Source organism: Bacillus sp. Xin1 (genome assembly GCF_013314535.1).
Lineage (GTDB): Bacteria > Bacillota > Bacilli > Bacillales > Bacillaceae_G > Bacillus_A.
In genome coordinates, this window is the sequence record NZ_JABUAE010000032.1 from 1 (window position 1) to 54,532 (window position 54,532).

Annotated in this window: 45 protein-coding genes and 5 pseudogenes; 18 read left to right on the plus strand and 32 right to left on the minus strand. The window is 37.1% G+C overall.

Features of this window, described 5'->3' with window-relative positions; translation table 11 throughout:
• From HRG09_RS29555 to HRG09_RS21440, 6 genes and pseudogenes are all read right to left on the minus strand, one after another.
• Positions 1 to 1,257, minus strand: a pseudogene (locus HRG09_RS29555) (IS200/IS605 family accessory protein TnpB-related protein); the annotation flags it as partial.
• Positions 1,258 to 1,739: 482 nt separating this feature from the next.
• Positions 1,740 to 2,144, minus strand: a complete 405-nt coding sequence (locus HRG09_RS21420) for a nucleoside hydrolase (RefSeq protein WP_174102842.1) — start codon at positions 2,142 to 2,144, stop codon at positions 1,740 to 1,742.
• 59 nt (positions 2,145 to 2,203) lie between these two features.
• Positions 2,204 to 3,661, minus strand: a complete 1,458-nt coding sequence (locus HRG09_RS21425; RefSeq protein ID WP_174102843.1) for a flavin monoamine oxidase family protein — start codon at positions 3,659 to 3,661, stop codon at positions 2,204 to 2,206.
• A 390-nt stretch (positions 3,662 to 4,051) separates the two neighbouring features.
• Positions 4,052 to 5,518 carry a catalase KatB gene (gene katB, locus HRG09_RS21430; protein WP_174102844.1) on the minus strand — a complete coding sequence of 489 codons (1,467 nt, stop codon included), beginning with the start codon at positions 5,516 to 5,518 and terminating at the stop codon, positions 4,052 to 4,054.
• Positions 5,519 to 5,575: 57 nt separating this feature from the next.
• On the minus strand, positions 5,576 to 6,535 hold the full coding sequence (gene hemH / locus HRG09_RS21435; protein WP_174102845.1) for a ferrochelatase: 960 nt from the start codon (positions 6,533 to 6,535) through the stop codon (positions 5,576 to 5,578).
• A 323-nt stretch (positions 6,536 to 6,858) separates the two neighbouring features.
• Entirely contained in the window at positions 6,859 to 7,152 is a 294-nt protein-coding gene (locus HRG09_RS21440) for an RNA polymerase alpha subunit C-terminal domain-containing protein (RefSeq protein ID WP_174102846.1), read from the minus strand.
• A gap of 715 nt (positions 7,153 to 7,867) precedes the next feature.
• On the opposite strand from HRG09_RS21440, the gene HRG09_RS21445 reads away from it, so the two are divergent.
• Positions 7,868 to 8,665, plus strand: a complete 798-nt coding sequence (locus tag HRG09_RS21445) for a LysM peptidoglycan-binding domain-containing protein (RefSeq protein ID WP_174102847.1) — start codon at positions 7,868 to 7,870, stop codon at positions 8,663 to 8,665.
• Between the two features lie 112 nt (positions 8,666 to 8,777).
• Here HRG09_RS21445 and HRG09_RS21450 read toward each other — a convergent pair whose 3' ends face one another.
• Positions 8,778 to 9,848, minus strand: a complete 1,071-nt coding sequence (locus HRG09_RS21450; RefSeq protein ID WP_174102848.1) for an N-acetylmuramoyl-L-alanine amidase family protein — start codon at positions 9,846 to 9,848, stop codon at positions 8,778 to 8,780.
• Between the two features lie 420 nt (positions 9,849 to 10,268).
• On the opposite strand from HRG09_RS21450, the gene HRG09_RS21455 reads away from it, so the two are divergent.
• The gene (locus HRG09_RS21455; protein WP_174102849.1) at positions 10,269 to 12,830 is read left to right on the plus strand and encodes an Ig-like domain-containing protein; all 2,562 of its coding nucleotides are present in this window, start codon (positions 10,269 to 10,271) and stop codon (positions 12,828 to 12,830) included.
• A gap of 170 nt (positions 12,831 to 13,000) precedes the next feature.
• On the opposite strand, the gene asnB is transcribed toward HRG09_RS21455, so the two are convergent.
• Entirely contained in the window at positions 13,001 to 14,854 is a 1,854-nt protein-coding gene (gene asnB, locus HRG09_RS21460; RefSeq protein ID WP_174102850.1) for an asparagine synthase (glutamine-hydrolyzing), read from the minus strand.
• A gap of 272 nt (positions 14,855 to 15,126) precedes the next feature.
• Here asnB and HRG09_RS21465 point away from each other — a divergent pair, with 272 nt between their 5' ends.
• Positions 15,127 to 15,681, plus strand: coding sequence for a DUF2777 domain-containing protein (locus HRG09_RS21465; RefSeq protein ID WP_174102851.1), 555 nt, complete (start codon positions 15,127 to 15,129; stop codon positions 15,679 to 15,681).
• Between the two features lie 269 nt (positions 15,682 to 15,950).
• Here the strand turns inward: HRG09_RS21465 and HRG09_RS21470 are convergent, their stop codons facing one another.
• Complete coding sequence (locus HRG09_RS21470) at positions 15,951 to 16,316, minus strand: YisL family protein (protein WP_174102852.1); 366 nt, start codon at positions 16,314 to 16,316, stop codon at positions 15,951 to 15,953.
• A gap of 149 nt (positions 16,317 to 16,465) precedes the next feature.
• Between HRG09_RS21470 and rocD the strand changes: the two genes are divergently transcribed.
• Positions 16,466 to 17,656: an ornithine aminotransferase gene (gene rocD, locus HRG09_RS21475; RefSeq protein ID WP_174102853.1), complete on the plus strand. Its 1,191-nt coding sequence runs from the start codon at positions 16,466 to 16,468 to the stop codon at positions 17,654 to 17,656.
• Positions 17,657 to 17,692: 36 nt separating this feature from the next.
• On the opposite strand, the gene HRG09_RS21480 is transcribed toward rocD, so the two are convergent.
• Positions 17,693 to 18,196: an HXXEE domain-containing protein gene (locus HRG09_RS21480; RefSeq protein ID WP_217448129.1), complete on the minus strand. Its 504-nt coding sequence runs from the start codon at positions 18,194 to 18,196 to the stop codon at positions 17,693 to 17,695.
• Complete coding sequence (locus HRG09_RS21485; protein ID WP_174102854.1) at positions 18,168 to 19,067, minus strand: fumarylacetoacetate hydrolase family protein; 900 nt, start codon at positions 19,065 to 19,067, stop codon at positions 18,168 to 18,170. Before HRG09_RS21485 ends, HRG09_RS21480 begins: the two co-directional genes overlap by 29 nt.
• Before the next feature lie 241 nt (positions 19,068 to 19,308).
• Here HRG09_RS21485 and HRG09_RS21490 point away from each other — a divergent pair, with 241 nt between their 5' ends.
• The 7 genes from HRG09_RS21490 (at position 19,309) to gerPF (ending at position 21,595) form a co-directional block, all read left to right on the plus strand.
• Positions 19,309 to 19,488, plus strand: a complete 180-nt coding sequence (locus HRG09_RS21490; protein ID WP_174102855.1) for an aspartyl-phosphate phosphatase Spo0E family protein — start codon at positions 19,309 to 19,311, stop codon at positions 19,486 to 19,488.
• A 121-nt stretch (positions 19,489 to 19,609) separates the two neighbouring features.
• Positions 19,610 to 19,831, plus strand: a complete 222-nt coding sequence (locus HRG09_RS21495; RefSeq protein ID WP_174102856.1) for a spore germination protein — start codon at positions 19,610 to 19,612, stop codon at positions 19,829 to 19,831.
• A 16-nt stretch (positions 19,832 to 19,847) separates the two neighbouring features.
• Positions 19,848 to 20,039: a spore germination protein GerPB gene (locus tag HRG09_RS21500; RefSeq protein WP_174102857.1), complete on the plus strand. Its 192-nt coding sequence runs from the start codon at positions 19,848 to 19,850 to the stop codon at positions 20,037 to 20,039.
• Between the two features lie 80 nt (positions 20,040 to 20,119).
• Complete coding sequence (gerPC, locus tag HRG09_RS21505; protein WP_174102858.1) at positions 20,120 to 20,734, plus strand: spore germination protein GerPC; 615 nt, start codon at positions 20,120 to 20,122, stop codon at positions 20,732 to 20,734.
• Positions 20,735 to 20,740: 6 nt separating this feature from the next.
• Positions 20,741 to 20,935: a spore gernimation protein GerPD gene (locus tag HRG09_RS21510; RefSeq protein ID WP_174102859.1), complete on the plus strand. Its 195-nt coding sequence runs from the start codon at positions 20,741 to 20,743 to the stop codon at positions 20,933 to 20,935.
• Between the two features lie 12 nt (positions 20,936 to 20,947).
• Positions 20,948 to 21,334: a spore germination protein GerPE gene (locus HRG09_RS21515; RefSeq protein WP_174102860.1), complete on the plus strand. Its 387-nt coding sequence runs from the start codon at positions 20,948 to 20,950 to the stop codon at positions 21,332 to 21,334.
• A gap of 45 nt (positions 21,335 to 21,379) precedes the next feature.
• Positions 21,380 to 21,595: a spore germination protein GerPF gene (gene gerPF / locus HRG09_RS21520; protein ID WP_174102861.1), complete on the plus strand. Its 216-nt coding sequence runs from the start codon at positions 21,380 to 21,382 to the stop codon at positions 21,593 to 21,595.
• 63 nt (positions 21,596 to 21,658) lie between these two features.
• On the opposite strand, the gene addA is transcribed toward gerPF, so the two are convergent.
• From addA to HRG09_RS21545, 5 genes are all read right to left on the minus strand, one after another.
• The gene (gene addA / locus HRG09_RS21525) at positions 21,659 to 25,393 is read right to left on the minus strand and encodes a helicase-exonuclease AddAB subunit AddA (protein ID WP_174102862.1); all 3,735 of its coding nucleotides are present in this window, start codon (positions 25,391 to 25,393) and stop codon (positions 21,659 to 21,661) included.
• Positions 25,390 to 28,902 (minus strand): helicase-exonuclease AddAB subunit AddB, encoded by a 3,513-nt coding sequence (gene addB / locus HRG09_RS21530; protein WP_174102863.1) that lies wholly within the window; start codon positions 28,900 to 28,902, stop codon positions 25,390 to 25,392. The genes addA and addB overlap by 4 nt, the downstream gene beginning before the upstream one ends.
• A gap of 147 nt (positions 28,903 to 29,049) precedes the next feature.
• Positions 29,050 to 29,622 carry a signal peptidase I gene (gene lepB / locus HRG09_RS21535; protein ID WP_174102864.1) on the minus strand — a complete coding sequence of 191 codons (573 nt, stop codon included), beginning with the start codon at positions 29,620 to 29,622 and terminating at the stop codon, positions 29,050 to 29,052.
• A gap of 57 nt (positions 29,623 to 29,679) precedes the next feature.
• Positions 29,680 to 30,273 (minus strand): TVP38/TMEM64 family protein, encoded by a 594-nt coding sequence (locus HRG09_RS21540; protein WP_174102865.1) that lies wholly within the window; start codon positions 30,271 to 30,273, stop codon positions 29,680 to 29,682.
• A 227-nt stretch (positions 30,274 to 30,500) separates the two neighbouring features.
• Positions 30,501 to 31,088, minus strand: a complete 588-nt coding sequence (locus HRG09_RS21545) for a competence protein ComK (RefSeq protein ID WP_174102866.1) — start codon at positions 31,086 to 31,088, stop codon at positions 30,501 to 30,503.
• 503 nt (positions 31,089 to 31,591) lie between these two features.
• Here HRG09_RS21545 and HRG09_RS29560 point away from each other — a divergent pair.
• A pseudogene (locus tag HRG09_RS29560) lies at positions 31,592 to 32,726 on the plus strand (RNA-guided endonuclease InsQ/TnpB family protein).
• 226 nt (positions 32,727 to 32,952) lie between these two features.
• The gene (locus HRG09_RS21555; RefSeq protein WP_174102867.1) at positions 32,953 to 33,135 is read left to right on the plus strand and encodes a hypothetical protein; all 183 of its coding nucleotides are present in this window, start codon (positions 32,953 to 32,955) and stop codon (positions 33,133 to 33,135) included.
• A gap of 81 nt (positions 33,136 to 33,216) precedes the next feature.
• Here HRG09_RS21555 and cspA read toward each other — a convergent pair whose 3' ends face one another.
• The 7 genes from cspA to HRG09_RS21590 form a co-directional block, all read right to left on the minus strand.
• The gene (cspA, locus tag HRG09_RS21560) at positions 33,217 to 33,420 is read right to left on the minus strand and encodes an RNA chaperone/antiterminator CspA (RefSeq protein WP_033673878.1); all 204 of its coding nucleotides are present in this window, start codon (positions 33,418 to 33,420) and stop codon (positions 33,217 to 33,219) included.
• 297 nt (positions 33,421 to 33,717) lie between these two features.
• Positions 33,718 to 34,995: an isocitrate lyase gene (gene aceA / locus HRG09_RS21565; protein ID WP_174102868.1), complete on the minus strand. Its 1,278-nt coding sequence runs from the start codon at positions 34,993 to 34,995 to the stop codon at positions 33,718 to 33,720.
• Between the two features lie 21 nt (positions 34,996 to 35,016).
• A complete protein-coding gene (aceB, locus tag HRG09_RS21570; protein ID WP_174102869.1) occupies positions 35,017 to 36,606 on the minus strand; it encodes a malate synthase A in 1,590 nt (529 codons plus the stop codon).
• Positions 36,607 to 36,816: 210 nt separating this feature from the next.
• The gene (locus HRG09_RS21575; protein ID WP_174102870.1) at positions 36,817 to 37,476 is read right to left on the minus strand and encodes an S-layer homology domain-containing protein; all 660 of its coding nucleotides are present in this window, start codon (positions 37,474 to 37,476) and stop codon (positions 36,817 to 36,819) included.
• A gap of 329 nt (positions 37,477 to 37,805) precedes the next feature.
• Positions 37,806 to 38,456 (minus strand): S-layer homology domain-containing protein, encoded by a 651-nt coding sequence (locus tag HRG09_RS21580; RefSeq protein WP_174102871.1) that lies wholly within the window; start codon positions 38,454 to 38,456, stop codon positions 37,806 to 37,808.
• A 206-nt stretch (positions 38,457 to 38,662) separates the two neighbouring features.
• Positions 38,663 to 39,589 (minus strand): DMT family transporter, encoded by a 927-nt coding sequence (locus HRG09_RS21585; protein WP_375335771.1) that lies wholly within the window; start codon positions 39,587 to 39,589, stop codon positions 38,663 to 38,665.
• 592 nt (positions 39,590 to 40,181) lie between these two features.
• Positions 40,182 to 41,444, minus strand: a complete 1,263-nt coding sequence (locus HRG09_RS21590; protein WP_174102872.1) for a M48 family metallopeptidase — start codon at positions 41,442 to 41,444, stop codon at positions 40,182 to 40,184.
• 155 nt (positions 41,445 to 41,599) lie between these two features.
• On the opposite strand from HRG09_RS21590, the gene HRG09_RS21595 reads away from it, so the two are divergent.
• Positions 41,600 to 42,184 carry an SCO family protein gene (locus HRG09_RS21595; protein ID WP_174102873.1) on the plus strand — a complete coding sequence of 195 codons (585 nt, stop codon included), beginning with the start codon at positions 41,600 to 41,602 and terminating at the stop codon, positions 42,182 to 42,184.
• 176 nt (positions 42,185 to 42,360) lie between these two features.
• Here HRG09_RS21595 and HRG09_RS21600 read toward each other — a convergent pair whose 3' ends face one another.
• The 3 genes from HRG09_RS21600 to HRG09_RS21610 form a co-directional block, all read right to left on the minus strand.
• Positions 42,361 to 42,546 (minus strand): hypothetical protein, encoded by a 186-nt coding sequence (locus HRG09_RS21600; RefSeq protein ID WP_174102874.1) that lies wholly within the window; start codon positions 42,544 to 42,546, stop codon positions 42,361 to 42,363.
• Between the two features lie 13 nt (positions 42,547 to 42,559).
• Positions 42,560 to 42,859, minus strand: coding sequence for a hypothetical protein (locus HRG09_RS21605; protein WP_174102875.1), 300 nt, complete (start codon positions 42,857 to 42,859; stop codon positions 42,560 to 42,562).
• 364 nt (positions 42,860 to 43,223) lie between these two features.
• Positions 43,224 to 44,051 (minus strand): CPBP family intramembrane glutamic endopeptidase, encoded by an 828-nt coding sequence (locus HRG09_RS21610; protein ID WP_174102876.1) that lies wholly within the window; start codon positions 44,049 to 44,051, stop codon positions 43,224 to 43,226.
• Between the two features lie 141 nt (positions 44,052 to 44,192).
• Here HRG09_RS21610 and HRG09_RS21615 point away from each other — a divergent pair, with 141 nt between their 5' ends.
• The gene (locus HRG09_RS21615; protein ID WP_174102877.1) at positions 44,193 to 44,894 is read left to right on the plus strand and encodes a response regulator transcription factor; all 702 of its coding nucleotides are present in this window, start codon (positions 44,193 to 44,195) and stop codon (positions 44,892 to 44,894) included.
• 9 nt (positions 44,895 to 44,903) lie between these two features.
• Positions 44,904 to 46,682, plus strand: a complete 1,779-nt coding sequence (locus HRG09_RS21620) for a sensor histidine kinase (protein WP_174102878.1) — start codon at positions 44,904 to 44,906, stop codon at positions 46,680 to 46,682.
• A 71-nt stretch (positions 46,683 to 46,753) separates the two neighbouring features.
• Here the strand turns inward: HRG09_RS21620 and HRG09_RS21625 are convergent, their stop codons facing one another.
• The 5 genes and pseudogenes from HRG09_RS21625 to HRG09_RS21645 all read right to left on the minus strand — a co-directional run bounded on the left by HRG09_RS21625 (position 46,754) and on the right by HRG09_RS21645 (position 52,397).
• On the minus strand, positions 46,754 to 47,854 hold the full coding sequence (locus tag HRG09_RS21625; protein WP_254610149.1) for an acyltransferase family protein: 1,101 nt from the start codon (positions 47,852 to 47,854) through the stop codon (positions 46,754 to 46,756).
• A 380-nt stretch (positions 47,855 to 48,234) separates the two neighbouring features.
• Positions 48,235 to 48,513 (minus strand): annotated as a pseudogene (locus HRG09_RS21630) (asparaginase); the annotation flags it as partial.
• A 290-nt stretch (positions 48,514 to 48,803) separates the two neighbouring features.
• Positions 48,804 to 50,474, minus strand: a complete 1,671-nt coding sequence (locus HRG09_RS21635) for an IS200/IS605 family accessory protein TnpB-related protein (protein WP_174102881.1) — start codon at positions 50,472 to 50,474, stop codon at positions 48,804 to 48,806.
• 98 nt (positions 50,475 to 50,572) lie between these two features.
• A complete protein-coding gene (locus tag HRG09_RS21640; RefSeq protein WP_174102882.1) occupies positions 50,573 to 51,349 on the minus strand; it encodes an asparaginase in 777 nt (258 codons plus the stop codon).
• A 139-nt stretch (positions 51,350 to 51,488) separates the two neighbouring features.
• The gene (locus HRG09_RS21645) at positions 51,489 to 52,397 is read right to left on the minus strand and encodes an AraC family transcriptional regulator (protein WP_174102883.1); all 909 of its coding nucleotides are present in this window, start codon (positions 52,395 to 52,397) and stop codon (positions 51,489 to 51,491) included.
• A 276-nt stretch (positions 52,398 to 52,673) separates the two neighbouring features.
• Between HRG09_RS21645 and HRG09_RS21650 the strand changes: the two are divergent.
• Positions 52,674 to 52,985 (plus strand): annotated as a pseudogene (locus tag HRG09_RS21650) (RNA polymerase sigma factor); the annotation flags it as partial.
• Positions 52,975 to 53,070, plus strand: a pseudogene (locus HRG09_RS29130) (anti sigma factor C-terminal domain-containing protein); the annotation flags it as partial. The pseudogenes HRG09_RS21650 and HRG09_RS29130, both read left to right, overlap by 11 nt.
• Before the next feature lie 44 nt (positions 53,071 to 53,114).
• Here HRG09_RS29130 and HRG09_RS21655 read toward each other — a convergent pair.
• Positions 53,115 to 54,221 carry a metallophosphoesterase gene (locus HRG09_RS21655; protein ID WP_174102885.1) on the minus strand — a complete coding sequence of 369 codons (1,107 nt, stop codon included), beginning with the start codon at positions 54,219 to 54,221 and terminating at the stop codon, positions 53,115 to 53,117.
• Between the last annotated feature and the right edge of the window lie 311 nt (positions 54,222 to 54,532).

The following is a 54,532-nucleotide window of genomic DNA, read 5'->3' on the forward strand; positions in this document are numbered from 1 at the left end:
TCGCTTATTTCCGTAACGATCCCCTGTTTTCGATTGGGTCGTATCTAACTTCTCGATGACAATCGGCTTGTTATACCGCTCCGCTAAGTCCACTAAGCGAATCGCTTCCACTTCGATGATTTTTGTGATTTGTCCTGTAGATTTACCCATAATAGAAAAACGAAGGGAACCACTTCCTTTGTAATTTCCATCCTTCGTTACATTTGCCCAAGCAAAATGCTCAAGATTACAATCTACACCGATCACACCATCTGATGTGCTGGAATTCGTGTGTGGATTTTCCGGTACATCGACTACACATTTCACAATATAATAGGAACCATAGTCTTCCACAGACCATGCAATCGGTTTGCCATACTTTTTCTTATTCTTACACTGTAATTGAGTTGTGATTACTTCTTCAATGGCGCCTTGTCCATATGGGAACGTAACAGCTGGAAACATAAGTGTTTTCCCAAAACTTGTCGTCATCCATAATTCTTTTGTCTCAGGCACATACTGAAATACAAAATTGCCATGTTTGGCATCTTTACGGCCAGATAGGATCAGTTGTTTATTTCGAGCACGAGAAAATCATGTTTTCCATTTGTCATGGTTACGTACAAACTCGCGGATCGTAAATTGCGAGCGAAACAGTTTTTTGCTTCCAAATACTGCACTTGGAATATTCGTTTGATCAGATGAAAGTTTTTGCATTAAACGGGATTGTCTGTGGGTGAGATGACCGATTTTCGCCTGCATTCTTTTGATTTGAACATCTAAGTATTGGTGTTCAAACAAATATTCATTTAGCCAAATTAAGGCGTCTTTTTTACGAGATAAGGAGATGAGGTTGTTGTGCTTCGCGAAGTGGGTGTTTTTCGGAAACGTTAACTTTCCTTTCACACAACTTTGTTTGATTCTGCGAAGATTTGTTAGTTTTGTCCGTTCTTGTTTCAACTTTTTCTTAAGCTTCTTAAGCTTCTCTTGCGTTTGCTTCTCATATTGTTTTTGTAACGCCATTAAACCTGTAAACAACGCCTTTGCTTCTTGCGCCGCACTGTTTGCATAATAATCATTCAATTGATAGTTTCGCTTGAGAACGAGATGAAGACTGTCTGGATACAACTTACGGTTCCAACGTTTTTCACGAACGATCGTTTGGAACGCAAAACGTTTTGCCTGATTAAATGTTTCGATTGTCTCTACCAATGCATCTACCATTTCATGCGGTACATCTATCTTGTAGATCCGTTTCGAAAAATACGCTTTCTTCACCTGTTCTCACTTCCTTTTATTTGATGAGATCATTATACACCGAATCGAACGTTAGTTCCACAAAGAAGCGGCGTTTTCTTTAAAAAGCAAAAACCGATTCATCCCCCACCTTCACTTCGTTTAGAGGAAGGGGTCTTCTCGGTTAAAATGATAAATCGGATTGATGATCCAGAAAAGTAGATAACCTGAGGAGGAAGGTAACTTCTGGACTTAATCTACTTTTCTTGATAATAATCACATTATTTAGTTACATCGATTGCAAGATATACAACAATGATGTAGAGCTACATGGCTATCGATACGCTCGGTTCCGGGGACTGAGGTCTGTCCAAATGTGGGCTTATCTCACTGCAGCCTGCCAAAACATGAAAACATAGCCCTTCATCTGACCCTTTTTAGTCAGGTGAAAGGCTATGTTTCTTATTTTGTATAGATAAAAATAGATACCTTGCACCACATCTGTATTATGTTTAGTTTTTATTTTAAAATTGTTCTTTTGTCATTACAGTCATAAATTCTTTAAAAAACTTATTATAGTCAAAATTTACAGCAACACGCTGCCTTGGACGGTCACCTAAATTTTCAGTAGTAAAGAAGTTTCGAAAATCCCCGATACTTTGTCCACGAGCTGTACCGTTTTCAATGGTTAAAATTTGAGATTCATAATAGGTAAACATATCGTCATACATAATTCCCATTAATGGCAGAATGTCATGAACTGGACTTCCTTGAATATTTGGCACCCGTTTCTTGTAAAAATCATAATAATAGTCTAGCAAAGGTTTCACTAAATCTGTTTTTCCAATTTCGTCGGCTAAATATGTAAATATAAGTGCTACAGCATCATCAATTCCTATGTCACCAAAGAATAGAACCTTCTTCCCCATTTATTCACCTCTTTAGATTTTTACACTTATTTCTTTATCACTTACAAAAACTTTTTCAACTACCGATGATCCAAGTTATTTACTTCATACGCAACCCGTATTCCTGATTCAATTGCTCCTTGCATCCACCCATGGGTAAGCGTCGTATGTTCACCAGCAAAATGCACTTTTCCTTCAGATGTAGGGATATACGGGTATAATTCTAATTCCTGTCCCGGCTCGAAAGCCGTGAAAGCTCCACAAGAATAAGGGTTTTTCCCCCAACTAAAGGAAGCACCTGACACGAATTCAAAGTAAACTTGATTTCCGTAAATTTCTGCTAAATCCATCAAGGCGTATCGAATTCGCTCTTTTTCAGATAAGCTGTCCCACGTTAAAGCTTCATCTGCCCATGTATAACTTGCCAAAATCACCGCATTCCCTCTTGTACCAATCCCATAGCTTGGATAGTAGGTAAACCGAATCGGTAGTTCCGTTATAGATTTACCACCATATTGACCTTTCCTTTCCCAAAACCTGCTTTTAAACTCGATTGCGATTTTTGTTGAGGCCATATAGTTGACTTCGCGAATTGCTTTTCGCTTATTATAAGAAAAAGAATCATACGGTTCGACTTTCACAAATCGCAAAGCTGAAAAAGGGATCGTTATTATGGCAAGATCACCAGTTATTGCGGAATACTCTGAGGTTTGTTGATGAATAGAATGGATGGTTACACTGTTTTTTTCCTGAACGATTTTTGTCATTTTTTGATGGAATAGTATATTTTCTTTTAATTGCGGTAGAAATGCCCGAGGTAATTGATCCATGCCGCCCGTTATCTCATAAAAATGAGTTGTTGATGTGAAAAATATGGCTTCCCTTAAAACTTCAATAAAGGACATCCCCATGTATGCTTCCATATCAAGAAGTACACCAATCATGTCAATTGCACCATCTGAAAAATAGGAGTTTAAGATAAAACCTAACGAATATTTTCTATATCGCTTTTCCAGAAGAGGCCAATTTTTCTCCGGGTCTTGTTTAATAAAATCGAGAATAGGTTGTATGACGAAAAGCAACAATTCTTCAGCTGTTTTCCCTCTTTCATTAGGAAAAACTGGATATTTCAAAATACTTGGATTCCGTTCAAACATGTTGAGACGTGTTTGAACACCATTTGCGTAAATAATATCCAGTGGAGTTCGATTAATAAATAAATTTATCGGCAGCCTGAACTTTTTGATATACTCTAAGGTTAAAGAATGTGTATTAGGAATTCGCATCGGTCCTGCGTTGAAGTATAAACCATTACTAAAGGGAGAGCGCAAAGTATGAACACGTCCCCCTATCCTATCATTCGCTTCAAGAATTGTGACTGTATGCCCCGTTCCTTTTAATAAGGAGGCCGCAACAAGTCCAGCCATTCCCGCACCAACAACAATAATATGTTTAGGAGATTGCGAGTTTCCAAGACCATTTCTAATCATACTAATCATTTGCTCAGTGGTTAATTGATTGTTCCTATTCTCAGGCATCTCTTCTCTCCTCTGCAAAAGTATTCCTTGCATTATATTCCTTCGCAGGGATGCCTATGTGTTTTTTACATTAATGTATATAATTACCTTTTCAATCAATATTCCAATTAAAATCAAGAAAGTAAAAAGTATAAAAAAGAAATAAAGTTCTTATAGATATTTTAAAATACAAAGCGCCTGAAAATCAGTTGTCGTTTTTATTCATTATATTCGTAGACATACCTATATGAATCACCGCTACAAGATGAGCTACTCTCGTTTTCTCACTTTATTTTAACTTGGCATAGAACAAAAAAAGGATCTGACCGCTTCTATGCCCGTCAGACCCTCTCTCCCGCCTAAAAAGTATGTTTTATATTTTTTTGTTCCACTTGAGAATGAAGAATGTTATTACTTCGCAGGTTTTCCTACATACGCCGAAATATCAACATTTAATGCTTTCGCTAAACGCATACCGTACTCCTGATCCGCACGGAAGAAGTTGCAGATTGCAAGTAATTTTGTTTGCTCATGCACATCTTTTAAGTCGTTTGTTAAGTTTGCGATTAAGTTGTCTTGTTCTTCTTTAGAGAATGAACGGTAACGCTCACCCGCTTGCTTGAAGTCGTTTGGTTTGTCAATTTTTTCACGAGATACATAACCTTCAAGCTTCATAGTGGAATCGCGGTATGCTGGATCTTCAACTGGGTTTTCCGCATGACGACTTGGTTCGTAGTTAATCGTAGATGGTTGTTGATTCATTTGCATTGCACCATCGCGTTGTTGATTGCGAACAGCTGCATACGGGCAGTTTACTGGAATTTGTAAATAATTCGACCCAAGACGATAACGCTGTGTATCTGGGTAAGAGAATAAGCGCCCTTGTAATAATTTATCTTCAGACGGTTCAATGCCAGGTACAGTTGCACTCGGAGTAAACGCCGCTTGTTCTACTTCTGCAAAGAAGTTTTGCGGATTACGATTCAGTGTCATTGTTCCGACTTCCATTAATGGGAATTGATCTTCTGGCCATACTTTCGTTGGATCTAATGGATCGAAGTCTAAAGAATCCATTTCATCCAGTTGCATCACTTGTACGTGGAGATCCCATTTTGGATAATTCCCTTTTTCAATCGCATCAAATAAGTCACGAGTTGCATGGTTGAAGTCTTTCCCTTGTACTTGTTCTACTTCTTTTGCACTTAAGTTACGAACACCTTGCCTTGGTTTCCAATGATATTTAATATAAACAATTTTTCCTTCTGCATTAATCCATTTAAATGAATGCACTCCGAAACCTTCCATTTGGCGGTAGTTTGCTGGAGTTCCATAATCAGAGAATACCCACGTCATCATATGTGTAGACTCTGGAGACAATGTCATGAAGTCCCAGTAACGATCTGGCGTTTGAATATTTGTATCTGGTGCTGGTTTTAAAGAATGCACCATGTCGGGGAATTTAATTGCATCACGAATGAAGAAAACAGGTAAATGGTTACCAACAATATCATAGTTTCCTTCTTCTGTATAAAACTTCACAGCGAATCCGCGTGGATCACGAGCTGTTTCTGGAGAGCCTTGCCCATGAATAACCGTTGAGAAACGAACGAATACAGGTGTTTCTGTTCCCACGTTTTGTAAAAATGCTGCTTTTGTATATTGCTTCATGCTATTTTTCGTTACGAAAACACCATGCGCACCCGCGCCACGCGCATGTACGACACGCTCTGGAATACGTTCACGATCAAAATGAGCAAGCTTTTCTACTAAATGATAATCTTCTAATAATACCGGTCCACGGCGACCAGCTGTACGAGAGTTTTGGTTGTCTCCTACTGGAGCACCTTGGTTTGTTGTTAAGCGATTATTTGGATTCATCAGGGGGAACCTCCTATTATTTTATAATAATAATTACTTATTTAGAATTATTATAAATTAATTATTATTTAAAATTACTTTTTTGTCAATTATTTCATTCGCTTTTTTGGAAACAATTTCTACTAAGCAATCAATAAATGAATCTTGCGCATTTGGCATAGCTGGTCTGAAATAGGATGCACCTAATTCATCTGTTACCACTTTACATTCATAATCATTGTCATATAACACTTCTAAATGTTCTGCTACAAACCCGACAGGACAGTATACAAAAGATTCATAACCATACTTTTCATATAAATCTTTCGTTATATCTTGCACATCTGGTCCAATCCATGGATCTGGTGTATTACCTGCACTTTGCCAGGCGATTGTATAATGCTGAATATCCGCTTCTGCAGCAATTAAATCCGCTGTATGCTGCAGTTGTTTCACATATGGATCTCCGGCTGCAATAATTTTTTCCGGTAAACTATGTGCAGAAAAAACAACAACGGCTTTCTCCCTATCCACAATTCTAGTAAATATTTCTTTCACTTCGTTTGCCCAATAAGCAATAAATTTCGGTTCGTCGTACCATTGTTCAATCGGTGCTATAGCTGGACCATTTATACTTTCAGAAATTTTCCGAGCGCGCTCGTTGTACGCTTTAATACTAAACGTTGAATAATGCGGTGCTAATACAATACTAATTGCTTCCTCAATACCGTCTTGTTTCATTTCTTCTACTGCATCTTCAATAAAAGGTGCAACATGCTTCAAACCTAAATAACTAACAAATTCATATTCTGAAAAACGTCTATTCAGTTCAACCGTTAATTTGTTGGCTTGCTCCTTTGTAATCTTCGCTAGCGGTGAAATACCACCAATCGCTTTATAGCGCCTCACCAAATCATCAAGCGCTTCTTGAGATGGCTTTCGTCCGTGACGTATATGCGTATAATATGCTCCCACATCTTCTAATGACTCTGGCGTCCCATACGCCATCACAAGTAAGCCTATTTTCTTCTTATTCATCTATATTCACCTCAATATCGGAAATGAGAATCTTTTTCAAAAGCATTTGTTTCCAGTATAACAATTGATAATGAGTACGTCAAAATAATAATTATAAATAAGTATTTTTTATAATATGATTTTGAATTTCATTTGATAATTTATTTAATATTTTTCGTCATATTCTGGTTTACTTCGATCTATATAAAACGAATATGATATAGGAGTGCTATCGGTGCATACTACTCATACAAAAACGCCTGGATTTAACTAAATCCAGGCGTTTTACTCATATGTCTTATTTCACTATCATACATTTCCGTAAGTATAATCGTTCTTGATATTTAATTTTTGAATGATAACCCATTTTCCTGCAAAGCAGTTCTCAGTTTAGGTAAAGATGCTGGTCCCATACCGTGAAATTGCAAAATCTCCTTCTCACTATATGTTGATAGTTGTTGCAAAGAAGTGATTCCGCTGTGTTCTAGTGCTCGTCTTGCTGGTGCTGATAGTAAGGAAAGAAATCCATGGTCAGGTTTGCGCTCTTGCTCGCAAATCGGACAGGTTGGACATTCGCTACTTTTATAATATTTGTGCCCTTTATCGCAAACCCTTACATTTTTTTCTGAAATCGTCATATTAAAATGTCTCCTTTCTGTTGAAATTATTTTCCCTTTCAACACCCTACTAACTATCGAGGATTGATTTATTTAATTTTTCCAAGTTTGCTATTTATACTTTGATGTGCGCTTCACTATCCCCTTATCGCACCATTTCTATTTGATTTTAACATAAAGTGAAACTTTAATCAGTGGAGGTTTTCCTCTCCCTTCACTGATTATTAACCCTCACCAATCGGGCTTTTACGGACAGTTGATCCCACCTCTACATAATCTTGAGGTGGGGGATTCTACTATTTATGACCTAATAAAAACAGTTCCTCTCGTTCAACAAAAGAATACAACGATATAAAAGTCCGGTAGCACCCTTATACAAGACGACCAATCGTCAAAGCGGTGGATTGATGAATAGAGACACCAAGTTTCCGTATATATCGCATCTTCCCTTAGGCGCAGATATGATATCTCATGGTGTAAGACTTACTAAGTTTAATATTATAAAATCAAAATAAAATGAATGAAAGATGTATAAAGATAATTAGTGGTATATAATTCCATTGCAATATTCGACTTCAAGTATATCGTGTAAATATTGATATACAATTAATGACGATACTCTTTCAATTTGTTAGTATATAAATGACTTAACCATAAATTAGAAATAATTATACTAATTTATGAATTTATATTCAAAATGAATATATCTCAACGATTTTCAGGAGGTTTTTTTCAAATGAAGTTACATAAGATGAAACATTTGCTGCCTATATCCGCTGCAACAATTACACTCGTATCTAATCAAGGAGTGGCCAATGCCGCAACGATTCATACTGTTAAAAAGAATGACACTCTCTGGGATCTCAGCATCCACTATGGAGTTTCAGTTCAGGCAATGAAACAAGCGAATCATAAGGCGAATGATCGAATTTATATTGGAGAACAGCTAACCATTCCAATCTCGCCTTCATCAAGCGAGTCTACACCGCAAAAAGATGTAGCAGCTTCCAATCATTCAGCTCAAGCTGTTTATCAAGTTCAACGGGGAGATACATTAGGAGCTATCGCGAAACGATACAATGTATCCATACAAGCAATTAAACAAGCTAACCATACAAACGGTGACCGAATTTATGCAGGTCAACACTTAATCATTACGACAGGCATTTCAGAACAAGAAATGGACTTAATGGCTCGTTTGGTTACTGCCGAGGCTGGAGGAGAGCCTTACGCTGGGAAAGTTGCAGTGGCAAAAGTTATATTAAATCGCGTTAATTCAACAGAATTTCCAAATACAATTACCGATGTAATTTATGAACCTATTAAATACGGCTATGCCTTTACTCCAGTTACAGATGGAAGGATTAATCAACCAGCAACTCATGAAGCAAGAATGGCAGTAGAGGAAGCAATCTCTACGAAAGGAAGTAATTCTGATTGGCTTTATTTCTATAACCCAAAAACCTCTACTGACAAATGGATTACAACGCGCCAAACTATGGCAGTAATCGGGAATCATGTGTTTGCTAAATAAATATGTTAAGAGACATAAATAGAAAGAAGACACTCTAACAAGTGTCTTCTTTCATTATAGAAACGTCTTAAAATATATCTGGTATCATATTATACTCCATAAAAAACTTTCGTTACATCATAGCGCCGTTATCTTTGAATGAATACCATTTTCCATCAATGAAGTGTTTCCCTGTTGCCATTGCACCGCTAGACTGTAAATAATACCATTTTCCATCTTTTTGTAACCAGCCTGTTTTCATCGTTCCGTCTTCATTCATGTAATACCATGTACCCTTATCTTGCACCCAACCTGTTTGCATCACATCAAAAAAGTAATACCACTTTCCATTATGACTAAACCATCCTTGCTCACCTGCACCAGTTTCATCATCAAAGTAATACCATTCACCGTCTAGTTGTTTCCATCCTGTTACCATTGAGCCATCTGAATTAAAGTGCCAAATAGTACCGCCTTCAGCTAATTTCCCTGTCCGCATAGCACCACTGTCATCAAAGAAGTAACGCTTTCCTCCTTCATCTAACCAACCTTCGTTCCACCCATTTACTGAGCTTTTCATTGTGCCATTCGCATTTAAGTAATACCATGCTCCATTCACTTTCGTCCAACCTATCGCCATAGAGCCATCTTCATTGTAGTAATACCATTCTCCTGTATAAGGACCTCTTTTAATTTCTAACCAACCTGTAATCATAGCTCCATCTTCATTAAAAGCGTACGTTTTTCCTCCTATAGTTTTGCGACTGTCGGCCATGGCACCATTTTCTTCAAAGTAATACCAAGAGCCATTGATTTTTTTCCAGCCCTTAGCCATAGCTCCATCTTCGTTAAAATAATACCACTTTCCGCCAAAGGTACCTTGCAGTTTCTTCCATCCTATCTGCATAGCTCCATCATCATTAAAGTAATATGTATTTCCTTGGATATTTTTCATATATTTAGTCATAGTTCCATCTTGATTAAAGTAATACCAAAAGCCATTAATTTTTTTCCACTCTTTAGCCATAGTTCCATCTTCATTATAGTAATACCAATCCCCTTTATCTCGAACCCAACCACTCTTTTCTTGAGCTTGCTCAACTTTATACGTATTATTTTGAGAAACTACATTTTCTTCTGCATGAGATACTGCAGGAACTACAAACATTGCAGACATTAAAACTGGCAAAATAGTTTTCTTCATTTTCCATATCCCCCAAATAATGAATAATTTTAGTTTTTATTTCCACAAACAGAATTATATTACGACGTTTTAATATAATCAACATATTTCTGTAACATTAATGTAATATTTTTTAATTAAGAGAAATAAAAAATACTTTCATGTTACATTATTCGTTATAAAAGATAGACACAGAGCCAACATTCTTGCAATCTACCATTTCACAAATTATTCAAATAAATCAATAATTTAATCATTGAAGGTTGTTCTCCGCAAATAGCAGGTCAATTTTATATTCTCAATAACTGTGGAACTTCACATCCTCTTAAAAAACTCTCAATATTCCAGTTATGATTCCTCAAAATTTGCACTTTACTATGTAACTTAGAAAAGCAAACGGATAACCGTTGAATTCTAACAAGCATATGAGGAGGAATTATAATGAAACAGCCTTTTATTAAAAAAGCAGCACTGATTTCTACCCTTACAATGAGTACAATCCTATCCACTACAATTCCATTTAACGTTTTAGCAGAAGCACCTAATCAAGCAATGCAAGCGCAGCAAGAACACCTTTCTGAGGAAATTCTGAAACTATCATTCGAAGGAAATCTAAATGATAGTTCCGCTTCCAATCATAGTATTTCATATAAAAATGGAAACCCTTCTTTTACAGATGGACGTGTAAATAAAGCTCTCAATTTCAAATCAACGTCACAGAAAAATGCTTCATATATCGACTTAGGGGATACACCACAATTAAAGTTTGGAGAAAACACAAATTTCACAGTATCCTTTTGGGTGAAATCTTCAGGCGTAAACGCTGATCCTGCTATTATTTCAAATAAAGATTGGCAAAGCGGTGGGAATTTAGGCTGGTTTATCGGTTTAAAAGATAAAGCTCTCCTTTGGAATTTCAAAACATCCGGTAGCTCCCGTCTTGATGCCTCTATTCCAAATGTTGCTGACAACGCTTGGCATCATATCGTAATTTCTCATGACCGTAATGGATATGCAGCGATTTATAAAGATGGAAAGTTAGAAAAACAAATTGATATTAGTAAAATGAAAGGCACAATCGATACGAATTACACAACAAAAATCGGTGTAGATGGCAAAGGAACTTTGTTTGGCAACAATTTTAACGCGGCATTAGATGAAGTATCGATTCTAAAAAAAGCAGTAACGGCTGAAGATGTTCAACAGATGTACCAATCTGCTCCTCCTATCTCTGTTACTGATATTGCAATTGACCAACCAACTATGCATTTAAACGTTGATGGTTTCACATATGTAAAAGCCGACATCAAGCCGTCAGATGCTACAAATAAAAATGTAACTTGGACAAGCAGTAATAAAGACATCGCAGACGTTGAAACGATAGATGGAAAAGTAAAAGTAATGGAGAAAAACATAGGAAAAACAACCATTCAAGCTATTTCTGAAGATGGAGAAAAAGTCGCGAACGCAGAACTAACTGTTACAAATTCTTTAGATGTAACGCGGGATGGTTTGCTCGAACAAAGTGATGTAAACTTTGTAAAACAATACATCGGATCTGATGAAAATAATGAAAACTGGAATGAAGTCAAGCACGCTGATTTAAATGAAGACGGAAAAATTGACGAAAATGACACACTTTCTCTTGAGGAACGACTAAAACAATCTACAAATTATCCGTACAAACATGTCTTTATTATCGGATTAGATGGAGCTGGTATTGCTGTCAAAGATGCAAATGCTCCTAACATTAAAAATTTTATCGAAGGCGGCGCAAGTACTTATAACGCTAAAGCTCTTTCGCCAACAATTAGCGCTCAAAACTGGGGCGGAATCTTACATGGTGTAACACCTGATAAAACAAATATCAATAATACAACCGCAGGGTCCCAAGCGTATCCTGAAAACTCACCTTATCCATCATTTATGAAAGTACTAAAACAAGAACGACCATATGCAAAAACAGCTTCATTCTCTGCATGGAGTCCAATTAATATAGGAATTATCGAACAATCCGTAGGTGCTCACTTGGAGTCTGTTCGAGATGATCAGTTAGCACCAAAAATCGCAAATTATATTAAAACGGACGGAAAAGATACGGAAGTCACATTCATTCACTTTGATGATATTGATGGTGCTGGTCATTCTCAAGGTTACAGCAGCCCAGCATATATGAAACAAATTGAAAAAACAGATAAAAATGTAGGTATTGTATTAGATGCAATTCGTGACGCTGGTTTACTAGAAGATAGTCTTATTATTATGACAACCGATCACGGCGGGAAAGGCTATGGTCACGGAGGAGAATCTCCTGAAGAAAAGACAATTTTCTGGGCGGCTAACGGTCCTGGCATTCCAGCAAAAACAACCATTACTGCTCCAATGACAAATATGGATACAGCAGCGATTGTAACGCAAGCACTACGCTCAAACAAACCAGCAACCTGGGATGCAAAAACACCTGAGAACGTATTAGAAACATTCCCGACTAGCCTAAAGCTTAGCAAGTCCGAACATTCCTTAAAAGAGGGAGAATCGTTTGAAATCACTGCAAAGATTAATCCTAATGTTACAAATAAAAAATTAACTTGGAAAAGTGATGATCCAACTATCGCAACAATAAAAGCAACGGATGACAAGGCAATTATCACTGCTGAAAAGGCTGGTATGACAACAATCACTGTAACAACTGTTACTGGTGAATATGTAGCAACATGTAAAGTAACTGTTAAACCAAATCATGTGTCTGTTACAGGAATCACAGTGGCCGAACGATCTTTCCAACTTAAACAAGGAGATTCCAAACCTGTATCTGCTTCCGTTCTTCCTGAAAATGCATCAAATAGAAACATAACATGGAAAAGTAGTGACTCTAGTATCGTTGCACTTGAAAATCAAAATGGTGCAACTTATGTAAAAGCATTGAAACCAGGGCGTGTTGTTTTAACTGCAACGACGGAAGATGGGAAATATAATAAATATGTTTATATTCAAGTGAAATAGCAAAATCGGCTTACAGTCTCTGTAAGCCGATTTTCTAGGGTGTTAGTGTAAATTGGTGAATGAAATTTTATCAGCGTTTTTTAAAGATATCAACCAACCGACTAATAGCGACAAAGATAGAACTCTGTATAATCGCAAAAAGCGGCTTACAAATTGTAAGCCGCTTTTCCCTATTCTTTAATATTCACTCCATACTCCTTAAACCAAACGTGAATTTGAGCTAAATGTGCCAATAGTTGTGGTCCCGTCATTAACTGGCCAAACCATGGCGTTTGAAATACACTTCCTCCTGATTGTATCAATCCTTGTAATTGCTGTTTATCAAACAACTCATGCAAAATGGAGTTTTTATCCGTTAGTAAATCCTTCAACCACACAGTTACCGCTTTTGTATAATGCGGATTATGTGTTTTCGGATACGGGCTTTTCTTTCGATATAATATATCGTTTGGCAAAACCCCTTCTAACGCCTTACGCAATAGACCTTTTTCGCGATTTTTATACATTTTCATTTCCCAAGGAATATTCCACGCATATTCGACAAGGCGATGATCTGCAAATGGAACACGGACTTCTAGACTCGCCCCCATACTCATCCGATCTTTTCTGTCTAATAATGTTGTCATAAACCAAACCATATTCAAATAAAACAGTTGCCGCCTTTTTGCTTCAATTGCACTTTCTCCTTCTAAAATTGGTACTTCCTGTATCGATTCTTCGTAGCGCTGCTGTACATATTCCCTTAAGTTTAATTTATTACGCCATTCTTTCTTCAAAAGTTGCTCGCGCGCCTCTGTAGAACGCATCCATGGAAATGCGCTTGATTGTAAATCATCTTCCCTGTAAAACCACGGATAACCGCCAAAGATTTCATCGGCACATTCGCCCGACAAACCAACAACAAAATCCTGTTTAATTTCTCGGCAAAACCATAATAATGAAGAATCGATATCTGCCATACCAGGTAAATCACGCACGAGTACCGCTTCTGTTAAATACGCTGCTAACTGTTCATTGGAAATCACACAGCGGTGATGAATCGTACCAAATGTTTCTGTCATTAAATCAATAAACGGCGCATCTGAATTTGGCTGAAACGCATTCGCTTTAAAATATTTTTCATTATCTTCATAATCAATCGAATACGTATGCAGCTTTCCTTTCCCTTCTCTTTCATATGCCTTTGCTGCAAATGCAGTAATGGCACTTGAATCTACCCCGCCTGACAAAAATGTACATAAGGGCACATCTGAAACCAATTGTCTTGTAATCGCATCCTTGAGTAGAAACTGCACTTGTTCTACTGTTTCTTCAAATGAATGTTCATGTTTTTTACTTTCAACATTCCAATATCTCCATATACATAATCCATCTTTTGAAAATGTAAGAGCGTGCCCCGGACGAAGTTCTTGCATTCCCCCATAAATACCATACCCAGGCGTTCGAGACGGCCCTAATCCAAATACTTCTGATAGTCCTTCTGTCGTAACTTCTGTCTTGACACCCGGATGAGCTAAAATCGCTTTTAATTCTGAGGCAAACAATAATCTTCCATTATCATATTTGTAAAATAATGGTTTAACACCTAATCGATCCCGCGCAATAAACACTTGTTCTTTTTTCTCATCCCAAACTGCAAAAGCATATATCCCATTTAAATGGTCGACACATTCTTCTTTCCACTCTATATAAGATGCTAATAACACTTCTGTATCAGAATGCCCTTTAAACGTATAACCTCTTCTCAGCAATTCTTTACGAATATCTTCTGTATTGTAAAGCTCCCCATTATAGCAAATTGTGTAATTCTCTTCTTCTTTCATACACCTACATGTCATCGGCTGTTTTCCGCCCTCAGGGTCAACTACAATTAACCGTTTATGCCCGAAAGCAACATGCCTTTTTACCCAGACATTCGTATCATCTGGTCCCCTCTTCGCAAGTGTTTCCGCCATCTTCGTAACCGTCCCTCTTTCACCTTCTAACGACCGCTTATAATCAATCCAACCTGTAATCCCGCACATATAAATCATCCTTCCTATCCTATATCCGTATAACTTTACTCCGTTCAAAACCCAAATAGAACCAAAAAGGCCAAGATGAAACAACTACACGTAAATGCCTAATTGGTGAGGGCTAAAGATTCAGACGAAATTTCTCCGCCTGAATAAAAAATTCACTGTATGAAGCATGTTCTTATTCTATGCCCAACTTTCTTTATGGGTTCCATAGTTATAAAGAACGACTGAACTGTCCATAACAAGAATAAGTACTTTGATAAAAGGAGAAATCACAAATGAAACAACGCAAACATATTTTGTATAATCAACCACGTGCTCATACAATTGGGAATGTGGAATATATAAACAATGAGTGGATATTCTTTGATGATGAAAATGATGAAGCATTTTTGCTTGATGATATTATTGAAGATGGATTTGAAGTTTTATATAACAACAATTGGCTACCAGCAAGATTCTACGAACAAGATATATTACAAATTGCAGATGAACATCATCCGCTGCAAAATGGAGAATTGATACGAATTCGCAAAAAATTACTGCTTAGTTATCATGAATGGTTAGAAGAACTACCTGATTCTACATTTTCATTATTTGCAGAAACATTACAGTCATTCAATTATTCTTTATATGACTGTATCTATTGTCATAATTTCTTATCGTTTCAACCGAAAGATCAGCCTTGTGAAGGGGTAAATCTTCTATTATTTGATAACGAGGAAATGGTGTGCTCGTTGCAACATCATTATGTTCGTTTTTCTAATTGTAATAAAAATGTATTTCAGTTTATAAAAACAAATGGCGAAGAGCTACATATAGAATCGATATAAATATATTGACCTCCCCCCACCTTCACTTCGTTTAGAGGAGAGGGTCTTCTCGGTTAAAATGATAAAAACCACCTTATAATCTCAAATACTTGAGGGTATAAGGTGGTTTCATTTTTTTATCCCGCATTAACGGGCAGTAATACTCCCACCTCAAAACTCGGCGAAAGCAAAGAAGGTAGGTGGGAGATAAACTGCCCGTAAAAGCCCGATTGGTTCAACTAATAATCAGTGGGGGATGAAAAAAAACCACTGATTAAAGTTTCACTTTATTAAAATACTTTCCAGCCAATCGGTAATTTCAGTCCAAGGTAAAATACCGCTACAAGCGCGATAATAAATAGTCCCCAAACTGCCCCTGTTTTCTTGCTTTTGCTCATTTTCACAAGAATCATTTCCATTCCACCGATAACTAAAATGCCAGCTACCATTTTTAAGCCATACCACATGTGCATGCTACCTGTTGCTGTCTTCATAATACCTTGATACAACATGAAACCTGTCACAATAATGATAATATACATTAGGCGAAGCCCCATATGTACACCTTTACCTTTTCTTCCTGCTGAATAAAGAGAATACGCCACGAAGAATAAAATTAATCCTAACGCCCATGCTGTAATATGCATATGTACCATTGTATCCCAACCTCCTCTTTCCACACTTTTTCACTTTATATGATACCACGACCATTTCTTTTCAGGAAATGTTTCGCTTTTTCCAATTTAAATGATATAATATTTAGAGTATTTACAAACTTCTTGTAATAACAAAAGGGGGAACAATCATGATTCAAACAAAAGATATTATCGAACTAACAGACATATACGGTGCAAATAACTATCATCCACTTCCAATCGTTATTTCTAAAGCGGAAGGTGTTTGGGTAGAAGATCCTGAAGGAAATCGCTATATGGACTTACTTAGTGCATACTCTGCGGTAAACCAAGGGCATCGTCATCCGAAAATTATTAATGCGTTAATCGAACAAGCTAATCGTGTTACGTTAACTTCCCGTGCTTTCCATAGTGATCAATTAGGTCCTTGGTACGAAAAAGTAGCGAAACTAACACATAAAGATATGGTACTTCCAATGAATACAGGTGCGGAAGCTGTTGAAACCGCAATCAAAACAGCACGCCGCTGGGCATATGATGTGAAAAAGGTTGAAGCAAACAGAGCTGAAATTATCGTTTGTGAAGATAACTTCCACGGTCGTACAATGGGTGCTGTTTCTATGTCATCTAATGAAGAATACAAGCGCGGCTTTGGCCCAATGCTTCCTGGCATTGTTGTAATTCCTTACGGTGATTTAGAAGCGTTAAAAGCTGCAATTACGCCTAATACAGCTGCATTTATTTTAGAGCCAATTCAAGGTGAAGCTGGCATTAACATTCCACCAGCTGGGTTCTTAAAACAAGCATACGATATCTGTAAAAAAGAAAATGTATTATTTGTAGCTGATGAAATCCAAACTGGTTTAGGCCGTACTGGTAAATTATTTGCATGTGATTGGGATAACGTAATTCCTGACATGTACATACTTGGTAAAGCACTTGGCGGCGGTGTATTCCCAATCTCTTGCGTTGCTGCAAACAGCGACATTTTAGGCGTGTTCGAGCCAGGTTCTCACGGTTCTACATTCGGTGGTAATCCACTTGCATGTGCTGTTTCGATCGCAGCTCTTGATGTATTACTAGACGAGAAATTAACAGAGCGTTCTCTTCAATTAGGAGAAAAATTAGTAGGACAATTAAAAGAAATTGATAATCCGATGATTACAGAAATCCGCGGCAGAGGATTATTTATCGGAATCGAATTGAACGAGCCTGCTCGTCCATACTGCGAAAAATTAAAAGAATCAGGTTTATTATGTAAAGAAACACATGAGAATGTAATCCGCATTGCTCCACCTCTTGTAATCTCTGAAGAAGATTTAGAGTGGGCGTTCCAAAAGATTAAAGCGGTATTATCTTAATATAAACAAGCTGCCTTTTACGAGGCAGCTTGTTTGTTATGAAACAATCATTTTTGTAAAGAGCAATATACCGGCAATAACCGGAAATAGAAGCAATACACCTACTACGCAGGAAGCAATCACATGTTTCAATTTCCACCAATCACTTCTTATCCCTTCCCGAAACCAAAATAATGAAAAAGGTATAATCAGTACCAATGCTGTTACCAATCCTGGAACGTATCTTTCTGTTACAATCGCCCCGCCTACATGAAACCACCCATTCATAAAAATCATCGCCTGTGTAACAAGTAATATATACAGTGTGACTTTCTTTTTTAATATAGTATGAATACATACAAGTAGAAAAACAATAGTTGTCAATATACATAACGCAATGAAAAAATATTGTTTTTGTCCCGCATTCTCTTCCATAGGAATCGGTTGTAAATATTTCATTTCAGGAAAGAAATAATATTCCTCAGCATTATGAAATACAAATAATATAGGGATGAGCCAAATGGAGAAACTACTATTTAACTTCGCTTTGAAGTGTTCCAATACGTTGTACCGTAATTATTACCTCATCACCAGCATGTAAAAACTTTGGCGGAGTAAATCCTTTTCCAACTCCAGCTGGTGTTCCAGTCGCAATTATGTCCCCAGGCTCTAACGTCATCCCTTTACTTACAATCGAAATAATATCTTCTATTGTAAACATCATATTTGCAGTATTTGAATTTTGACGAACTTCCCCATTCACTTTTGTTTCAATGTTTAATTCGTTTGGATTTTCAATTCCCGCCTTATGAACTAAATATGGACCCATTGGACAAAATGTATCAAAACTTTTTCCTAAGAAAAATTGTTTATGTTTTCTTTGAATATCTCGAGCCGTTACGTCATTTACAATTGTATAGCCGAAAACATATTCAAGCGCCTTCTCTTTCGTAATTTGTTTTCCACGTTTTCCAATTACAATTGCAAGTTCGCCTTCATAATCTAGTTCATTCGTTGCATGCGGATGACTGTGAATTTTCTCCCCATTTCCAATAACCGTCGTTGGAGCCTTTGTAAAAATCATGATATCTTTCGGAACGGATTCCTCCCCGCCCATCTCTATCGCATGGTCACGGTAGTTTTTTCCGACGCAAAGAATATTCTTTCTTGGCCTTGGAATAGGTGCTAATATTTTAATGTCTTGTAGAGGATAATATGCTGTTGTTTCATTCTCTTTTGCCCAGTTTACAATTTCTTTTGCCTTTTCAATAAAGGCACTTCCTTGCTCGATACACTCTAACATTGTAATAGGAACGGTAATCTTTTCGCCTTTTTGCCTTTGTGCCTCTCTCAAATGCAGCACCTTTTCTTCGTGCTCATCCACAATACCAACAAATACTTTCTCTTCCTTCTTCACCGTCACAAATCGCACGTTTTCCACTCTCCATCCTAAAACTCATACACTGTAATTGTATTCGTATTCCATCAAAAAAAACCTGCCAATCCATTTTAATTTTTACAAAATTCTTTATTTTTTACAACACAAAATACTATTTTGGAATAAAATGTAGAATTTTTACTTTTTTTATCGAATGTATTTCTTTTTTATGGAATTTTTGTATAATATGTACTACATATATACTTAAAAATTTTAAAGAGATGGAGCCGATTCTATGTTTGAGCAAGCGATTGAAAAAAAACGTGAAAAAATGATGTATTTTGCTGAACGCTATGGAATAACTTCTCAAAAAACAGTGAATTGTAGCCAAGAACTGGACAGGCTCTTGAATGTTGTTTGGCTTTTGCAAGGAGATTTCGTCCAAACTTATACAATAGACGAACACACACAATGAAGTGTGTGTCTTTTATTTTAAAAAATACACATTTTAATAAAAACGCCCATACAATAATAGAAAAGAATATTTATCGTTCCTTTAACAGCATTAAAAATTTCATTTATGAAAGGTGTTTGCTATGCCAGCAATGGTTGGACATATTCATATCGTTAATATTGGATCAAGTGGGGTTTTTCATATTGGAGATGTATTTGCAATTAGGCCGATTAGTTACTCTCGTGCTTTTGCAGGAGCTGGTTCTTTTAATGTAGGTGAAAACGTTTCGGTATACAATTATCAAAATACGACGACAGTCAATGATACTGACTTCATCGATCAAGCTATCATTGGATCAACTTAAAGGAGGGGAATGATGAGTGAACTTTTATGTACAGCAAAGTATTATCATTAACAATATCAAAATTGACAGTATTACAACATCTTCCGTTTTTCAAATTGGAAGTGCTGGTAGCATTAAATCCTTATCTAAATTTTCCAATACCGGTGGATTTACAGAACCACTTCGCCCCTTAACAGCCAAAGGACAAATTATTTCTATTAAACCATAATAAGTTCTTCTTAAGCCGCTTTTATCATAAATATATATAGCAAGTATACACCCTCCCTATTGAAAAGGAGGTTTCACATAGTGAATCAAGATATATACATTTATCTACAACAATTTCAACAAGTTCTTCAAAAGCAGCAAGAAGCAATCTGTGCATTAGAGGCGCAAGTACGGACATTAACAGCAGAGCTTGATGAACTAAAAAGCCGTCCCTCCTCTTCTATAGGAAAAGTAGAATATAAATTCGATCAACTAAAAGTGGAAAACTTAAATGGCACATTAAATATCGGCTTAAACCCATTCGCTACGACAGATCAACAAATTGAAGATTTTCAAGTAGATACCGAAACATTAAAAGTAAATCCAGAAACACAAACAAACCCCGATTTTTATCAAGATATTATTCAAGAGATGCATCGCTATTTGGATGAAGAAGCCTATAGCAGAATTCTTCATTTTGAACATGAAGAGCGAACACCACTTGATGATATGTACCGACAAATGATGATTGACGATATAAAAAAACAAATGGAACATCGCCTTCCTTATTACTTATCACAAGTACAGCCATATGAGGACATTACATCAAATCCAGAGTATATGAAGAGTGTAATTATTCAAGCTATGAAACAAGATATCGATAAAGCATTCCTTTCTTTTATTCAACACATTCCTAGCAATTTCCGAAAGGAGTAAATACGCATGAACTTTACTGTTGTCAATTGTGAACTAAAGGTTGGGCAGATCAAAATGAACGGGGTTTCTTCATCTGCCCTTTTTTTAATTGGTGATGCGAACCTTTTAATTCTCTCTTCTATTCTCGATACACCTTTCGAATCCCTTACTGAAGGTCCATTTGTACCTCTCGTAACGGATGTGCCTACTACTCCAAGTTAAGGAGGTCTCTTCATGCTTCAACACATTTCAGTTGTTCATCGGACAAATATTATCTCTTTAGGGAATTCTGGAACTTTTCAAATTGGCGATGCAAATCAGATGGAATTAAAAAGCCGAGCTCTTGTTGTACAACGTGAATTTCCTTACTATTTAAAGGATGAAGGAAAATTAGAAGCTTTTAAAATCTTTACAGACGATGAAATCACAATCCCTACCCGTTCAACGGATGTCAAAATGAATATTATAAATGAATGTCCCTTTATTGAAGTAGGTGATGTTACAGTTCGTACCTTATTAAATTCCGCATGCTTTCAAATTGGATCAGTTGACTACGGATTTAACAATTCACGCATTCACCAAATCCGCCAATATATTACAGATGAACCTTTCAACGAATAAATCATATAGTAAAGTTAAAGAAAAGTGCTTAGGTAGGTGAATAACATGCCCTCTGTCGTCGGGAACCTCGTTGTTCAAAATAGTAATGGCTCTTTTAACTTAGGTGACTTCTATAATGTCTCTCCTAAAGAAAATACAAAGGCGTATAACGGTTCAGGAGCATCAAATGTTGGTTTTGTTGTTAACACGTTTAACGGTGTCAGTGCAACGAATACATTCGATTCAGATGTTGCGGATCAAAATCAAGTGGGGACAGCATAAAAAAGTAGGAGGAAATCCCTCCTACTTTTTTCATTCCGCTTTCAAATCTATAGTATTCCACGCTCACTTTTCATCTTCTACACGCAGTATGTGATTTCCGTCAAAGAAGTATAGATACTTTTCTTTTATCGGACAATGCAAACTCTTCTCTAAAGCTTTTGCATACAATGAAAGCTGCACTTTATACCGATCTTCTAAAATAGGTCTTGCTTGATCATATCCACCTGGGAAACGTCCTTCAATTGTATCTGTTTTAAAGTCAATTAATACAATGCCGTCTTCCTCTTCTATCATACAATCAATAACCCCTTGGACAAGTACAGATTCTTTGCTCTGCCCTTGCCAATCTTGATACGCTTCTTGTGCTGAAAGCATCATCGTAAATGGTACTTCACGTTCTACGTTCTTCGCAGCTAGCACACGCTTACCAAGATCTGTATCAAAAAAGGCTACAATGCGATCAATCGGAATTTCTTCTGCTTGCTCAAATGTTAGTAATTCTTTATTTACCATTTCTGCAATTTGTTCTTTAATGATTTCTGGTGTAATCGATTTTTGTAAATTAATATGCTGCATAACGGCGTGGACAGCTGTTCCTCGTTCGGCATAGGTTAATCCCTTTTTCTCCATAAAACGCGGACGTGTTTTGATAGGAGCACGAAGTTTTTTAATAAAGGTATGATCACTTCCATCTTCCGATTGATAATTCCGCTTTATCTCCGTAACAGACTGCTTCGCCCGATGTGCTGTTGCACCTTCATGCGCATACCCCCATGTTAAACGAGCATACACTTCTTCTTTTCGTTCGCTTTCTAGCGGAACCGCTCTTTTCTCACGAAGTGCCTCTAACAATTCTTGTTTTTCTTCTTGTACTGGCTCAGGGGCAAGTAAAGTGTTACCGTCAACGACTTCTACTTTCCAGCTCGCATCGTACTCATAAATTTCATTTGGTATATTTCCTTGTCCAAGTTCAAGGAGCATTTCACTATCACGATGTCTATATAGTGACGGCGTGATCCAATCTAAGTAACAAGATGCTCCCGCACGAACATAATCCGGCAGTAACCAATCGGTATGTTCCCTTGCATCAAGCCACTTTTCCATTTCTTTTTCTTTATCTTTCACCGTACCAATTAAAATCAATTTTTCTTTCGCACGCGTTAAAGCAACATATAGTACACGCATCTCTTCCGCAATCAGTTCCATCTTCATTTTACGTTTAATCGCTAATTGTGATAACGTCGTATATTTAATTCGTTTACGAGGATCAATAAATTGTGATCCAAAACCGAAATCTTTGTGTAGTAAGAATCGTTTCATTAAATCTTGTGTATTAAAACGGCGCCCAAGCCCCGCTACAAATACTACCGGGAACTCGAGTCCCTTACTTTTATGAATCGTCATAATTCGAACAACATCTTCTTGTTCACCGAGTGCTCTCGCTGTTCCCATATCATCCCCGCGCTCTAAAATACGCTCAATAAAACGAAGGAAACGGAATAAACCACGGAAAGATGTTGCTTCATACTGCCTTGCTCTGTCGTATAATACACGTAAGTTAGCTTGGCGTTGTTTTCCTGCCGGAAGACCACCAACAAAATCATAATAACCTGTCTCACGATATACTTTCCAAATTAAATCAGAAAGTGACTGCTGACGCGCAAATTCACGCCATCCTTGTAAGAGGTTATAGAACCATTGTAGTTTCCCGTGTAATTCTACCTCTCCCTCAAGCGGTGCTCCTCGTAAGAAGGAACGCAGCACTTCATAAAACGAACCTTTCTTTTCATGAGCACGGAGCATCGCAAGCTCCTCATCGTTTAATCCAACAATTGGGGAACGAAGGACAGCCGCAAGCGGAATATCTTGCATCGGATTATCAATTACGCGAAATACATTCATCATGACAGTCACTTCAGTTGCTTCAAAATAACCTGTCGCAAGCTCAGCGTAAACAGGAATACCTTGCAATTTTAACTCTTCCATAATTTGAGGAGCCCACGGCATCGAACGAAGTAAAATGACAAAATCACGATATTTTACCGGGCGCATGCTATCTGTTTTACGATCGTATACTTCATACCCTGAATCCACCATCGCTTTAATTCTTTGTGCCATTAAACGTGCTTCCAGCTGTGCTTTTTCTACTTCGACACCGTCTTCTCCCTCTGCCGATTCTTCGCCCTCAGACTGATGAATACATAACAGCTCAGCTGCTACATCTTCTCCTTCTGGATAACTCGCACCAAGCTTTAGTTCCGCATCGGCATCGTAATCAATTTCTCCGACCGTTTCGCCCATAATTTGTTTAAAAATAAAGTTCGTACCCACTAGCACTTCATGACGACTACGGAAGTTTTTCGCTAGATCAATTTTCATCCCGCCGTCTATTCCTTCAGGCGTAAATCGTTTATACTTCCCTAAAAACAAGCCAGGTTCTGCTAATCGGAAGCGATATATTGACTGTTTCACATCACCAACCATAAACAGATTACCTTCTTGCTCAGAGTCTTTCGTTACAAACTTAATAATCGACTCCTGTACAAAGTTTGTATCTTGATATTCATCGACAAGTACTTCGGCAAATTTATTGCGATATTGCATTGCAACTGGTGATGGACGCAGTTCGCCATCTTCCGTACGTTCACTTAAAATTTGTAAGCAAAAATGCTCTAAATCTGTGAAATCAACCATTCCTTTATCACGCTTGATCGTTTGGAATCGCTCCGTAAATACTTTTACAATTTGAACAAGCTTTTCTAGTACAGGATGCATTTCCTTAAAATCACGTAAAAAGCTTTCTGGTTTCCGGCTAAATAACTCTTCTTGTAGTTTCTTCACTTCATCTTTTGCTTTATTTCGAAGTGAATCTACTTGTTTGACAATCTCTTCATTGTAGTCACTCTTCTTAATGCGCTTTAACGTTTGCCACGAAACATTTTGCATCTCTTCATATACACTTGTCCAAGACTGATGAGCTGCACTAGATAGCGTTCCAAGTAAAACAAGATCTGCCTGTAACGTTTCAACACGTGGTGCTGGCCCATCTGGAAGCATCGCAAGTTCAATTGCTTTTTGAACATGCTTTTCAGCAGTTTCCAGCTGAAACTTCACATCTTCTAGTAAGTAAGACGCATATGTTAAATCCTCAATTGATTTTCCTTCCACAACATACGCTTCAACAAGTTTATCCAGCCACTTCTCTGGGTCTGGATGCGCTCTTGATTCTGTATGAAGCGCTAAAATCATGCGCTGCAAATCATCATCACTTCGGTCACTCGTATAGCGATCAACGAGTTCAAAGAATATATCATTTCCCTCGGTGCCATATTCCTCTTCTAGTATGTCATCTAATACTTCTTCTTTTAATAATTCATTTTCTGTCTGGTTGGCAATGCGAAAACGCGGATCAACGTCGAGCATATAATAATACGTTCGAATGACTTGTAAGCAGAACGAGTGAATCGTTGAAATCGACGCTTTATTTAATAAACTAAGCTGCTTACGAATATGCTCTGACCCAGGCTCATCGATTAATACTTTTTCTAACGCTTCGCCAATTCTGTTCTTCATCTCTTGCGCTGCTGCATTTGTAAACGTTACGACAAGCAGACGGTCTACATCTACTGGATTCTCGGCATTAATAATTTTGCGAATAATTCTTTCTACAAGTACAGCTGTCTTTCCCGATCCTGCTGCTGCCGCGACTAAAATATCACGGCCATCTCTGACAACTGCTTTCCATTGATCATCCGTCCATTGACTACCTTCAGGCTTTTGTGGCCAGTTCTCTATCATTCGCCAACCTCCTCTCTTATTTTCTCCATCGCTTCACTATCTTTCATATCTTTTAACGTGCGGAACTGGTTATCTTCAAGTGATTCATCAAACTGACAAACAGAACGGAAATTACAGAATGTACAAGCTGCTTTGTTCCCCATTTTATAAGGTGCGATATCAATGACACCTTCTGTAATGTCTTTCCCAATGTTTTCAAATGTATGATGTACATATTGCTGTAAGGTTGTAAATTCTTGTTCACTTGCAATACTAGAACGCGCACTAAAACTACCATCTTTTTTCAAACCGGCAGAAATAATATCTGAACTCCCCGTACTTAACTTATTGTCCATTAAACGAACAACATCCGCATCACCTAGCACAAGACCTTTCATTTTAAATTTCTTTAAAATTTCTTTTTCAATCTCTTCTTCTGAAGCGTCGCCTTTCATTTCCACAATCGGGTTATGAATATGGAAATATAAAACGCCAGCAGGCAGTGCCGCCTGATCCTTTTTCATCCACGTATTTGCATTTGAAATGACAACGTCTAAATACGTTAACATTTGAAGCGCTAAGCCATAATATACTTCCGTTAAATCTAAAGCTTTTGTACTCGATTTATAATCAATAATACGAAGGAACGTACCATTTTCATCTTCTGCTTTATCTACACGGTCAATGCGGCCAACAACTTCCATTTTCACACCATTTGCGAGTGTAAACTCCATTGGCGGAAGAGACCCAGTGCCGCCCATACCGAATGGAACCTCTAAATCAACTGGCACAAATCCACTTGACTTCGCATGCTCACGCAGGATAAGTGACGTACGGAAAATGATTTGCTGCAGTTTTTGTTTTAAATAATGATTCCGATTTGAACTTAATAAAATTTGTCTTTGCAGAAGCGGTGCAATTTCTTCAATGACTACGGCAGAAAGATGCTCACATTCTTTTATCGATAAATCAGCCCAAGTACGATTTTCCCTCAGTAACTTATCTGCAATTCTCTTTAATGCCGCATGGAATAATTCGCCGATATCTGGTGCATCTAATTTGAACACATCACGTTCTCGTAGTGATAATCCGTGCTGTGCAAAATGAGCATATGCGCAGCGATTAAATAGTTCCATACGAGAGACGCTTCCTTTAATTTTATCTCCGTATAAATCTCTACTTACAACTGGACTAAGTTTCTGCGCACGATTTCGATAAAATAAACTAGACAACACACGACTACTTTTTTGCTTCCACTGGGGTGAAGTCACATAGAAGTTATATACATCCCACCAAAAATCAAGATTCCCTTCAAAACCGTATCGTTTCCAGTTTTGAAGTTGCTGCGTTACGTACGACAACGTAACTTCTGGCGTTGCTACATACGAAATTTGATCCTGACGAGATAAATCATTCACATCATTCGTTATGAAGACTTCTTTGATAGAAGGGAACATTCTTTTTACTTTCTTAATAAAACTAGATGACAGTAATGTCTTTCCTTCTTCATCCGCAAGCGGACAAGAAATATATAATTTCTCAGATGCACGGGTTACTGTTTGATAAATAACAAATTGCTCTTCTAATAAAGTCTGCCTTGTTGTTGGTGCTAATTCTACACCAGCTGTAGCGAGAGATTCTCTTTCTTCATCTGATAACATCCCTTCATCTGAAGGGGCTGCTGGAATGATTCCTTCATTTGCACCAATTACAAAAGCAGCGCGAACATTCGATAACCTTGTTCGATCAATATTTGCAATCAGCACTTGATCTAAAGACGGCGGGATATTTGCAAATTGAAGCGCCTCAAGTCCAGTTGTCATTACATCGATAAACATTGCACGAGACATCTTTTCCTCGCCTAGCATTTCTACAAATGTATCGAGAAGATTCATTACCTCTTCCCAAACTTGATCATGGTCACTTGCAAACAGGAAATTCCCTTCTTCTTCAGCACGCATACGCAAATCTTCTAGTTTTTTAGGAACATCTAATTCTTCTAAAAATAAATACACTGTTTCACACATTTGCATGACTGAACTTGCACGTTTGAAACGCTTCTGCAAACGAATAATCGGTGTTCGTACCACATCACGGAGACGGTTGATTTTCTCTTCCATTTCACGTTCACTATCTGTTTGTGTTCCCACGGCCCCATCTAACGAACGATAACGACGATATGTCCACGGTTCATCTGCCGTCCATCTCTTTCCTTGTATGCCGTATGCTAAACAGTAATTTTCAAACTCATCCATTTCTTCGCGCATAACTTCTTTTCTTACATCTAACGGATATAATAGTTCCGTTTTTATGCAGCGGAATACTGCATCATAACGCCAATTTCCACTAATGACTTCTAGCGCAGAACGAATGCATTCAATGAGTGGATGATGTGACATCGGACGCTTTTCATCGATAAAGTGCGGAATATCGCAATCTGTAAACAATGTTTTCATGACATCATAATAGCTTTCTCCATTGCGAAGAAGAACCGCAATATCTCTGTAGCGATACTCCTCTTCTGCAACAAGTCTGCGAATTTCCCGAGCTACACCTTCAACTTCCGCTCGTAAGTTTGCCGCTGTATATAATGTAATATCTGGTTCACTTTGAAACTTCTTAGAAGGACGAGATTCGAATTCAGCTTCTAAATGCGCTAGCGCCGGTGAATGAAAACGTGGTTGTTCTCTCATCAAAACCGTACTTTCCACGGCGACTTTCTCTTCACGTGCTAACTGTTTCACTTTTTCATACGTAAGGACTGTTTGATAAAACAAATCTAATTCACTTACTGGCTGTGATAACGTTTTTTCGTCTACTGTTAACGTAACTGTAATTCTTGCTCCGCAAACCATGAGCTTTCTAATGATTTCTAATTCCCCAGGTGAAAAGGAATGAAATCCATCTATATAAATTTCTGCACCTTTTACATAGTCAGATTCCGGAAGCTTTTCTACAAGTAACTGCAGGTAATCTTCTGAATCTAAATATTTACCAATTAAAGCCCGTTCAAAATCATCATATAAAAGCTGAAGATCGTACATTTTATTTGCTAATAACTTTTGCTCATCACCATTTGAATGAGCATCTAATTGTTGCCACATCTTATATACATTCGATGGTGTGACATTGTAGCGTTTAAATTCAGCAATCATGCTTCCTAAATGTTCAAAAAAACCATTTTGTTCTGCTGCTTTTTGAAACACATACAATCCTTCCTTACGGGATTCTACAATTTTGCGCAGTAGCATATGCACGCCTGCCTCATCAATATGAAGACGACTCGCGCCCCCAACTTCTTGCAGAACCTTCCACGCTAACCTTGAAAAACTAAATACTTGCGCCCGAATAGAGCCGCTAACTTCTTCATTTCCTATTAATGCTTGCTGCGTTTGGAACGTCATTTGTTCCGGTACAAGATATAGAATGGTTTCGCCTCTTGGACGCTGCCGTAATTCTTCTTGTACTTCATGTAAACAAAATGTACTTTTTCCACTTCCAGCCCGTCCAATCACAAATCGAAGCGACATGTAATCCCCACCTTTCACTGACATAACGAACGTTAGTTTGATATCATCCTTGTATTATAACACAAAAAAGCAGGAGCTAGCAGGCTCCTGCTTTTGGTCGTTATTTGCCGAATAGTCGATATCCTTTGTTGAATCTCCGATAAAATTTTAATTATGATTCCCCTTTGAAAAGTTCGTCTGTACTTCATTAATTGGCCAATAACGTAAATCCACTTTCCCAACAACAGTATCTGCTTTCACAAATCCAAAGTGTCTGCTATCCCAGCTGCCGAGACGATTATCACCAATTACAAAAATAGACCCCTTTGGAACAGTCTTTTCTCTCGTTAATTCCTCTAACGTAAAGTCTCCTGTCAACTGCCGTCCTTCCGCTTGCCCCTTATAGGTCTCCAAATAAGGCTCATCCACAAATTGGCCGTTTATATACAACTTATCATGCTTATATTCAATATGATCACCAGGTAAACCGATAATCCTCTTTACGTAATCCTCTTTCTTATTTGCATGAAACACGACAACATCAAATCGGTTCAACTCCCCGACTTGATAGCTAACCTTATTTACCACAAGCATATTTCCATCTTGAAGTGTCGGCATCATTGACTTCCCCTCTACAACATACGTTGAGAAGAAAAACGTTCGAAAAAAAACAGCTAATAGCACGCCTATAAGGATTGTCCTCATCCATTCTAGGCCTTCTTTTTTCAAAGCTCGCTTCATCTGCCTCTCCCCTCACCCTTTTCTATAATGGAGCCTTACTTACAGTGAAGACTAATCTTAATGTAGTTCTAGCTTTACTTCAATCTTCTTACCGACATACCATAAAATAAAAATAACACCTATCACAATAACTGTTTTCACCGGCTTATAAATAAAAGAAGTTAAATCATGCCCAATATAACTTAAAATAAAAATCATGACTAACTTTCCAAGCGCTAGTGCTAACACAAATTGTCGTCTGCTAATACGTGATAAACCAGCCACAACATTAATAAGTGCAGACGGCGTAAAAGGAAAACAAAATAAGATAAAAATAGGTGCGAACCCTTTCCGTTCAATCCATCCCATCGCTTTGCGCACTTTCGGATGTTTATTCACAAACGAGAAGAACCGACCTCGTCCAAAACGGCGAATAACCGAAAATACAAATAATGCACCAAGAACCGACCCAAGCCACGAATACAAAAATCCAAGCCATAACCCGAAAGCAACTGCATTCGCCATCACAAACAAAATAAGTGGCAGCGCTGGAATAATCGCCTCCACCATCGGCAAACCAATACCAAGGAGCGGCCCAAATGCCCGATAACTCGCTACAATTTGCTCCATATTTTCTTCTGAAAAATACTCTTTGATTGTTTGAAAATCCATTCTACAATTTGCCCCTTTATAATATCCTATCCCTATACTTTATCATTGCTTGTCAGAAAGAGGAAATGGTAGATACGACATATGGAGATGTATTTATTTATTTTCCATACTTTTATGTAGAAATCCTTTATTATTATTGTATGATAATCTATCAATATTTGACACGATTTTACATGTTGAGAAATAAAAAAAAGGATGGTTGTCCCATCCTCTCTGCCTATCAGTCATTATTCCTTTATGTCCTCTTCTTTCACAAGATACGCTTTTTCATAAGCAGGCTTTAGTGTAGATTCATCTTCTTTATCGACCTGTTTAAACTGAGGTTTTCCTTGTTTATTTTTGCGATCCTCATACTCTGTCCGCAGCTTTGCGGTACGGTTTTGCTGATTCTCAAAACTGCTTTTTGATATTTCTAATTTCACTGCGAGACCATTAATGAAGCGAATAATTAAATTACCATCTGCTAGTTCTTTATTGTTTGCAATATGGAAGTGCGACAACCATGCACATTCCTTTCTAGAATAAGAATACGTAGGAAAAAAGTAAAGCTGATCTGTCGGGCTAATTGCAATGGGTGCCTTATGTGTAATACGTGTCAATTCTTTTGTACCGTCTTTTCTACCTAAGAAACTAGATCCGTGTTTGCGACAACTTCGTTCCACAATCTCAAGAGGCTTTTGAAACATGAAAAAACTGTCTTCTACTTCAACTACTCGCGTTACAATGCGTTTTTCCCCTAAAATAACTGGAAGTAAGGCCATAGTTTTCTTGTTTACGACATAATTTTCGACATAGCGTTCTGCTTGTTCACCCATCCTACACTCTCTCCTTCATTATTTTTCTTACCATTCATAACAGCAGCTGCATGGATAATTGTACCACTCTAAAAATAAAATTGTTCTTTTTTTCAAATATTTTACATTTTCTTATAAAACTTTAAAATTTCATTATATTTCTTCATATAAATATCTGCATAAAATCCACTTATTCTCTTAACTTAAAAAGATGAACTTCTCTAGAAAAATACAATCTTCCCTTTTTGAAATATTTGTAACATATTATTATAAGTGATAATAAAAACAGCTACTAAAAAACTATGATTTATAAAGTGAAACTTTAACGGTACTCCAACAGAAGTCCTCTTCCTCAAGCACGTGCAGGACATAGTCCAGTGGTAGGGAGAGGATGAATGTTGGTCGTGCACAGCACGAAGTTTCTATTTCCTTTTTATGTAACTTCATGTATACTAGTAATAGAAACGAGAACGTACATTCTAGTTTTGGTAATCTGAACACTATAACGAAAAAGGAGGAGGGTTATGACAATGTTGCTAAGCCAAAAATATGAAATTTTTCCAACGAAAGAACAAAAAGAAACGTTAGACCGTTGGCTACAATATTGTCGTCAAACTTATAATTCTGCTCTTTTAGATAAACAAAGAAAATATAAGGAAAACAAAGAATTGTATACACGTTCTGACATGCAAAAGCAACAAACGATAGACAAGAAGAAGTATCCTTTTCTCAAAGAAGTGCCATCACAGCCCTTGCAAGAAGTATTTTTACGACTCAAAAAGGCCTATGATGGCTTTTTTCGTGGAGATGCTAACTATCCAAAATTGAAAAAGTATAAAGACTATAATAGTCTCACTTTCCCTCAGTTTGGATTCAAACCGAATAGGAAACATCGTTTAGCGATGTCGTTTGCAGAGAACGGAAAATTATATAACAAGGGATTAGGAGAAATAGAGATTCATCTTCATCGACCAATAGAAGGAACGATCAAACAATTGATTCTGAAACGCCAAGCTAAGAGATGGTACGCTATTTTTAGTGTCGAAAGACAAGCTGTATCTCCTTCTATCGATAGAGAAAATGCAGTTGGTATAGATGTAGGACTCCATGCATACGCTGTTCTTTCTAAATGAAACGGTATTTGAAAATCCAAGATTTCTTTTGCAAAAAGAAAAACAATTGAAAAAAGCACAACGTAACCTTTCGAAGAAAAATAAAGGCTCTGCTAACTATAGAAAACAAGTAGAAAGGATCCGGAATCTTCACGAAAAGGTGGCGAATCAAAGAAAAGATTTTTTACACAAATTAAGTTATCATCTCACGCAAATGTATTCGGTGATTTGTATAGAAAATCTTGATATCCGAAATATGGTTCGGAACCGAAACGTGTCAAAGTCAATTTCCGATGCGGGGTGGGGGATTTTTCGTAAGCTGTTGATGTATAAGTGTGAAAAATTTGGAGGCTTACTTGTGAAAGTAGACCCAGCATATACATCACAAGATTGTTCGAGCTGTGGGCATCGTGTGAAGAAATCACTATCGATTCGGACACATATTTGCACAAAGTGTGGAACGGTATTAGACAGGGATCATAATGCGAGCCGAAACATTTTGCAAAAAGGGTTAGAGCAATTATTTGTAAGAACGACTGAGGATTGAAACTGTAGGGCAAGGTTGTGTCCAAACAGTATAAAAGACGCCTGTGGAGAGTATGTAAGACTACTTGGATTCCCAAATAGCAACGCTCTAGGAAACGGGAAGCCCCTTCTTCAAACAACTCGTAAGAGTGTTAAGGAGGGGTCATTCACTAAATGAATGTTTTCTTCATTCCCAACCTCACTTCTTTGCTATAATTAAGGAGAAATTCGATAGACGGAGGTCCATTATGGAAGAAAAACATGATCAGCCAATGATTAAGATGGAAAATAGCAGTATCGTTATCGTAAAAAATTCGGCTAGTATTATTATCGGTTTATTTTGTCTTTTATTATTCTTTGCGAAGCCATTTCGTAAAACGAAATGTCCTAAGTGTAGTAAGAAGGGGAAAAAGAGCAGGGTGAAAGAATAGTTCATCTATGTTTATATAGTTTATAAATTAATAATGAAAAAGGATGGCATAAGCCATCCTTTTTCATTACGTACTATAAGATTATAGTTTGATAACGTTTTTAGCTTGAGGTCCACGGTTGCCATCTTCGATTTCGAAGCTAACTTTTTGACCTTCTTCTAAAGATTTGAAACCTTCAGTTTCGATTGCAGAGAAGTGTACGAATACGTCGTTTCCGCCTGGAACTTCGATGAAACCGAAGCCTTTTTCGTTGTTAAACCATTTTACTTGTCCTGTTACTGCCATAATTATTTCCTCCTAAGAAAATACATATTTTTTAGTCTTCATACGTAAAAAAAGAATCCACACATTATCAAATACGAAACATAAAACAGTTCTCACATACTTTTTCTCGTTCGTTTTCAGCACTTGATAATATATGGATTGCTTGATTTAGTTATTCAACTGAGATAATTATAGCATACTTAAAATAGAATGTACAATATTTTTTGAAAATATTTATTTCTAAATTTTTACAAAACTATTAATTGATTTCCTATATAAAAAACAACAGGTGCCCTTAAAGGACACCTGCCCCCTCACTTATTTCCTAAACTGTGCCTCTTCCGTAGATCCTTTCAATGCCGTTGTAGAAGATGTTCCGCCTGTAATCACTTGTGCTACTTCATCAAAGTAACCCGTTCCAACTTCGCGTTGATGACGCGTTGCAGAATAGCCATACTCCTCTGCTGCAAATTCTGCTTGTTGCAGTTCAGAATATGCTGCCATTCCGCGCTCTTTATAGCCACGTGCAAGTTCAAACATGCCGTAGTTTAAGGAATGGAATCCTGCTAGTGTTACGAACTGGAATTTATATCCGTATGAAGCAATTTCTTTTTGGAAGGTTGCAATTGTTTTTTCATCTAGTTTTTGTTTCCAGTTAAAAGATGGTGAACAGTTATACGCTAATAATTTACCTGGATATTTCTCATGAATTGCTTCCGCGAAACGCTTCGCATCTTCTAAATTCGGTTCAGATGTTTCACACCAAACAAGGTCTGCATATGGCGCATATGCTAAACCGCGCGCAATCGCTTGATCAAGCCCTGCATTTGTCCGGTAAAAACCTTCTGGCGTTCTCTCTCCTGTAATAAATTCTTGATCAACCGGATCAATATCACTCGTAATTAAATCAGCTGCATCCGCATCTGTTCTCGCTACAATAATTGTTGGAGTCCCCATTACATCCGCAGCTAAGCGCGCAGAAATTAAATTACGTACTGCTGTTTGCGTTGGTAGCAATACTTTTCCGCCTAAATGTCCGCATTTTTTCTCTGAAGATAATTGATCTTCAAAGTGCACCCCTGATGCACCTGCTTCAATCATCCCTTTCATTAATTCAAATACATTTAGCTGACCGCCAAATCCAGCTTCAGCATCCGCAACAATTGGAACGAAATAATCTGTATCATCGCTGCCTTCCATATGCTGAATTTGATCCGCACGTTGCAGCGTTTGGTTAATACGTTTTACAACAGCTGGTACACTGTTCGCTGGATATAAACTTTGGTCTGGATACATGTGCCCGGATAGATTGGCATCCGCTGCCACTTGCCAACCACTTAAATAAATTGCTTTTAATCCTGCCTTTACTTGCTGCATTGCTTGGTTTCCGGTTAACGCGCCAAGCGCATTAATATAGTCTTCTGTATGAAGCGATTGCCAAAGTTTCTCTGCTCCCTTACGTGCTAATGTATGCTCAATATCAATCGATCCACGAAGACGAATGACATCCTCAGCAGAATAAGGACGCGTTACCCCTTTCCAACGCTCATCTAGCTCCCAGTTTTCTTGTAACTTTTGTATTCTTTCGTTTGTCATCTCTTCCATCCCCTTTTCACTTTATAAAATTTCGTAACCCGGTAATGTTAAAAATGTTTCAAATTCATCATTCTGTACTAAATTAGTAAAGAGCTTTGTTGCTTCTACAAATCTACCTTTCTCAAACGCTTCCTTACCAATCTCTTGTTCTATTTTCGCCAGCTCTTCCGCCTTAAACTCTTCTACTAAAGCAAAGGTAATGTTACGGCCGTCATTCAGCTTCCCGCCCTCATGCCGAATCCATTGCCACACTTGCGCCCGTGAAATTTCTGCCGTTGCTGCATCTTCCATCAAATTGTAAATCGGTGCTGCCCCGCGGCCGCTTAACCACGATGCAATATATTGAATGCCAACGCTAATATTCATACGAAGTCCTTCTTCTGTAATCGTTCCCATCGGTACTTCTAACAAGTCCTTTTCTGTTACATAAACCTCTTCACGTTTTCTAAAAATTTGATTCGGTGTTTTCATAATGTGATCGAACACTTCCATCGCAACCGGTACAAGTCCCGGATGGGCAACCCAAGTCCCATCATGCCCGTCTAAAGCCTCGCGTTCTTTATCCATACGAACTTTTTCAAAAGCAGCCTCATTTGCTTCCGGATTATTTTTAATCGGGATTTGCGCTGCCATTCCGCCAATTGCTGGTGCATTCCGGCGATGGCACGTTTGAATTACTTTTAAAGAATATGAGCGCATAAACGGAGCTGTCATCGTAACTTGCGCCCGGTCTGGAAGCAAAAATTCATTATGATTACGAAAACTTTTTAAGAAACTAAAAATATAATCCCAGCGTCCACAATTCAGTCCGGCTGAGTGATCACGGAGTTCATATAAAATTTCATCCATTTCAAAAGAAGCGTGGATTGTTTCTAATAATACAGTTGCTTTAATCGTCCCGTTCGGAATTCCAATGTATTTCTGTGCAAAAACAAAAACATCATTCCATAATCTTGCTTCTAAATAGCTCTCCATTTTCGGTAAGTAAAAATATGGTCCGCTTCCTTTTTCTAATAATGTTTTTGCGTTATGGAAAAAGTACAAACCAAAGTCAACGAGACTCCCTGACATCTTTTCTCCATCGACTAGCATATGTTTTTCTTCTAAATGCCAGCCGCGCGGACGCACAATAAGTACAGCAGTTTTCTCACCTAAACGGTACTCCTTGCCGCTTGGATTCTTATATGAAATCGTTCCCTTCACCGCATCTCTTAAGTTAATCTGGCCATCTATTGCATTGTGCCACGTCGGTGAGTTCGAATCTTCAAAGTCTGCCATAAAAAGATGTGCACCTGAATTTAAAGCATTAATCACCATCTTTCGATCTACTGGCCCTGTAATCTCCACCCGGCGATCTTCTAAATCTTTTGGAAGCGGGGCAATCGTCCAATCTTCAGCACGTATATGTGCTGTTTCTGGTAAAAAGCTTGGAAACTCCCCTGCATCAATTCTTTTTTGCTTTTCCACACGTTTTTGCAATAAGCTTTTACGGCGTGTATTAAAATTCTCATGCAGCTCTTTTAAAAAAGTGAGCGCTTCCGGTGTCAAAATTTCTCCATACGCCGGTAATACTTCTAAGGCGAGTGTAACCCGTGAAGTTTGCGTCGACATATTAGCATCTCCTTCTTAAACTGTTTTATAACAGATTTGATTTTATGTTTTATATTATATAACAAATTTTCAGAAAAGGAAGGAGTTTTTTGAAAATTTAACTTATTTTTTATGAAACATCGGTTTCATCTACTGATTCAGTCACCTTTTTATACAACAAAAAGGCAGGTGTTATATAACACCTGCCCTATTTTATACATTCACTTTTTCTTATTCTGCAGAAGGATCATTTATGATTGCATTGTATAAAAACTGCGCATATTGTTCACGCGTTACTTTCATACTTGGGGCAAAATTCCTTTCTCCAACCCCTTGTGCAATGTAATTTGATTGTACTGCGCTAATTGCATCATTCGCCCAATGGCCCGCTGGAACATCAGTAAAGTTATGTGGAGCTTTCACTTCTAATTCAAAAGCTTGCATAATAACTTGCGCCATCTCTGCACGCGTTAATGTAGCTTTCGGTCTAAAGTTACCATTTTCATCCCCTTGGAAAATTCCTAGCTCTGTTAAAGCTAAAATTTCTTCTGGAAACATTGTTGAATTTTCATCGATGTCTTCATATGGATTTTCATATTCATCTTGTGGTTCTATCCCAAAAGTACGATAAATTAATGCAGCCACCTGTTCACGCGTTACATTATCTCCCATACCAAACATTCCATTTCCATATCCTGCAATAATCCCTTCATTTGCTAAATCATAAATCGCATCATATGCCCAGTGTCCCCCTGGAACGTCATGAAATACGATTCGATCTGATTTTGGCATTACCTTCTCTTCAGCCTTTACAATAGCGCTATCTGTACTTAACAAAACGCCACCCATAATTGTTAATGATGTTACGACTTTTAAAAACTTCTTGTTCACAAAATTGCCCCCTATGCATAAGTATTTCCACTTCACTATAAATAATTAACAAAACAGGAACAATATAGTTTTTTATATTAGTAGTGACAACTTTGTGAATCATATTACACCTAATGTTTTGTTTAGTAGATTGATAATAAATGTAATGTAAAATGATTATTTTGATGAAAAACCAACAAAACAGGCAGTTTCCAACAAAATATCCGTTATAAATATAAAATACAACTTAAAATCCTGTTATTCTTTAAAAAAAACAAAAAGCACAACGATTCTATCATTGTGCTTTTTTATAGTAACGAAGAGAATTCTCTTCTACTCTATTTTTCACTTTATTCTTCTTTCAAATGATAATTAATAATTCCGTTGTATAAAAACTGTGCGTATTGTTCACGTGTTACAGTCATTCCTGGTTCAAACTTCCCATTCCCCGCTCCGACTACAACGTTGTTTGATTGCAAGACACTAATCGCATCTGCCCCCCAGAAATTTTTCGGTACATCACGAAACGTATGCTTTTGCTTTACCTCAAATTCAAATGCTCTCGTAAGAACTTGCGCCATTTCCGCACGAGTTAATGATGCTTTTGGCCTGAAGTTACCACTTCCATCCCCTTTTAGGATTCCACGCTCTGTTAATGCCAAAATTTCTTCTAAAAACATTGTTGAATTTGCATGAAGATCTCTATATGGATTATTCAATGCACCTTGCTTTTCTATTTTCAGCGTACGATAAATGACGGCCGCTACTTGTTCACGTGTCACCGAATCCCCCACACCAAACCTTTTATTTCCATATCCTTCAATAATTTTGTGATAGGATAAATCGTAAATCGCATCAAATGCCCAGTGACCTTGCGAAACATCTTCAAATACTTTCATCTCTGGATACTCTTCTGCCTTTACAGAAATTCCATTTGTACTTACAAATATACTACTCACAATCCCTACTGTAGCCATCGCACGAAATATTTTCTTCTTCATGGCTCTCTCTCCTTCAATTCTATTTTAATTAAAAATAGAAAAATAATAGATTGAATCTGATTACCTATATTACATATGATGCACTTCCAAACCATATGAATAGAACTAACAATCTCTAAGATCTATTATTGTGAACTTCACTATTAAAGGAGAGCCTATTCGCTCTCTATCTATATTAGAAAGTCGAATTGTATGTAAATCTCTTACTAGGAAGCTTCTCTCTTTGCTCCTTTTTTTCCTGCTTTCGGTTTCCGAAAAGTAAATGCCATACCAACAAAAATAAGGATAATCCCTACTATCTGCATTGTAGTTGGACGAAATCCTGTAAATACTGTATCAAGTAAAATAGCCACTCCAGGATCTAAGAAGACTAATATGGAAATTAAACGTGTTGGTAAATCTCGTAAACTATCAAAAAATAAATAATAAACAAAACCAGTATGAATCAGTCCTGTCGCTGTAATTGCAATCCAATTACTTTGCGTCAAGCCATGAAATTCTCCAAAGTCTACAAATGGTAGTAATAGAAATATCCCTAAAAAAGTTTGTAAAAATGTCATGGCATAGGCGCTTGTATGTTTAATTCCTTTTCCCAAAAGCGTCGTAAATGCGTAAAATAACGCTGCAAGAAGTGCCCAAACCATCCCGGAAGACATCAGTTTCTCTATAGAGACACTCCCATCCACACCTGCGACTAACACAGTGCCACCAAAGCAAATCAGAATCGAAATAATAGATAACATTGTTAATCTTTCTTTAAACACGACACTCCCAATCATTAATACGATAATAGGTGCGAGATGATATACAGAAATCGCAATCGTCACTGACATAACTTCGAAAGCTTTAAATAAAAACACCCAGTTAAAGACAAGAAAAACGCCGCAAGCTAATATTTGCAGTACTTCTTTTCGATTCCACTTTTCTTCTTTAAACTGACCTGTTGCGATCCAGCATAACGTTAAAAATAGCGTGGCACAAATACAACGAACAAACACCAATTCAAATGATGGTAAATTTGTTTTCACTGAAAAAAATCCGATTGAACCGAAAATAGACATCGATACGATCATTTTTATAGCTGGTAATGATTTTGTTTGGAATAACATACTTGTAGTACTTTTTTGTAACAAAATAAACGCCCCCCATTAATCTGAAACGAACATTCACACTTTAATTTCCCCAATATTCTTAACTTTAATTCTACACGAAGTGAAATAAAATGTGAAAAACAAAATAACACCACGACACATATTGCGTTGTGGTGTTATTTTAGTATTATTTATACGCATGGATGAATCCTCTCTCCCACCCCAAAAAGAAAGGTTTTATTTCCCCTACTTATATTTCTATCAATCCATCTCAATTCTCTAGCACCTAAATAACGGCTATTTTAACAAAAACTATCCCACACTCATTGTCTCTTTCTATTTTCACACGGCATGGGGAGAAAATAGGACCTGACCGCTTCTACGCATGGACGGACGCTCTCTCTAACCCCTAAAAGAAAGGGGCTTATTTCTTTCCATTTCGCATTCACATAAAGTGAAACTTTAATCAGTGGGGGTTTTCTTCATCCCCCACTGATTCTCAGCCCTCACCAATCGGGCTTTTACGGGCAGTTGATCCCCCACCTACCTTCCTCGTTTCTCTCTGAATCTTGAGGTGGGGGTCTTACTGCCCGTTAATGCGGGATAAATAAAGAAGCAGCTCACTCGCTGCCCCTTATTTCTTCTGCTTCTCATACTCCTCAAACGCATGAATTCTCTCAAAAATCGGCGGGTGTGTATATAAGAAAAACTTCACTAACGCTGGCGGATTCACTTGACTTAATCCTGTTTTTGATAAATATTGAAATGTCTTCACACCAGACTTTCCATCCTTCGTCATATCTAGCGCATATTGATCAGCTGCTCGCTCTTCTATACGAGATACATAGTTAGATAGCGGGCTCACCGCAAAAGATAATACGGAAGAAATCAAGAAAAACAATGGTAGAATGGAGAAACATGCTACTTTCGAAATTTGTAATGTGTCTCCCCATTTCCGTACACACATGTTTATAATACGGTAAATCAAATACATCCCTATAAATGTTAATACAATATAACTCGCCACGCCCCAATATATATGTTTCATGACGTAATGTCCCATTTCATGAGCCATAATAAATAAAATCTCTTTATCTTTCAGTTGCTGGAGCGTTGTATTCCATAATACAATTCGAGAATTCGATCCAATACCTGTTACATATGCATTTAGCGCATTCGTTTTCTCAGACATATTCACTTCATATACATGTTCAGCTGGAATATGTGCCCTGTCAGCAATTGCTAAAATTTTCTCTTCTAAGTCTTTATTTTGTAATGTAGAAAAGTCATTGTATAACGGATCAATTACAACGGGCTGTACAAATGTTAAAAAAATTGTAAATGGCACAGATAACGCCCAGCCCGCTAACCACCATCGCTTCGGAAATTTATGAATTAACCATAAAAGGACAGAGACGATGAGTAACATTGTAATATAATTTACCCAAAAACTGATCACATGATCTTTGATCCAGCTCGCTGTTGATTGTGTTGAAATGCCGTAATCAATTGAGATTTGATGACTCAGCCATTGTAGTGGCAGCGCAAGTGCAGTCGTCAGCAATGATAAATAAAAAAGATAAATAGCAACTTGAATGATCCGTACCTTTGCTGTTTCCTTTGACCATTTTTCAAAGCGTTTGGATACGCCTAAAACAAGCACAAATAATAGAATAATCCACTCTAAAGGTGTCGTTAAAAAAAAGAGTAAATTTTTCACACGTGAGTAATCCTGACTTAATGTAAGTTCCTTCGCATTCATAAACGTTTGTGGATCAGCACTTGTTCCTTTATACGCATCTGGAATAATTTCATGATTCCATCCAAATAAATACCAATATATAAATAACGCAAAACCAACGTACAAAAAAAGTGACCATTTCACAACCTTTTTCACGGTATCTCCTCCTCTATGCTGCCTGTCTCTTATTATTGTAAGTTCGTTCTTCCCAAAATAGAACAAGCTAACAATCAGAATTGTCATTCAATTTTCAATCCCTCTTAAAAAATCCTCGGATTTTTCTTATAAAATGAAACTGGGAGGGATAGAACTTGAAAAAAATTCATATTACTTTTACATTAGCTTTAATCATTGTAATCGGAATTGGAATTTACTATTTTACAGATTATCGTAAAGCTTCTGCTGAAATACCACGCGGGATTGTTATGGAAGATGTAAATGGTACAACGCTATCTTTTGATCAACTACCCAAGAAACTTAAACTCGTAGAATTTATATACACAAAATGCCCTGATATTTGCCCTGTTACGACCTATAAAATGAAACATTTACGAGACGAATTAGAGAAGGAAAAACTGTTTGGAACAAAGGTTGAGTTCATTACAATTACCATTGACCCAAAATTCGATACAAAGGAAATCTTAACTACATATGCGGACACATTTGAAATGAAAAAAACAAAAGGATGGCACTTACTTCGCGGTGATGTAGATGAAACGAAACAACTAGCAAATACATTTAACTTTCAGTACCGCGACCCTGGAAGCGGGCTTTATATTCATACTTCAAACTCCTATTTACTCGATGAGAATGATCATTTAATTGAAGTTTTTGGTATGGGAGAACGCGGGTTTAACAGTAAAAAAGTACTTGAGAAAATTAAAGATGCATTATGAAAAAGGTAAGTGAAATTTTATAGGCGATTCAACAAAGGATATCGACCATTCAGCAAATAACGACAAAGCAAGTGTCTACTGGATCTTGTTCCCCACCACGCTGCAAAACCTCTTCTGTAATGAGAAGAGGTTCTTTCTATTTATTATGCTACGAATTTAAAATCCTATCCATTCTATTATTTCTCTATATGTTTCCTCGGCTCGTATGTTGGAATCAGAAACGCGCTCATGATCCAACAAACAAGGCCGAAACCACTTATATATTTCCCATATTCATAATTGTTTACATACACTTTGCCTACAATAATTAGGATAAATCCAAGTAAAACAACTATATATTCAACTTGTTTTTTCGCCAACACAACTCAGCATCCTTTATTGAAAAATGTTAACAAAAAAATTAAGATCTTGAAAAGAAATGGAGCTATATTTCATAATTCCTTGTACAGTTAGAAGTAGTATAAGACCAAGTACACATATATAATTAATTCCATCTTCACTTCTTTTCTCAACTACAATTCCGCCCGCAATACATAGCAGCCCTAGAATATGAAGTGCTAAATAAACAAAAAAGTATGCTTCATTCCAGCGAATCCCTACATTCACTGTCGTAATAACAATTAAACTCACCATAATCAAATAGAACAGTTTATTTGATCGCATCGTTTCATTCATAGAATCAGATACATTCCTTTCTATATAAATCTTATTAGATTTTCAAACATATAAAGTGAAACTTTAATCAGTGGGGGTTTTCTTCATCCCCCACTGATTATTAGTTGAACCAATCGGGCTGTTACGGGCAGTTTATCTCCCACCTAACTTCTTTGCTCCCACCGAATTTTGAGGTGGGAGTATTACTGCCCGTTAATGCGGGATAAATCGCTGCTATAAGAACAAAAGGTGACCTGCACTCGTTTTCTCCCTTTGTTTTCACACGGCGTGGGGTAAAGCTTCTATCCATAGACGGATTCTCTCTCCCACCTAAAAAGAAAGGGTTTATATTTTTCGTTATTCAATACATTCTATGTTATCTAAACTATAATTCTCTTATTTTATTTGCGTATACTACTGGCACCTCTTTACTCATATAACGACGATTCATAAACAAAAAGACAAGCACGAAATTTAATCCAATGATAAAGATAATAAGTCCTGTTAAAAATGGCGTATAAGTAGAAAAATCTGCAAGGCTCATCTTTTCTTCTTTACTGACCATAAAAGATGTAATAAGTACAGTAGCGTTATTTAACATATGAATGGTGATAGGCATAAGTAAACTTTTCGTCCGCATGTATACAATTGTTAGAACAATACTAAACACAACAGCACCGAGAAAATCAATATGGAAGCAACCAAAGAGAATCGCTGCAACGATCATCCCTTTCCCTGTTCCCCATTTCGCTGCAAAACGCTGAAATAAAAACCCTCTAAATACAAATTCACATATAATGGGAGCTACCAAAACGATGATTATATATTGAGATATGTATCCACCCGCATTACCTATAATAGGTTCATTTAATATATCTATAATAAAATTTGGTGTAATCCATGCAAAGCTATACATATATAGTACGAGGTATCCATAACTAAAAAGGCATAGCATTCCTGTAATCATTAAAACTTGTAAAAAATTAAATGATTCTCTTCTATTCATAAATACAGTAAACGGCACACGATGACGCTTACATTGATAGAATAACCAAACGGATGGAAATACGTATAGTACAAGTATGCTTGTAAAAAAAGAAAGTGATATATGAAATGTATTCCCTAGTACTTGTTTACCCATACGTTCAATCAAAACAAGTAGTGTAAATACAATTAAAAAATATCTGGCTCGCATTGAATAAAACGGATTCATCCCCATCTCCTCCCCTATGTTACATTTATCATATCATTCCAATCTTATTTTTAAGCTAAGAAAACCTTAAATTTTCCTTAAAAATCCCATAACTTACAAGAAAATGTTATGATAATCGATGAAAATAGGGGGCGATTCAGATTGTATCATGCAAATATTTTAATTATTGATGACGAAACAGCAATTCTACAACTATTAACTACGATTCTACAAAAAGAAGGTTTTTCCCATATTACAACGGCTACTTCCGCTGAAGAAGCTTTGCTCTTAGTGGAGAAAAATCATTATGATTTAATGATTTTAGACGTCATGCTTCCAGGACAATCTGGTTTTGATATTTGTCCAATCATCCGTCAAAAAACGGACTGTCCAATTTTCTTTCTAACAGCTAAATCATCTGATTTAGATAAAGTATCTGGTTTCTTATACGGGGCAGACGACTATATTACAAAACCATTCAATCCGCTTGAAGTTGTCGCTCGTATGAAAGCACAACTTCGAAGACATATGAAACAAGCACCACAACCAATAAAAGAACATACCCTTTCATTTGGGAGATTTCAAGTAGATAAACATGCTGCTGAATTAAAAGTAGATGGAGAAATTGTGGAATGCTCAGCTCAGCTCTTTCAACTATTACTCTTTTTCTGTGAGCATCCAAATTACGTATTTTCAAAAGAAGAGATATACGAAAAAGTATGGGGTGCCCCTGCTTATAATGGTGATGACAATACCGTTATGGTCCATATTCGAAAGCTCCGTGAAAAAATTGAACTTGATCCAAGTAACCCGAAGTATATAAAAACAGTGCGCGGGCTTGGATATAAGTTCATTACAAATTAGGTGATGACTATGAATTTAAGGAGAAGACTCATTATCCAATTTATTATCCAACATATTTTCGTCTTGTTTACTTTACTCATTGCAGTTATCATCGCTTTCGTCTACTTAGGTCATCTTTTGAATACGACCCTTTATGAACCAAACGTTCCTGAGTTTGATGACTTTACGATTTCCCAATCCGTTTCTTCAGAAAATAAACGGATTACGTTAAGTTCTGAAATAGAAAAAATGGTTGAGGAGAAAAATGATTGGCTTCAAATCGTTGACGAAAATGGAAAAGTACTTTATGACTTCAACACCCCTGAGGATGTTCCTGGTTCTTATACGAAAACATCATTAGTTGCCTATTTACAGCACCAAATACAAAATCCTTACAAATTGACGTATTGGAACATTGAAGTAGATGAAAAAAAAGTAATTGTGATTTATGGCGGAAATATAAAAAGCAATGTGTTACTGCAACAATTAAGACAAGAACACAGTTCACTGTTAGCAGCTTCCTTCGCTTTAACAGAAAAGGAACAGAAACAGCTTACGAAAGAAGGGGCTACGCTACAAATATTTAACGCAAAAGGAGAAGAGATTTTTGCTTATCCAAAATTAAAAAGAAAATCCTTTTCAGCCATCCAAGCTGCGCTTTCGGAAAAAGAGCCTTGGAATGTGAAAGAAACAATTTCTAGTTTTTACAACCCAGAAGATGAAACCTTATTTACGATAACAGTAAAAAATGATTACTATTCTCCATCCGATATGAATGATGATATATTAATGAAAAAAATATCCATAGGGTTTGGTGTTTCAATTTTAATTGCTTTCGTCTACTTAGTTATTCTTTCTATTTGGTATGGAAGAAAATTTGGCAAACCATTATTACATACAATGCGCTGGCTCAAAAATATTGCTGGCGGAACATATGAGGAACCGCTCAATAAAAAAGGAAAGACCGTTCGTTTCAGGCGCTCTGGTAAAGAAAAATGGTCATTTAGGCTATTTAAAGATGTAACAAATGCGCTGGAACACCTTACAGTTGTTCTCAAAAAAAATGAGTCTATCCGAAAAGTGATTGAGCAAACACGAGAAGAATGGATCGCTGGACTAACACATGATTTAAAAACACCGCTTAGTTCCATTTACGGTTACTCTCTTTTATTAGAGTCAAATCACTATAACTGGACAGATAAAGACATTCAAGAATTCGGCCGCGTGATACGAGACAAATCTCAATATATGACCACACTCATTGATGATTTAAGCTTAACGTACCAATTAAAAAATAATGCGATTCCTTCGCAGCACTCGCAAGTTGAGATTAATCAATTTGTTCAAAAAGTCTTATTACAATTTATTAACAACCCAACACTTCAAAATCAAAACATAGAATTTGTTCCTAGCTCCAGTAGCATTCATTATTCTATTGAAGAAAAATGGTTCCAGCGCATCATCGAGAACTTATTGGCAAACGCAGTAAAACATAATAACGAAACAACAAATGTGACTGTAAAACTTGGACAGAATAAACACTCTTTCACACTTTCTATTTCTGACAATGGAAAAGGGATGGATGAACAAACGAAAGAACTTTTATTTGATCGATACTATCGTGGGACAAATACAGAAGAAAATAATGCCGGAACAGGACTTGGCTTAGCGATTACAAAACAACTTGTTTTGGCGCATAACGGTACAATTTCTATTGAAAGTGAACTTGGGGAAGGGACATCTATTACAATGGTATTTCCCTTCACACCTAACTGCCAAAAACCATCTTCATATAAAGAGCAACTTTAATCAAGCTTTCGCTGATTAAAGTTGCTCTTTCTTGTTAATATTTTAATCTGTTTCATGCTATCGTATCCATATTACATATCGTAAGCCTTTGTACGGTACACTTCTTGATTTTGTAACTTTGGTTTTGTATTCACTCTTACTTTCCCTATCATATATGGACCTATTTTTGTCTTATTTAAAAGATATACCACAGGAATTGGACATAATATACCAACCAACATATCAATACTTATGGATCCAAAAAGAGTACTAAACTGTGGAAACTTTTCTAATATCATATTAGATATCGTCCGATGAAAAAATGGATGTAGCAAATAAATTCCAAATGAATACTTATTGATTAATATTAAAGCTTTAGGTACATGCTTTATTTGGGATGCAATCTGGAAAAGCACTAGTATTGTACATATTGTAAATAAAAAAACATCCACTCTTTTAGAACTCGTCATAGTTAAAATCTCAAAGTATTGGAAAAGGATTACTGTGGTTCCTGTTACGATCCATGAAGAAATAATCCATTTCTGATTTTTATTTAACCATGTCTTAAACTCCTCATAACGAGCACCTGCATAATATCCAATAAAAAAGTAAATGATCCAACCTGGAAATGGCATCCACGAGTAGTAATACCAAATATCATTTGCATATGGAATATCAAAAGGTGGAACAAAATTAAAGAAGCCTAAATAGATTACATTGATAAGTAGCGCAGCAACAAGAACAAATTTAGGAGAAAGAAACTTCTCCACTTTATTAAAAATCATGTGGAGGAAATAGAATTGAAATATAATCAAAACAAAATAACCATGAAACTCCCCTAATACAATATGTCTTATAGATTGTACTACAATTGCATCGAGTCCATTCATATAATTTGACTGAATCGCATAAAAAATACCCATACATATATAAGGCAATAAAATAAATTTTACTCTTTTGAAAATGAATTGATTCGGTATTTTATCTCTATAGTTATAAACGATGACAAATTCAGATATAAACACAAACATAGGTGTACCGTACATAAGTAGTAATTGGAGATACGATACAATTACATCCGTTGTATTATCAGATGCAAAATTTGCAGAACTTCGTGTTATGGCGTGTATGAGAACCACGCTTAAACATGCTAGACTTCTTAATATTGTAATTTCCGAAACTTTGCTTTTCATAAACTCCACCTTCAACATAAATTACATATCTGTACGATTCACGCCTGTATCTATCATTCCATTATAATGAGATGACTCCTCTTACCGAATTGGTAGACTAGATATGCGCATTCTATAATAATCACCTTTTCTTAAAAAAAGCTTAAAATGCTGTTGAGAATTTTAATCCAATCAAAATTCTCAACACACATGTCCATATTTTAGTTAATGATACCGTAACACATTTTGTTTTCAGATTTGAGAAAGTGACTTTAGTTTATTAATAATTAATACATTTGTTCAAAAAAACGCCATACTTTCTGCATATTTCTACAAAAAGAATGACGTTTTTCTAATTATTCAGATATAAAATCATCTAACGCTACAATTCTTGACAGGCACTAAATAGTGAACACTTCACGAACAGCCCCTACTTCAATGCCCCCATCATTTTTCATAATCGTTGGACGAAGTACCCGAAGCCGAGCTATCGTTTCTTTATTCGTATACTGAATTTGTTCCAAAATAGAAGCAACAATGTTAGGCCATACATCTTCCGAACCATCTAGCACTTTTAATGCAAAGCCAAGCTTCTCTTCCCTCAAACCAAAGCAATAAACACCTTTCGCTCCGCCTTTTGCTACAATATTGGAGTCTTCCAACAAAGTAGAACAATTGAACTACCCCCACCTACCTCTACAAGAGCTTGAGGTGGAGGGTTCTCCTGTCTCTGTCCTCACAAAAACAGTTCCTCTCGTTCAACAAAGAGGATACAACGATATAGAGTTCGGTAGTGTCTGTATGGAATGTAAGACGACCTATTCTATCTTCCGACGAAAGGCAAACACAATAGGTACAGCTACTTTTTCTTATATCGAGGCTAGAACACTTTGTCATGCATCCAGTTCCTAGACTTATTATCTGCTCTGGTAATAAGCGTAAAAATCTGGGACAAGGTGTTCTTTTTTTATCATGCAAATCGTTTTGCTAGTTTTTTCTTTTCATTTTCAAATAAGTTTAATCGCTCGATTTGTAAAACTTCTTTCGGCTGATCTACGTCGTATAGCTGATAGAAATGATGCGTGCGAATATCTAATCGATTGTTTAATTGATGCCAATGGCTCCAGTGATGTGCTTCTTTATTTGGAATATAAGACTGCAATACCTTGGGCACTTTTTCTTTATACCCTAACCCACGGCGTCCAATCGTAAAAGCTGCGGATTGATGAATAGAGATGCCGAATTTCCGCATATATTTCATCTTTCCGGAGATTGAAGTGTACGCGGGATTCACTTGAAAGACAGCCACGCCCTTTTTATTTGCACGATTCAGAATTGCACTGGTCATCTTCTCATACGCGAACATACTCTTCATCCGATTCGCTCGCTTATTCCCATATCGATTCCCTGTTTTCGATTGGGTCGTATCTAGTTTCTCTAGTACAATTGGTTTGTTATACCGCTCCGCTAAGTCCACTAAGCGAATCGCTTCCGCTTCGATGATCTTTGTGATTTGTCCTGTGGATTTACCCATGATAGAAAAACGAAGGGAACCACTTCCTTTATAATTTCCATCCTTCGTTACATGTGCCCAAGCAAAATGCTCAAGATTACAATCTACACCGATCACACCATCTGATGTGCTGTAATTCGTGTGTGGATTTTCCGGTACATCGACTAAACATTTCACAATATAATAGGAACCATAGTCTTCCACAGACCATGCGATCGGTTTGCCATACTTTTTCTTATTCTTGCACTGTAGTTGGGTTGTGATTACTTCTTCAATCATTTCTTGTCCATATGGGAACGTAACAGCTGGAAACATAAGTGTTTTCCCGAAACTTGTCGTCATCCATAATTCTTTTGTCTCGGGCACATACTGAAATACAAAATTGCCATGTTTGGCATCTTTCCGTCCAGATAGTATCAGTTGTTTATTTCGAGCACGAGAAAATAATGTTTTCCATTTGTCATGGTTACGTACAAACTCGCAGATCGTAAATTGCGAGCGAAACAGTTTTTTGCTTCCAAATACTGCGCTTGGAATATTCGTTTGATCGGATGAAAGTTTTTGCGTTAAACGGGATTGTCTGTGAGTGAGATGACCGATTTTCGCCTGCATTCTTTTGATTTGAACATCTAAGTATTGGTGTTCAAACAGATATTCACTTAGCCAAATTAAGGTGTCTTTTTTACGAGATAAGGAGATGAGGTTGTTGTGTTTTGCGAAGCGAGTGTTTTTCGAAAACGTCAGCGTTCCTTTCACACAACTTTGTTTGATTTTGCGAAGATTTGTTAGTTTTGTCCGTTCTTGTTTCAACTTTTTCTTGAGCTTCTTAAGCTTCTCTTGCGTTTGCTTCTCATATTGTTTTTGTAACGCCATTAAACCTGTAAACAACGCCTTTGCTTCTTGCGCCGCACTGTTTGCATAATAATCATTCAATTGATAGTTCCGCTTGAGAACGAGATGAAGACTGTCTGTATACAACTTACGGTTCCAACGTTTTTCACGAACAATCGTTTGAAACGCAAAGCGTTTTGCCTGATTAAATGTTTCGATTGTCTCTGCCAATGCATCTACCATTTCACGCGGTACATCTATCTTGTAGATCCGTTTCGAAAAATACGCTTTCTTCACCTGTTCTCACCTCCATTTATTTGATAAGATTATTATACACCCAATCGAACGTTAATTCCGAAAAGGAGAGATGTTTTCTTTAAAAAGAAAAAACCGATTCATCCCCCACCTTCACTTCGTTTAGAGGAGGGGGTCTTCTCGGTTAAAATGATAAAGTTTGCAGAAGCGACCATCTTATATTCTTGATTCATAACACTCGTCATTCTCTCCACCGCATTTCTTAAAGCAACGTCACCAATTAAATGCGGACACGCTAACTTTAAATACGTAATTGCCATATTGCGTAAAGGAATAGCAAACACAGGAACACCACACCTATCTACACCAATATGTATATCAGAAAGTGAACACTCAGATAAATACGATAGAATATCTAGTATTTTAAGTTGAAGTGGATGTTCTCTTTCCCAGTACCCTTCTACCGGATATCCTAACTCGTGACATACAGCGATAAATCCCATATGCTTACCAAAACAATTATGATATAGCTTTCTTTTCTCTACATTTTGCCATAGCATATCTTCTTTTGGCTTCGCATTCAATGGATAAGATGCCGGGCAAAACAATTCATTTTCATTGATTGATAACTTTGTTTTCATCGTCTCCAGCACTTCAATATGGTAACTCTCTCCGCGATGAGAAGCTGTAAGTAACGCTGCCTCTCCCTTCGTAAGTTCATACTTTTTATCAATTCCCGTAAGAAAAGCTGGCAAAGCCTGAATCGGTTTCGCTGCAGAGCGGAAATATGTCTTATGTTTCGCATTGCCTACCTGATATTTCACTTCTTTCTTCTCATTCACGCCGCATATTACACCTGCATGCATATTTTCTAGTAAATTAGCCCTTGTTTCTTCTACTAAAATTTCGTAATTCATTCCCCCCACCCCTCTCTCGTGCTTGTGCAATTTCTACAACAACATCGCTATCGTAACAATGAAAAATAAATATCGTCAATATTCAGAAAGAAATAACAAAAAAGAGTTTCCTACATGATTAGGAAACTCTTTTCTCTTCTTATTGTTGTTTCTTCTGCACCGGCAACCAAATCTCAACTTGCGCAAATTCACTCTTATCCGCATGACAGCGTTCATCGTATAATTCAAACTCTGTCACTCCCGCATGCTCATACCCTGAGTGAGGGAACCATTCTGTGAAAATTGCATTCCACGTTTGTTGAATAGAGGACACCATATCTTCATGCGGTACTTTAGGCGTTGTAAATACAGCGTAAGTTGCTTCTGGGAACGTGCGATGCGCTAGTTCAGTTGGTACGCCATCAAAACTTGTTACTTCCATTCCAATCACATATGTGAACTCTCCTGTTTCTAACTGAAAATCTGTGCACATCCCAAGCTCTACATATTGTTCTGTATGTTTACGATTTGGAATGTTACTCGCAAGATTATTCTTCAAATAACGATCCCAAAATGACGGAATATCTGTAAGGTTTTTTCCTTCTTTACTAGTTGTTTTCATCTCATATCCTGCTACATAAAACGCTGGCTTCTTTTCAATACGAAATTCCATTTGTATTCCCCCTAAATATGGATTGAACTTTCGTTGCTTCACATTTGCTTTATGATACATTGGCGTCTGAATTCCTTGCTTTCGGTAGCTACTTGGCGTCATATGAAACAACTTTTTAAAGGCTCGAATGAACGTTTCATGAGATTGAAAGCCGTGTTCTAATGCGATATCAAGAATTTTTTCTTCCGTATGAGAAAGCTGATAAGCTGCCCGGGCTAGCCTCCTCTTCCGAACATACTCCATGACAGTGTCGCCTACTAACGCTTGGAATACACGATGAAAATGATACTCTGAAAAACCTGCAATACGAGCCAAATCACTTAATGTTCGTTTCTCTATTACATCTTCTTCAATATAATCAATTGCTTTTTGAATTTGTGTTTCATAGCTTTCCATCTCTGTTCACCCGCCTTATATGTATTATGATAGAAGAAAAGACAATTGTTTTCTTGACGTTTTTTGCTTTTATCCCGCATTAACGGGCAGTAAGACCCCCATTCAGCAAAAACAAAGAAGCTAGAGGGAATCAACTGCCCGTAAAACCCCGATTCGTGAGGGCTAATAATCAGTGGGGGATGAAACTCCCCACTGATTAAAGTTTCACTTTATTTTACAGAAATTTGTAACTTTTATAAATGAAATTCGTTGTTATAAGTGAAGGGAGGGAGATAAGTGAAAAACAAGCACACACTTGAAGAAATTTATAAACAACATATGCATGATCTCTTTTGCTATCTTCTCTCCCTAACCGGAGACTTCCACTCAGCAGAAGACTTAATGCAAGAAACCTTTTATCGGATGCTCGTCCATATTGATTATTACAAGGGTGAAGAAGTTCGGCCTTGGTTATTTACAATCGCCTACCATGCTTTCATTGATTGGAAGCGAAAAGAAACAAAATATAAAACAACAACACTAAAAGATTTTCACTTACCCGATGTTCCAAGTACAGAAAACGCCTATCTTACAAAATATGAAATTGCAAAACTCCCCTCATGTACGTGACGCTACACTTGGAGATATTGAATTTTGGAATTGGTTTGACCGTCCACATGGCTCTCGTCACTAAAAATAAAAACAACCATTCGAAATGGAATGGTTGTTTTTATTACATCAATTAAAAGTAACATCAATTTGAATAACCTCAGACCGGCTACCAAGTCGTAGCGGTGGTCCCCAAAAGCCAAATCCGGAAGATACAATTGCATGAAATGTTTCCCTTTGCAAGTATCCCCAGTCTAGTTCATACATTCTTCTCGTAATGAGATGATTCGGCGCCATTTGCCCGCGATGTGTATGGCCTGATAATAGTAAATCAACGCCAGATTCTGCTGCTTGTTTTAGTTCAAACGGCTGATGATCCATCGCAATAACGGGAAGCTCTTTATCTACTATACTCATAAGTTCTTCAAAGCTTTTCCGATCTCGCTCTGTTTTATCTCTTCTTCCAACAAGATAAAAACTATCTTCCACTTTGATGACTTCATCTAACATGATATGGATATCTATCTTATCCATCTCTTGCAGAAATGTTGGGATTGCTCTCCCGTAATATTCATGATTTCCGAGTACCCCATACACACCAAGAGGCGCCTGCATCTGTTTCATCACTTGTCCCATGTTTTTCTTAATAAATTCACCTGGATGATCATCAATAATATCTCCCGGAAACAAGATAATATCTGGCTTCATCTCATTTACGTGATGCACTAATCTTTTCAAATGAGAAATGCCTGATAGTTTACCAAAATGCATATCAGAAGCCATCGCAATGCGAAGCGTTTTACGACCTTTCGCTTCTTTCGGTATATGAATTTCATATTTTCGAACAACCGGACTATACGCGTTAAATGTCCCGTAACCGAATATGAAAATGAACATACTAAGAGTCACAATCCCTGTCCACATAATCACCGTATCTATCGGTGTGAATAGTTGTAAAAGAAATACTGCTATATCAGCGAGTGGTAACAATATAAGGGCATATTGTATCACCGCAAACCAATAGGAACCAATTGTCCTTAAAAAAGGTAGAAACTTGAATACCTGAACAATTAAATACGCATATGAAAATAATCCAACTACCACGGCGTAATACCCCCACGATTCCCAGCCGAAAGTCGCTTGAAGCCAAACCCATCCGTTCCATCCGATGTAAAACATCAGTAATGTATATAAAACGAAAATAGTAACTATATTGAAATATCGACGAAGTTTCACAATATGCCTCCTTTTCTATTTCTTTTATTATAACCTGTAATCTTTTCATACTGTAAATCATATGTACTGCCAAAGATTTAACAAATAAAAAACACTAAACAATTTGTCTAGCGTTTCTTTATTTCCCTATATTTAAAAATACAATTGTACTTTTCTTGTTTTGGGATACCGCCACACGTCCATTAACTTAAGAATTTGCTTTACCCCCAAGTGTAAAAAAACGCCATCCTTTCCTATAAGTTTACAGAAAGAAATCGTATTTTTTCATTTTAGGGGGTATTTTATTTTGTTAGCTTGATAGTGATGTGGTT

What these genes read in the sequence shown, in the direction of transcription:
- HRG09_RS21420 (WP_174102842.1), bottom strand. Translation starts at nt 2,144, where the DNA reads ATGGGGAAGAAGGTTCTATTCTTTGGTGACATAGGAATTGATGATGCT.
- HRG09_RS21425 (WP_174102843.1), bottom strand. Translation starts at nt 3,661, where the DNA reads ATGCCTGAGAATAGGAACAATCAATTAACCACTGAGCAAATGATTAGT.
- katB (WP_174102844.1), bottom strand. Translation starts at nt 5,518, where the DNA reads ATGAATCCAAATAATCGCTTAACAACAAACCAAGGTGCTCCAGTAGGA.
- hemH (WP_174102845.1), bottom strand. Translation starts at nt 6,535, where the DNA reads ATGAATAAGAAGAAAATAGGCTTACTTGTGATGGCGTATGGGACGCCA.
- HRG09_RS21440 (WP_174102846.1), bottom strand. Translation starts at nt 7,152, where the DNA reads ATGACGATTTCAGAAAAAAATGTAAGGGTTTGCGATAAAGGGCACAAA.
- HRG09_RS21445 (WP_174102847.1), top strand. Translation starts at nt 7,868, where the DNA reads ATGAAGTTACATAAGATGAAACATTTGCTGCCTATATCCGCTGCAACA.
- HRG09_RS21450 (WP_174102848.1), bottom strand. Translation starts at nt 9,848, where the DNA reads ATGAAGAAAACTATTTTGCCAGTTTTAATGTCTGCAATGTTTGTAGTT.
- HRG09_RS21455 (WP_174102849.1), top strand. Translation starts at nt 10,269, where the DNA reads ATGAAACAGCCTTTTATTAAAAAAGCAGCACTGATTTCTACCCTTACA.
- asnB (WP_174102850.1), bottom strand. Translation starts at nt 14,854, where the DNA reads ATGTGCGGGATTACAGGTTGGATTGATTATAAGCGGTCGTTAGAAGGT.
- HRG09_RS21465 (WP_174102851.1), top strand. Translation starts at nt 15,127, where the DNA reads ATGAAACAACGCAAACATATTTTGTATAATCAACCACGTGCTCATACA.
- HRG09_RS21470 (WP_174102852.1), bottom strand. Translation starts at nt 16,316, where the DNA reads ATGGTACATATGCATATTACAGCATGGGCGTTAGGATTAATTTTATTC.
- rocD (WP_174102853.1), top strand. Translation starts at nt 16,466, where the DNA reads ATGATTCAAACAAAAGATATTATCGAACTAACAGACATATACGGTGCA.
- HRG09_RS21490 (WP_174102855.1), top strand. Translation starts at nt 19,309, where the DNA reads ATGTTTGAGCAAGCGATTGAAAAAAAACGTGAAAAAATGATGTATTTT.
- HRG09_RS21495 (WP_174102856.1), top strand. Translation starts at nt 19,610, where the DNA reads ATGCCAGCAATGGTTGGACATATTCATATCGTTAATATTGGATCAAGT.
- HRG09_RS21510 (WP_174102859.1), top strand. Translation starts at nt 20,741, where the DNA reads ATGAACTTTACTGTTGTCAATTGTGAACTAAAGGTTGGGCAGATCAAA.
- HRG09_RS21515 (WP_174102860.1), top strand. Translation starts at nt 20,948, where the DNA reads ATGCTTCAACACATTTCAGTTGTTCATCGGACAAATATTATCTCTTTA.
- gerPF (WP_174102861.1), top strand. Translation starts at nt 21,380, where the DNA reads ATGCCCTCTGTCGTCGGGAACCTCGTTGTTCAAAATAGTAATGGCTCT.
- addA (WP_174102862.1), bottom strand. Translation starts at nt 25,393, where the DNA reads ATGATAGAGAACTGGCCACAAAAGCCTGAAGGTAGTCAATGGACGGAT.
- addB (WP_174102863.1), bottom strand. Translation starts at nt 28,902, where the DNA reads ATGTCGCTTCGATTTGTGATTGGACGGGCTGGAAGTGGAAAAAGTACA.
- lepB (WP_174102864.1), bottom strand. Translation starts at nt 29,622, where the DNA reads ATGAAGCGAGCTTTGAAAAAAGAAGGCCTAGAATGGATGAGGACAATC.
- HRG09_RS21540 (WP_174102865.1), bottom strand. Translation starts at nt 30,273, where the DNA reads ATGGATTTTCAAACAATCAAAGAGTATTTTTCAGAAGAAAATATGGAG.
- HRG09_RS21545 (WP_174102866.1), bottom strand. Translation starts at nt 31,088, where the DNA reads ATGGGTGAACAAGCAGAACGCTATGTCGAAAATTATGTCGTAAACAAG.
- HRG09_RS21555 (WP_174102867.1), top strand. Translation starts at nt 32,953, where the DNA reads ATGGAAGAAAAACATGATCAGCCAATGATTAAGATGGAAAATAGCAGT.
- cspA (WP_033673878.1), bottom strand. Translation starts at nt 33,420, where the DNA reads ATGGCAGTAACAGGACAAGTAAAATGGTTTAACAACGAAAAAGGCTTC.
- aceA (WP_174102868.1), bottom strand. Translation starts at nt 34,995, where the DNA reads ATGACAAACGAAAGAATACAAAAGTTACAAGAAAACTGGGAGCTAGAT.
- aceB (WP_174102869.1), bottom strand. Translation starts at nt 36,606, where the DNA reads ATGTCGACGCAAACTTCACGGGTTACACTCGCCTTAGAAGTATTACCG.
- HRG09_RS21580 (WP_174102871.1), bottom strand. Translation starts at nt 38,456, where the DNA reads ATGAAGAAGAAAATATTTCGTGCGATGGCTACAGTAGGGATTGTGAGT.
- HRG09_RS21605 (WP_174102875.1), bottom strand. Translation starts at nt 42,859, where the DNA reads ATGAATGAAACGATGCGATCAAATAAACTGTTCTATTTGATTATGGTG.
- HRG09_RS21610 (WP_174102876.1), bottom strand. Translation starts at nt 44,051, where the DNA reads ATGAATCCGTTTTATTCAATGCGAGCCAGATATTTTTTAATTGTATTT.
- HRG09_RS21620 (WP_174102878.1), top strand. Translation starts at nt 44,904, where the DNA reads ATGAATTTAAGGAGAAGACTCATTATCCAATTTATTATCCAACATATT.
- HRG09_RS21625 (WP_254610149.1), bottom strand. Translation starts at nt 47,854, where the DNA reads ATGAAAAGCAAAGTTTCGGAAATTACAATATTAAGAAGTCTAGCATGT.
- HRG09_RS21640 (WP_174102882.1), bottom strand. Translation starts at nt 51,349, where the DNA reads ATGAATTACGAAATTTTAGTAGAAGAAACAAGGGCTAATTTACTAGAA.
- HRG09_RS21645 (WP_174102883.1), bottom strand. Translation starts at nt 52,397, where the DNA reads ATGGAAAGCTATGAAACACAAATTCAAAAAGCAATTGATTATATTGAA.